Here is a 42286-nt window from a genome sequence, read left to right on the forward strand (position 1 = left end):
CGGTCGACCGTGGAGCGGGCCAGGCCCGTCGACCGTACGAGATCGCTGTGCCGCATCCGGTCGCCGGTGCCGGGCGCGGACAGGGCGCGCAGCACGGCGAGCCCGCGCTCCAGCGGACCGACCGGCTCGGCGACGGACCCGGCGGCCGGTTCGGCGGCCGGACCGACGGGCGACGCGGCGCTCGCGGCAGCGCTCCCGGCCGCACTCGGTGGGGCACTCGGCATGGGATTCCTCCTGGCGGACCGTTGACAGCGGACGACGCTCCGCAGAGACTCGGGCGGGATCAGATGTGAACGATAGTTCATTCTGCGAACACCGCACAGTGATCACCCTACGACTCCGGAGAGACCCGATGAGCATCCGCGACGTCTACATCGTCGACGCCGTCCGTACCCCGATCGGCAAGTTCGGGGGCGCTCTCTCCTCCGTACGCCCCGACGACCTCGCCGCACACGTCGTCAAGTCGCTCGTCGCCCGCGCGCCCGGTCTCGACCCGGCCAGGATCGACGACGTCTACTTCGGCGACGCCAACGGCGCGGGCGAGGACAACCGGGACGTCGCCCGGATGGCCGTGCTGCTCGCCGGACTCCCCGTCTCCGTCCCCGGTGTCACCGTCAACCGCCTCTGCGGCTCGGGCCTCGAAGCCGTCATCCAGGCGGCCCGCGCCGTCGCGCTCGGCGACGCCTCCGTCGCCATCGCCGGCGGCGTCGAGTCCATGTCCCGCGCCCCCTGGGTGCTCCAGAAGCCCGAGCGCGCCTTCCCCGCCGCTCACCAGGAGCTGTACTCGACCACGCTCGGCTGGCGCATGACCAACCCCCGCATGCCCGACGAGTGGACCGTCCCGCTCGGCGAGGGCGCCGAGCTCATCGCCGACCAGCACGGCATCACCCGCGAGCAGCAGGACGCCTTCGCCCTCGCCAGCCACCAGAAGGCGGCCAGCGCCTGGTCCGAGGGCCTGTACGACGGGGAGGTCGTCCCGTACGACGGCGTGGACCTCACCCGGGACGAGTGCATCCGCGAGGGCTCGACCATGGAGGCGCTGGCGAAGCTCAAGCCCGTCTTCCGCAAGACCGGCAGCGTCACGGCGGGCAACGCCTCGCCCCTCAACGACGGCGCCGCCGCGCTCCTGATCGTCGACGAGGAGGGTCTGCGCGCCACCGGCCGCGAGCCGCTCGCCCGTATCCGCACCTCCGCCGTCACCGGCATCGAGCCGCAGCTCTTCGGCCTCGGGCCGGTCGAGGCGGTCCGGCGGGCGCTCGCCAAGGCGGGCAGGTCCTTCGCCGACCTCACCACCTTCGAGCTGAACGAGGCCTTCGCCGCCCAGTCGCTCGGCTGCCTCGCCGAGTGGCCGGACCTCGACCCCGCCGTCGTCAACCCGCGCGGCGGCGCCATCGCCGTCGGCCACCCGCTCGGCGCCTCCGGCGCCCGCCTCGCCGGATCCGTCGCCCACCAGCTCGCCGCCGCGGGCTCGGGCACCGGCCTCGCCGCGCTGTGCATCGGCGTCGGCCAGGGCCTCGCACTCGTACTGGAGCGCTGAACCGATGTCCCCCACCCTCCGCACCGCCGTAGGAATCATCGGCGCCGGCCCGGCCGGGCTGCTCCTCGCCCGGCTGCTGCACAACGCCGGCATCGACTGCGTCGTCCTGGAGAACAGGACCCGCGCGTACGTCGAACAGCGCCAGCGCGCCGGGATCCTCGAACAGGGCACCGTCGACGCCCTGCGCGCCTGCGGCGCCGGCGCCCGCATGGACACCGAGGGGCTCGTGCACCACGGCATCGAGCTCCGCTTCGACCGCCGGAGCCACCGCGTCGACTTCCCCGAGCTGACCGGCGGCCGGTCGGTGACGGTGTACGCCCAGACCGAGGTCGTCAAGGACCTCATCGCCCTCCAGCTCACCGAAGGGCCGCCCCTCTTCTTCGAGGCCGAGGCCCTCGCCGTCGAGAAGCCGGAATCCGACCGCCCCGCCGTCCGCTTCACGCACGACGGCCGCGAGCAGACCCTGGAGTGCGACTACGTCGTCGGCTGCGACGGCTTCCACGGCATCGCGCGCGCGGCGGTCCCGGACGCGGTCCGGCGTACGTACGAGCGCACGTACCCGTACTCCTGGCTGGGCATCCTCGCCGATGTCCCGCCGTCCTGCGACGAGTTGATCTACGCACGCGGCGAGGACGGCTTCGCCCTCCACAGCATGCGCTCGCCCAGCGTCTCCCGTCTCTACCTCCAGGTCCCCAACGGCACCGACCCCGCCGACTGGTCCGACGAGCGGATCTGGGACGAGCTCGACCGGCGCTTCGCGGTCGACGGCGACTGGAGCCTGGCGCGCGGCCCGATCACCTCGAAGTCGGTGACGCCGATGCGCAGTCACGTCACCGAGCCGATGCGCTACGGACGGGTCTTCCTGGCCGGGGACGCGGCGCACATCGTGCCGCCCACCGGCGCCAAGGGGCTCAACCTGGCGGTCTCCGACGTACAGGTCCTGGCTCGTGCCTTCACCCACCACCACCGCACCGGATCGGACGAACTCCTCGACTCCTATTCGGACTTGTGCCTGCGGCGGGTGTGGCAGGCCACCCGTTTCTCGTACGACATGACTACGATGTTGCACAGTCAACCAAGCGGGAGCGCGTTCGACAGCCGAGTGCATCTCGCACGGCTGCACCGTCTCGCGGCCTCCCGGCCCGCCGCCGCGGAACTGGCCGCGAACTACACGGGACTTCCCCTCGACTGAGCGTCCGCACGACCGAGCGACTGGAGATCCGCATGCCCCTGCTCGACCCCAAGACCTGGCAGCCCGTCCGGCTCTCGGGCGGTGAGTCGGACGTCGTCGAGCCCGCCACGGGCGAAACGCTCGGCCGTGTCACGCTCGCCACCGCCGAGGACGTCGGTACGGCCGCCCGGACCGCCGGGGCCGTGCAGGCGGCCTGGGCCCGCACACCGCACCTCCGGCGGGCCGCCGTGCTCCGCCGCGCCGGCGACCTCTTCGCCGCGCACGCCGACGAGCTGCGGGAATGGCTCGTACGGGAATCCGGGTCCGTACCCGGCAAGGCCGACTTCGAACTCCACGTCGCCGCCCAGGAGTGCTACGAGGCCGCCGCCCTGGCCTCCCGCCCGTCCGGCCAGGTACTGCCCAGCGAGGCGCCCCGGCTGTCGTACACCCAGCGGGTTCCGGCCGGGGTGGTGGGCGTCATCGCCCCCTTCAACGCCCCGCTGATCCTCTCCATACGTTCCGTCGCCCCCGCTCTCGCGCTGGGCAACGCCGTTCTGCTCAAGCCCGACCCCCGTACCGCGGTCTGCGGCGGCCTCTGCCTGGCCGCCGTGTTCGCCGAGGCGGGACTGCCCGAGGGCCTGCTGCACGTCCTGCCCGGCGGCGCCGGGGCCGGTCAGGCGCTCGTCGCCGACCCGGGCGTACCGGTCGTCTCCTTCACCGGGTCCACGGAAGCGGGCCGCGCGGTCGGGGAGGCCGCGGGGCGCGCGCTCAAGCGCGCCCACCTGGAACTGGGCGGCAACTCCGCCCTCGTCGTACTGGAGGACGCCGACCTCGAAGGCGCCGTCGCCCAGGCGTCCTGGGGGTCCTTCTTCCACCAGGGCCAGATCTGCATGACCACCGGCCGCCACCTCGTGCACGCCTCGCTCTACGAGGAGTACGTCGAACGGCTCGCCGCCAAGGCCGAGTCCCTGGCCGTCGGCGACCCGCACCGCGAGCAGGTGCACCTGGGCCCGATCATCGACCGGTCCCAACTCGCCAAGATCCACGGCCTGGTGGAGGCCAGCACGGCGAGCGGCGCGAAGCTCGTGGCGGGCGGCACGCACCGCGACCTCTTCTACCGGCCCACCGTGCTGGCGGGCGTCGGCGACGACACCCCCGCGTACGCCGAGGAGGTGTTCGGCCCGGTCGCACCGGTCCGCTCCTTCACCACCCTCGACGAGGCCGCGGCCCTGGCGTCGTCGAGCCCGTACGGCCTCTCCCTGGGCATCGTCACCCGCGACACCGCGCTCGGGGTGCGGCTCGCGGACCGTATCCCCACCGGCATCGCCCACATCAACGACCAGACGGTCAACGACGAGGCGGTCGCGCCCTTCGGCGGCGTCGCCGCGTCCGGCACGGGGGCGCGCTTCGGCGGCGAGGCGAACCTGGAGGCGTTCACCGAGCTGCGCTGGACGACGGTACGCCGCGAACCGGCGGACCACCCCTTCTAGGGCTGCGGGAGCGCCCCGCCCCCGTACCCGCCGTACGGAGAAGGGCCCTGCCGCATGCGGCCGGGCCCTTCTCCGTTTCGGTACGTTCCGGCGCGCCTCAGCCCGCTTCCCGGGCGTCCTGCCCGCCCTGGGCCTGCTTCGCGTCCTCGACGGACTTGCGGACCTCGTCCATGTCGAGCTTGCGGGCCTGCCCGATCACGTCCTCGAGCGCCGCCTCGGGCAGTGCGCCGGGCTGGGCGAACACCGCCACGTTCTCGCGCACGATCATCAGGGTCGGGATCGAGCGGATCTCGAAGGCCGCGGCCAGTTCCTGCTGGGCCTCCGTGTCGACCTTGGCGAAGACGAGGTCCTGGTGGCGCTCGGACGCACTCTCGAAGACGGGTGCGAACTGCCGGCAGGGACCGCACCAGGAAGCCCAGAAGTCGATGAGGACGAAGTCGTTCTCGCTCACGACCTGGTCGAAGTTTTCCTTGGTGAGCTCGACGGTGGACATGGTGTGCTCCTCTTCCTGGCATGGCGGGCGAAGCCGTCCCCGCACAACGGCATGCGGGCTCGCCGTATTCCGCCTGCCCGGCTGGCCACGGCGCACACCTCGCACCAGACTGCGCCTATGACGAATGCTGTGGAGTACGACGTCGTGGTGGTCGGAGCCGGGCCCGTCGGCGAGAACGTCGCGGACCGCGCCCGGGCCGCCGGGCTGAGCACGGCGGTGGTGGAGAACGAACTGATCGGCGGCGAGTGCTCCTACTGGGCCTGCATGCCCAGCAAGGCGCTGCTGCGCCCGGTGACCGCACGCGCCGACGCGCGCCGCGTCCCGGGGCTGCGCGAGGCGGTGCGGGGCCCCCTCGACGTCGCCGAGGTGCTCGCACACCGTGACTACTACGCGTCGAACTGGAAGGACGACGGCCAGGCGGGCTGGCTGGAGTCGGTCGGAGCGGACGTCCACCGCGGCAGGGGCCGGCTCGCGGGCCCCCGGCAGGTGACCGTCGAGCCACCCTCGGGCGAGCGGTACACCCTCACGGCGCGGCACGCGGTGGCGGTGTGCACCGGCACTCGGGCCCTGGTCCCCGACCTGCCGGGACTGGCCGGCGCGAACCCCTGGACCAGCCGCGAGGCGACCAGCGCGGGCAAGGCACCCGACCGGCTGGTGATCGTCGGCGGGGGAGTGGTCGCCGTGGAGATGGCCACGGTCTGGCAGGCGCTCGGCTCCCGGGTCACCGTGCTCGTACGCGGAGCGGGCCTGCTGGCGAACATGGAGCCCTTCGCGGGCGAGCTGGTCGCCGGGGCACTGACGGAAGCGGGCGCGACCGTACGGACCGGGGCCTCGGTGGCCTCCGTCGAGCGCGACGGCGGCGACGGCCCGGTCACCGCCGTCCTCGACGACGGCGAACGGATCGAGGCCGACGAGATCCTCTTCGCCACCGGCCGCGCCCCGCGCACCGACGACATCGGCCTGGACACGGTCGGACTGAAGCCCGGTTCCTGGCTGGCGGTCGACGACAGCTGCCGGGTGGAGGGCAGCGACTGGCTGTACGGGGTGGGGGACGTCAACCACCGGGCGCTGATGACGCACGAGGGCAAGTACCAGGCACGCGTGGCGGGCGACGCCATCGCCGCCAGGGCCCACGGCAAGCCCGTGGACACCGCACGCTGGGGCGCCCACTCCGCCACCGCCGACCACGCCGCCGTACCCCAGGTCGTCTTCACCGACCCCGAGGCGGCCGCGGTCGGCCTCACCCTCGCGCAGGCGGAAGCGGCGGGCCACCGGGTGCGGGCCGTGGACTACGACATGGCGTCGGTCTCGGGCGCCGGGCTGTACGCCGACGGCTACCGGGGCCGCGCCCGCATGGTCGTCGGCCTGGACCGCGAGATCGTACTCGGCGCCACCTTCGTGGGCCCGGGGGTGGCCGAACTGCTGCACTCGGCCACGGTGGCGGTGGCGGGGGAGGTCCCGATCGCCCGCCTGTGGCACGCGGTTCCGGCGTACCCGACGATCAGCGAGGTGTGGCTGCGGCTTCTGGAGACGTACCGGGGCTGAGTACGGCTGAGTCCGCGGGTCCCGGTCCGAGCGGGCGGGCCGGCGGGGCCGGGCACCCGCCGTGAGAACGGGTTGCCCGGTGGCCGGGCCGGTGGGGAGGCTGCCGGTCATGTCCGACAACAGAACCAGCGGTTCGCAGAGGGTGGCCGGGACGGCCGGGACGACCGGCGCGGCCGGGGTGGCCGCTCTTTTCTCCCGGGGGGCGGCTGACGGCGATCCCGCGGAGGACGGCCCGCCGCGAGGAGTTGCTCGTACACCTGGCGGAGACCCTGTTCGAGCGGGACCGGGCGTACAGCGAGCGCGAGGTCAGCGAGGCGCTGCTCACGGTGCACGAAGACTGTTCGGCGCCGCGCCGCTACCTGGCCGGGGGGCCTGCCGGACCGCCCCAAGGACGGCACCGGCTACCGGCGGGCCCGGTAGCCGGTCGTACCGTCCCCGGGGCAGGGCCCGGACGTCAGGCCGGGGGTGCGGGCTTGAGGACGGCGAAGGTCGCGCCGAAGGGATCGGCGAGCCAGGCGATCCTGCCGACGTCCGGGACGTCCGCGGCGGGCATGACGACCGATCCGCCACTCGCCCGGGACCGGGTGACGGTCTCGTCCACGTCCTCCACGGCGAAGTACGGAATCCAGCGCGCCTCCCCGGACTCGCTCTGGAGCGGGGCGACGCCGCCGAACGACGCTTCCTGTTGGTCGCCTCCGGCGGTGGAGAGCACGGTGTACGTCATGCCCGGCGCCTCCATCTCCTGCGAACGCCAGCCGAACAGCGAGCCGTAGAAGCCGAGGGCGGCCGCCGGATCACCGGTGTGCAGCTCGGCCCAGCACAAGCTGTTGTCGCCGGAGACCTTCTCCAGCCCCTTGACGGCGGCCGGCTGCCATACGGCGAACTCCGCGCCGCCCGGGTCGGTCAGACAGGCCGTCCGTCCGGCGTCCATGACGTCGAAGGGCTCCACGCGGACGGTCCCGCCACCCTGCTCGGCCGCCCTGACCGTGGCATCGGTGTCGGGTGTCCGGAAGTACACCGTCCAGGTGGAACCCGCCCCCTCCTCCGTCAGCGGCCCGAGGGCGGCGACCGTCTTGCCGTCCTGCTGGAAAAAGCCGTACCCACCGGCGTCGGGGCCGCCCGACCGGAGCTCCCAGCCGAAGACCTGGCCGTAGAACGTGGCGGCTGCCGAGGTGTCGGGGCTGCCGAGGTCGAGCCAGGTGGGGGATCCGGTGACGAAGTCAGTGCTGGGCATGGTGGGGCGCCCTGCCTCTCTGGAGGTTTCCCGCGGGGTGTCGACGGAGCACCTGCCACCCTTGCCGATCGCCTCCACGGGGCTTCAGCCATCGCATGCGCGGAGATTCGGTTTCATCCGCATGGACCAGCAGGCCGGCGGACGGGCAGGCCGGTGGTCAGGCGGTTCGGTGGTCAGGCGGTCCGGTCGCGGCGGTCCGGTTCCCGGCCCTGCTCGTGGCCGGGCCGCGCGCGGGGCACCAGCGCCGGGGCGGCATGGCCGAGTACGGTGTCGCGGTCCACCACGACGCGGGCCACGTCGTCCCGGCTCGGCACCTCGTACATCACGTCGAGCAGGATCTCTTCGAGGACGGTGCGCGCAGCCCGGGCGCCGGTACGGCGCAGCAGCGCCCGGTCGGCGATCGCGCCGAGGGCGTCCTCGGTGAACTCCAGTTCCACGCCGTCGATTTCGAACAGCCGCCGGTACTGCTGGACCAGCGCGTGGCGCGGCTCGGTGAGGATCCGTACCAACGCCGCCCGGTCCAGCGGCTGCACGGCCGACACCATCGGGAGCCGGCCGACGATCTCCGGGATCAGTCCGAACTTCAGCAGGTCCTGGGGCATGACGCCGGCGAAGGGGTCCCGCTCCTCCCGGTCCGCTTCCCGGTCCTTCTCGGTGGTACGGACCGGAGCGCCGAACCCGATGCCCTGGTGGCCGGTCCGCTGCTCGATGATCCGCTCCAGACCGGCGAACGCGCCGCCGACGATGAACAGCACGTTGCTCGTGTCGAAGGGGATGAACTCCTGTTGCGGATGTTTGCGGCCGCCCTGCGGCGGCACGTTCGCGACCGTGCCCTCCAGGATCTTCAGGAGCGCCTGCTGCACGCCTTCACCGCTCACGTCGCGCGTGATCGACGGGTTCTCGCTCTTCCGGGCGATCTTGTCGATCTCGTCGATGTAGATGATTCCGGTCCCGGCCTTCCGGACGTCGAAGTCGGCGGCCCGGATCAGCTTCAGCAGGATGTCCTCGACGTCCTCGCCGACGTATCCGGCCTCCGTCAGCGCCGTCGCGTCCGCGATGGCGAACGGGACGTCGAGCATCCGGGCGAGGGTCTGGACGAGGTACGTCTTGCCGCATCCGCTCGGGCCGATCAGCAGGATGTTGGACGTGCCGAGTTCCACCCCCTCCTGTCCGCCGGCCGCCGCGCCGATGCGCTTGTAGTGGTGGTGGACCGCCACCGCGAGCGCCTTCTTGGCGCCGTCCTGCCCGACGACGTACTGGTCGAGGAAGGCGTGGATCTCCCGGAGTGTCGGCGGCTCTGCCGGCCCGCTGCCTCCGGCCGGTCCGTCCGGGTCCTCCGCGATGAGTTCGTTGCAGAGACCGACGCATTCGTCGCAGATGCAGATCCCGCCGGGGCCCGCGATGAGCTTCTCGACCTGCTTCTGACTCTTCCCGCAGAACGTGCACTTCAGCAGGTCGCCGCTGTCACCGATGCGTGCCACTCGGAAACCTCCCTCGCTCTCGTCGAATGCTGAAAACATATGACGTCATCATCTGGATGGCGACGGTATCTTGAACCGACACGGACGGCAACGCAGGCAAGTGAGGACCATGGGCCGGCTCAGCAGGGCGGAGCTGCAGGAGCACAACCGCGCCAGGGTGCTCGACGCGGCCAGGAGCGAGTTCGCCGAACGGGGCTTCCCCGGAGCCAAAGTGGACGCCATCGCCGAGCGCGCCGGGCTGACCCGTGGCGCGGTGTACTCCAACTTCCCCGGCAAGCGGGCGCTGTACTTCGCGGTCCTGGCCGACCTCGCCGAGCGCGTACCCGAGCCCCCGCACCCCGCGCCGGGCCGCACCCGCCCCGAAGCGCTCGGCTCGCTCGCCCGCGCCTGGGTCGCCGGGCTGCCGCTCGCCGGCACGGACACCGGCGCCGGCCCCGGCATGGGCGCGGGCATCAGCGCCGGCGACCGGCACGGATCGCCCCGGCTGGGCCGGCACCTGATGTCCGAGGTCCTCTCCGAGGAGCGGATCCGGCGGCCGTTCGCCCAGCTGATGAAGCTGGAGGCGCTGCTGCTCGGTCTGGCTCTGGAGGGACTGCGGCGGCCCGACGCCCCGCCCGGCCGCCTGGTGCGCGTAGCGGAGGCCGTCCTCACGACGCTGCACGGCGCGAGTCAGATGGCCGACGCGGCCCCCGGTTTCATCGAGCCCTTCAACGTCGTCAGCGCCTGTGAGCGGCTGGCGGGCCTCGCTCTCGACGACATGTGGCCCCCGCCGCACCTCCCCTACATCCCGCAGGCACGCCCGGCCGACGAGCCGTGGTCCCCGCCGCCCGCGGTGGACGCCGTACGCGGCGGGCCGGCGCGGCTGACCGGCGACGGCGTGGTGGCGATCCTCGGGACGCACCGGCTCGAAGCCGCCGAGGAAGCGGTACGGGCCGCACCGCCCGGGGCCACGGTCACCGCCGTCCTGGTCACCGGCGAACCGGCCGAACTGGTACCGCTGGCACGGCTGGCCGTCGCCGGCCTGTGCGGCTGCCTGCGCCAGGCGTTCCCGCCGTCGGCGTGGCCGCGGCTCCAGGTGGTGTACGACGCGTCGGGCGCCCTCGCCGAGGCGGCCGGGGTACCGGCCGTCAGCGACGGCACCGAGGCCGCCGTCCGTGTCGAAGGAGGCCGGATCGTGGCGCGCGCCGACGGCCGCGGCGCCTGCCACGCGGCTGCCGCGGCGGAAGGGGCCGGCGCGCGGGCCGGCCGTGCCCGCCCGGACGGGAGCCGCCGTTCATGACGGCGGAAGCCGCCCGACACCCGGCAGAAGCTGTTCGCGGAGAACCGTGCGAGCCCTCCGCGCGGCGTCAGCCCGGTTCGGGGCTCGTGATGCCGAACAGCTCCGGGCGGTCGCCGTCGGGCCCGGCATCGCTCCCGGCGGAGCCGGGCCCGACGCGGCGATCCCGGTCAGCCGGGGCGCGCCGACGGCCCCAGGTGCCGGGTGAACCAGTCCCGGGCGAGTTCGGCGACCTCGTCCAGCGCCCCCGGTTCCTCGAAGAGATGCGTCGCGCCCGGGACGACCTCCAGGCGGTTCTCGCAGCGCAGCTCCGCCTGGGCCTTCCGGTTGAGATCGAGTACCAGCGGGTCCCGGCCGCCCACGACGAGCAGGGTGGGCGCCCGTACGTCGCCCAGTCGCGGCCCCGCGAGGTCGGGCCGGCCACCGCGCGAGACCACGGCGCCGACCTCCGTGCCGGCGTCCGTACCGGCGGACGCGGCGGCCCGCAGCGCTGCCGCGGCCCCGGTGCTCGACCCGAAGTAGCCGATCGGGACGGATACGCGGCGGTGCAGCCGGCGGGTGGCGTCCCCGAGCCTGCCGGCCAGGGTCTCGATGTCGAAGACGTTCGCCCGGTCGGCTTCCTCGGCGGGCGTGAGCAGGTCGAACAGCAGGGTGCCCAGACCCGCCCGGTGCAGAGCCGCCGCCACCGACCGGTTGCGCGGGCTGTGGCGGCTGCTGCCGGAACCGTGGGCGAACATCACGACCGCCCCGGCACCTTCCGGCAGGGTGAGGTCCCCGGCCAGCCGGACCCCGCCGGCGACCAGCTCGACCTCCTCGACCCTCTTCGCGGCCCTTTCCCCGGCCTGGACCGCCCGTGCCAGCAGCGCGACGACTTCTTCGTCGGAGGTCTGGGTGAAGTTCTCGTACCACTCGCCGACAGCGCGGAACATCTGCGGCACGGACAGGCACACGATGTCGTCCGCCTCGGTACTCAGCCGGGCGACCGCGTCGGGCGCCGCCACCGGAGCGGCCAGCACCACGCGGGCCGCGCCCTGTGCCCGTACGACCTCGCAGGCGGCCGCCGCCGTGGCGCCGGTCGCGATCCCGTCGTCCACCACGACGACCGTCCGCCCGTCGAGTGCCACCCGGGGCCGGTCGCCGCGGAACCGCTGTGCCCGCCGTTCGAGTTCCGCCTCCTCGGCGCGTTCGACCGCCACGAGGTCCTCCTCCCGGAGGCCGCTGCGGCGGACGATGTCGTCGCTGATGAACCGGGCCCCGCCCTCGCCGATGGCGCCGAAACCCAGCTCCCGGTGGTACGGGACTCCGAGTTTGCGTACGACGACCACATCGAGGGGCGCGCCGAGTGCCCGCGCCACTTCGAAGGCCACCGGAACCCCGCCCCGGGGCAGACCCAGCACGACGGGCCCTTCCGGCTCCAGATGCCGCAGGGCCAGGGCGAGACGCCGTCCCGCGTCGGTGCGATCGGTGAACAGCACAGTGGTTCACCCCAAACCAGGGGAGACGGAAACCACGTCCATTTCCTTCGAAACAACCTCACTCGCGACTGTTCCGCAAGTCGGTGGCACCGGGCCGCACCGGTTGCGGTCCCCGCTTCCGGGGATCAGGATGGCCCTGACCCAATGGTGACTATCGCTCACTCTTCGTGTTCGGGGGTCGTTGCTGCAACGAGGTGAAGCATGTGGGCCTCGCGGTAAGGAGCCACGGCCATGACACTTCCCACCGGCCGGTATTACGCGGCCGAACTGCACGTATCGGCGGAGCGCGTCTCGCAGATCCGGCGCATCGTTGCCGCACACCTGCGGTACTGGAATCTCGAGCTGCACATCCAGCCTGTGTGCAGGGGTGTCGAGGAACTTCTGGCCAACGTCCACCGGCATGTCGGCGACGACAACCGGTGCGTGGTCGAACTGCGCTGCACCGGCAGACACCTGACGGTTTCGGTGGCCGACAACGGCCCCCCGATGCCGCGCCTGGTGTCCGCCGGCGAAGGAGGTCTGGCCGTTGTCGCGGCCCTGTGCGACAGCTGGGGTACCTGCGGTACCCCGGACGGCAAGGTCGTATGGTTCACGCGGCGCGTGGAGGACGCGCGCAACAGCCCGCTGTTGCGGCGCCCGCCGCTTTCGGGCGTGGGCGACGCGAAGGAGTACCCGGCCTCCGCGTCCGCCCCTGCCCCCGCGGCGGCTCCCGCCCGGGAGCCGGCCGCGGCGTCCGTCCTGGAGCCGGCCGCGGCGTCCGGGAGGGGGGCGGCCACGACAGCCGCCCCCGCCCCTGTCCCCGCCTAGCCGGAGAAGTCCCCGGACAGCGCGGCGGCCATCCGCAGATGCGGCGCCGCCTCGCTGCTCCGGCCCTGGCGCTCCAGCGTGCGGCCGAGCATCAGCCGCGCGTAGTGCTCGACCGGGCTGCGCTCCAGTACGGAACGCAGCTCGGTCTCTGCTTTGCCCAGCTGGGCGGAGTGGTAGTACGAACGGGCGAGCAGCAGACGCGGAGCGACCTGCTCGGGGACTTCGTCGACCAGGCCGGTGAGGACGCGGGCGGCCTTGTCGTACTCCTTGGCCTCGAAGAAGAGCTGCGCCCGCGCCCAGCGGTCGGCGGCGGTGCCGTGGCTGTAGTAGGCGTCGTTCGGATTCGTCTGCCCGGTCATCGGGACCCTCCTGCTCGGCGGCCGGCCTCCGGAGCGGGGCCGTGCGGAAGCCTCAACAAGCCCAGATGATTGAACATTCCACTACCTTGTGCGCGCCGTCGGTGCGAGGTGCCGGCGTCCTTGGCGGAGCTCCGTTCGGGGGTGGCGGGTGACCGTTGCCGCGACCCTCCGGGTAGAGCGCTTCAGGCTACTTTTGCAGGGAGGTGCTGGCTCGTAAAGGGGATACAGCTAAACCATTAACTAAACTGAACTCGTTTACTAGACAACGTTGTCAATGCGGTGCAGAGTGTCTGCGGAACGGATACCCCTGCGCTGGCGGAAGGGCTGAACACGATGGTGTACGGAGCACTCGACATCGGCGGGACGAAGATCGCCGGGGCGCTCGTGGATGCGGACGGCCGGCTCGTGGCCCGGGCGCAGCGAGCCACCCCGGCCCGCGACTCGGCGAACGTGCTGATGGGAGCCGTCAGTGCGGTGCTCGACGACCTGTCGCGGCACGCGCAATGGCCGGCCCTCTCCTGCATGGGGATCGCCAGCGCGGGCCCGGTCGACACCGCCGCCGGGACGGTGAGCCCCGTCAACATCCCCGGCTGGCGCGGCTATCCGCTGGTGGAGAAGGTGCGCTCCCATCCCCGCATGCCCGTCGGCATGAGGCCGGTACTGGTCGGGGACGCGGTGGCGATGACCGCCGCCGAGCACTGGACGGGAGCCGCCAGGGGCGTCGACAACGCGCTCTGCATGGTGGTCTCCACCGGTGTGGGCGGTGGGCTGATCCTCAACGGCAGCCTGCACGCGGGAATCTCCGGGAACGCGGGCCACATCGGTCACATCTCCGTGGACATGAACGGTCCGCTCTGCCCGTGCGGTGCGCGGGGCTGTGTGGAGGGATTCGCCAGTGGCACCGCGATCGCGGCCCACGCGCTGGCTTCGGGCTGGACGCCCCCTCCCGGGGAGACGCCGACCGCGGCGGCGGTCGAGGTGGCGGCGCGTGGCGGAGACGAGCGTGCTCTGGCGGCCTACGACCGGGCCGGACAGGCGCTCGCCGCCGGCATCGCCGCGACCATCGCGCTCGTCGAACTCGACGTGGTGGTGATCGGCGGAGGCGTGGCCCAGGCGGGGGAGACGCTCTTCGGGCCTCTGCGCCGCCGTATGGGCGAGTACGCGGTGCTCGACTTCACCCGGAACGTGCCGATCGTTCCGGCGGGTCTCGCCCTGGACGCCGGGCTGATCGGCGCGGCCGCCGCGGGGGCCGCGGAGGCAGGACTCTCCGGGGCCGGCCGCGCCCGTGTTCCCGCGTCCCGCCCGTAGACCCGTCTCAGCCGCTTCGAAGTCACTTGGAAATCACCAGCCGTGGACCTTCTGACCAACACGATCCAGTCCTATGCGTGGGGCTCCGTCACCGCCCTGCCGCAGCTCATGGGAGTCCGCCCCACCGGCACACCGCAGGCGGAGCTGTGGATGGGCGCCCACCCCGCGGCCCCCTCACGCGTGGACCGCGGCAGCGGCCCCGTGCCGCTGGACCGCGTTCTCGCCGCCGACCCGGTGGACGAACTGGGGCACTCCGTACTGCGCCGCTTCGGGCCCCGGCTGCCGTTCCTGCTCAAGCTGCTCGCGGCGGACGCGCCCCTCTCCCTCCAGGTGCATCCCGACACGGCGCAGGCGGCGGCCGGATACGAGGCCGAGAACGCCTTCGGAATCCCGCTGGACTCTCCGTACCGCACTTACCGGGACAGCCACCACAAGCCCGAGATGATCGTCGCGCTCACCCCGTTCGACGGTCTCTGCGGCTTCCGGCCGCCGGGCCGGTGCGCGGATCTCCTGGACGCTCTGCGCGTGGACGCCCTCGCCCCCTTCGCCCGGACGCTGCGGACCCGTCCCGAGGAAGCGGCGCTGCGCGAGGTGTTCACCGCCTTCCTCGCTCCCGACCCGCACCTTCTCGGCGCCGTCGCCGACGCGCTCGTACGGGAGGCGGACCGCGACGGCCCCTGCCGTGGCGACTTCGGGGCGTACGCCGCGATCACGCGCTCCCACCCCGGCGACCAGGGCCTGCTGCCGGCCCTGATGCTCGCGTACGTCCGGCTCGCGCCCGGTGAGGCGCTGTTCCTCGGCGCGGGAATCCCGCACGCCTATCTCTCCGGCCTGGGCGTGGAGATCATGGCGAACTCCGACAACGTGCTGCGCTGCGGGCTGACGGCCAAACACATCGACTCCACCGAGCTGCTGAAGGTCGTCCGCTTCACCGCGCCGCCGACGCGCGTGCTGAGCCCCACGGCCGACGACCGGAGCGGTGAACACGTCTACCCCGCGCCGGTCGACGACTTCCGTCTCTCCCGGCTGGCCCCGCACGCCCGGGGCGGGGCACGGACGCTGGGCGACGGTGCTCCGCAGATCCTCCTGTGCACCCGGGGCGAGGTCCGTGTCGGGGGAGAGGGAGGGGCGGCATTGACTTTGCTGCCGGGCCACGCCGCCTACGTCCCCGCCCGGGAACGCGTCACCGTGACCGGCGACGGCGAGGTCTTCCGCGCCACCGTGGCGGCGGGCGCGGGCGCCCGCGCGGACCTGCAGATTCCTCTGGGAAATAAAAACCGCAACTAAACTTAACCGGTTCGGTCCCAAGCATTGTGTGAGGAAGAGGGAGCCCATAATCTCTCTCTCGGTCGCCGAACAGATGAGCCAACTGGATTGATCTGTTTCTCCGTTGAGTGGAGATCGGCGCGATTGAAGTTTCGGTGAGAGTGATTCCACCTGTCTGGCGTGAGCCGCATTCCGCGATCAGACAGGGGCAGCCGGTCCGGCTTTCACGTCACTTTGAGAACGAAGTCCCGTGGATCCGGAATCACCACACCCGCCATGAAACGGAAATTCCGCACGCCCGTGACGTCACGTCCGTCCGGGCGCGCGCACCGAGTTGGGAGCAAGGGATGAGAAGGAAACTGGCCACCGCGGCGGGAGCGCTGCTGGCCATGGCCGCCTCCATGTTCGCCGCACCGGCCGCCGCACAGGCGGCGGACCCGGTCCCCGGGTTCCACGTCAAGGACGGCCGGCTGCTGGACGCGAACGGCAACGACTTCGTCCTCAGGGGCGTGAACCACGCGCACACCTGGTACCCGGACAGGACCAACCGGGCACTGGCCGACATCAAGGCGCTGGGGGCCAACTCCGTGCGCGTCGTGCTCAGCACCGGCGACCGCTGGACGAAGAACGGCACGGCGGACGTCGCGGCCGTCGTCGAACGGTGCAAGGCGAACCGGCTGGTCTGCGTTCTCGAACCCCATGACACCACCGGCTACGGAGAGCAGGACGGCGCCGTCTCGCTCTCCCGCGCGGTCGACTACTGGATCGAGGTCCAGGAAGCGGTGAAGGGGCAGGAGAAGTACGTCATCCTGAACCTCGGGAACGAGCCGCACGGCAACTCCGGATACACCGCCTGGACAGCCGACACGTCGAACGCGATCAGCCGTATGCGTACCGCCGGATTCGAGCACACGCTCATGGCGGACGCACCGAACTGGGGCCAGGACTGGGCGTTCACCATGCGTGACAACGCTCCCAGTGTCCTCGCTGCGGACCCGAGGAAGAACACCGTCTTCTCGATTCACATGTACGGCGTCTACGACACCGCGGCCGAGGTCCGGGACTACCTGAACCGGTTCGTTTCCCGCGGACTTCCCCTCGTCGTCGGCGAGTTCGGTGACGCGCATTCGGACGGCAACCCCGACGAGGACGCCATCATGGCCACCGCCGAGGAGCTCGGCCTCGGTTACCTGGGGTGGTCCTGGAGCGGCAACGGGGGCGGTGTCGAATACCTCGACATGGCCACCGGCTTCGACGCGAGCCGGCTGACCACCTGGGGGAAGCGCCTCTTCGACGGTCCCCACGGAATCAAGCGGACCGCCCGTGAGGCAAGCGTCTTCGGCACCGGCGGCGGCGACACCCGGCCGCCCACCGCGCCCGGCACCCCGGCCGCGTCCGCGGTGACCTCCGGCGGCGTCCACCTCACGTGGGCTGCGTCCACGGACAACACCGCGGTCACCGCCTACGACGTCGTCCGTGTCAACGGCGCCCAGGAAACGCAGGTTGCCACCACGACCACCACCAGCGCCGCCGTCAGCGGCCTGACGGCCTCCACCGCCTACACCTTCGCCGTCTACGCGCGCGACGCGGCCGGCAACCGCTCCCCGCGCTCCGCCACGGTGAGCGTCACCACGGCGAGCGGCCCGTCCACCGGGAAGTGCGCGGTCACCTACCGCCTCAGCGACTGGGGGAGCGTGTTCAACGCCGACGTGACCGTCCGCAACACCGGCACCCAGGAGATCAAGGGCTGGCAGCTCGACTTCGCCTTCCCCGGCAGCCAGACCCTCAACTCCGCATGGAACGCGAAGGTGGTCCAGCAGGGGACACAGCTGCGCGCGACGAACGAGTCGTGGACCGAGACCATACCGGCCGGCGGCGCAGTGAGCTTCGGCCTGAACGGCTCCTCCACCGGTGCGAACGGAATCCCCGCCGCTTTCAGCCTCAACGGCGTAACCTGCGCGAAGAGTTGACCATCACCGCGCCCCGCCGTGGGGCGTGGAGCGGTCTTCCACCGGCGCCGTCCCGGCCGGTGGGAGACCGTCGCGCCATGTCAGAACCCACCCGGCACGGCAGGGCGGCGTGAACCGTACCGGCCGCAGAACCCCTGAGGAGTCGGCTCCATGCCGTTCACCGACCTGTCCCCCGACCAGCTGGACGCCCTGCGCGAACAGATACCGGAGCCCGAGGGCTTCGACGCCTTCTGGGACGAGAGCCTGCGGCTGTCCCGCGAGGCCGGAGGCGACCCACGTCTCACGCCCGTCAAGGACACCCTGCTGTCCACCGTCGACGTCTACGACCTGCGGTTCCCCGGCTGGCGCGGCCAGCCCGTCGCCGCCTGGTTCATCCTCCCGTCCGGAGCCGACGGCCCCCTGCCCACCGTGATCACCTACATCGGCTACAGCGGCGGACGGGGCCTGCCGACCGACCACCTCCTCTACGCGTCGGCCGGTTACGCCCACCTCGTCGTCGACAGCCGAGGCCAGGGCCACGACACACCGGACCACGACGAGGGCGGCGGCCCCCAGTGGGTCCACGGCTTCATGACCCGCGGCATCCACGACCCGCGCGACCACTACTACCGCCGCCTCGTCACCGACTGCGTCCGCGCGGTGGACGCGGCGCGCCGCCTCCCGCACGTCGACACGGACCGGATCGTCGTCCAGGGAGCCAGCCAGGGCGGCGGCCTCGCGCTCGCGGTCGCCGGCCTGACCGGCCGGGACATCGCGGCGGCCCTGCCCGACGTGCCGTTCCTCTGCCACTTCAGGCGCGGGGCCGAGGCCGCCACCGAAGGGCCGTACACCGAACTCGTCGACTACCTGCGCCACCACACCCGGGACGACCCCGAGCGGGCCTTCGGGACCCTCGGCCACTTCGACGGCGTCCACTTCGCACGACGGGCCCTGGCTCCGGCGCTCTTCAGCGTGGGGCTGATGGACCCGGTCTGCCCGCCGTCCACCGTGTACGCGGCGTACCACGCCTACGCGGCCGCCAAGGCCATCAAGGTCTGGCCCTTCGCCGACCACGCCGGAGGCCGGGGATCCACCGCTCCGGAACACCTGCGCTGGCTGCGCGAGCGCGGCCTGGCGCCGGCGGCCCGGTAGCGACCGCTGGAGCCTGCCGTCGAATGATCTTCTTCGGGATCATGGTCTGGTGATACGTCGCCATGAACTGTCCGATGCCCAGGGGGCCTTGGTGCGGCCGCCCCACGCTCGGCAGGCAGGACCGGCTCAGTACTGGCCGAGCAACGCGCGGGTGATGACGGTGGCCAGGACGGCAGAGATGACGGTGATCATGAGGCTGGCCCTCAGGGCCAGCGTCACGACCGCGGCGGCCAGTCCGGCGAGCCGTGCGTCGAAACGGTACTCCTGGCCCGTGGTGAAGAGCTGCAGGACCACGAGGGCGGTGAGGATCGCCGGGGCCACCATGCGCAGGGTGCGCTGAGCGCGGTGCGACGGCTTCCAGTCCCCGAGCAGCAAGGGGCCCGCAGCCCTGATGGCGATGGCGATGACGCCGAGAGCGGCGACCAGGATCCACTCACCGGTCATTTGACGAATCCGATCAGGCAGGCGCAGCTGGCAACGGCGACGGGAACCCCCGGCGGGGCCACGGGTACGAGAGCGAGTGCGAGTGTGGCGGCCACGGCGGCCACCACACGTGTGCGAGGCTCACCCAACTGCTTCCAGAGCAGAGCGAGGAAGATGGCGGGGCTCACCATGTCGAGGCCCCAACGGCTGACGTCGCCCGCGAAGCCGACGCTGAGAGCGCCGAGGGCGGTCCCCGCGAACCACAGCACGTAAGCGGCGCTGCCCGACAGCAACAGCAGACGCCGGTCATAGCTGCCGTCCGGCCTGCGTGACAGGGCCCATGTCTCGTCGCCGAGGAGTTGCGCGTACGCGCCGCGCCGCCACCGAGATCCCCCGTAGGCCCCCATCGCCGCGATGGCCATCGGCAGATACCGCAGGTTGAGCAGGGAACCGGTCAGGATCGCGCTTCCCACGCCGCCGCCCGCGGCGATCACGCTGGCAGCTCCCATCTGGGCGGCGCCGCCGAATGTGGTGAGCGACATGACCAGGGCCGCCGGGGTGGAGATGCCGGCCGCGCCGGCCACCGCGCCGAACGTCACCCCGAAGAGGAACGTCGCGGTCACGACCGATGCGATGGCGGGTAGTTCCGCGCGAACCGACGCCGGAGGGGACAGGGGTGAGGGGTCGGACGTGTGATCGACGTCTTTCATGAGAATCCAATATACGGAACAGGTCCGAGGATGGGAGTGAACTCGATATTCAGGCCGAAAGTCACCGTCGGCCGCCCTCCAGGTGTGCGGTGCGCCCAGTCGGTCCCGCTGATTCTGTGCAACTGCCCATGGTTCCTTGCGTGTATCGCCCCTAGGGTGGCTTAGGCGAAAGATTCCGTCCTCTGCCAACCCATTCTGTGGAGGAATCACCAGTGCTGATCGACTGGGACAAAACGCTGCCTGCCGAAAGCCTGCGTGCCGGGGCCGTTCGGAGATTCGCCACCGGTCAGCAGATTTCCGTGGTGTACGTCGAGACGGATCCACAAGCACGGTTCGACGGGCGTCCGCACCGCCATCCCCACGAGCAGTGGGCCGTCGTCACCGCGGGCCTGCTCAGCATGACCTGTGACGACAGCCGGTTCGAGCTGTCCGAGGGCGAAGTCGCCTTCCTTCCCGCGAACTCCTGGCACGCGGCGGTGGGTGTAGGGCCTTCCGGCGCCCGGTACCTGGATTTTTCGGCGCCGCCCCGGCTCGACCCGCTGCCGGACAGTCTTGTTCCGAACGCCTTGGAGTTTCCCCGCGAAGGGCACAGTGACAGCTGATCCGACGAGCCCGGACATACCACTGCATCATTGACGATCAGCGATTGGAGGGGAATTCCTTGCCTGTCGAGATACATCAAGTGCGCACTGACGTTACGGACGCATGGGTGGCATGGGACGGGGATCCGTCGAAGGACTACGCCTACGGTGGTTGCCGGCTGGTCGGCCGGCGGACCGGATATGAGGACGCCATCGGCATGCTGTGCGCGCTGATGCGCAATGAAAGCGGCTACAAGAACGCGCTGATAAATCTGGCTGTCGAGGACGGCGCGCTGGACGACCTCTCCCACGCCCTGCCGCCCGGCTTCGCCCGTGCGCGTGTCGGTGGCGGCCGCTGCGTCATCCGGCCGGCGAGGGCTCCGACGAATTCTTCGCCGGATACTCGGGCTACCGCTTCGACGCGCTGCGGCCCACGCCCCCGCGCGACGTACCCGCCGAAGAGCGAGCCCACCGAGAGCGCCTGTGGGGCGATCCCGACTACGGCTACGACCTCGACTTCCGGGCGCTGGACCAGATCCGCAACCAGCTCTACTCCGCCGAACTCCGCTCCTCGCTGGAGGAGTTCTTCTGTACGGGCCCCTCGGCGCCCCCGCTCGTGGACGGCAGCCGGCTGCGCGGGCGCCACCGCATGCACCAGCGTTCCTCTTTGGACGTGAAGCTGCGGCTCACCGACCACCTGCTCGGGGACCACGGCGACCGGATGACGATGGCCGACTCGGTAGAGGGCCGCTACCCCTTCCTCGACCTGGACTTCGTACGCATGGCCATGGAGGTGCCGCCGGATCTGAAGTTGCACGACTTCGAGGAGAAATACATCCTCAAGCGGGCAGCCCGGGGCACGGTGCCCGCCAGTGTCGCCGAGCGGGAGAAGTTCCCCTTCACCGCTCAGAGCAGCGCCCACCTGGTCCGGGCGGCACCCGAATTCACCGGCGACTGGCTTTCGCCGGAACTTGTCAGACGGCATGGCGTCTTCGACCCCGGCGAGGTCGGGCGTCTCTACGACGCCTGCCGCGTCCCGGGCCACCGCCCGTCGACTCCGCTCCGTACGGACTGGCTCATGATCGTGCTCACCTTCACGATCCTGCGCGAACAGCCGGCGCGCGCGGACCGGAACACCACCCCTTGCAGGACACCAGCGCGACTGGAGACATGAGATGAGTTCCACTCCGACTCTTCCTGCACTATTCGCCGAGACCCTGGCCCGGCACGCGGACCGCCCGGCTGTGAGCGACGACGAGGGCACCTGGACCTACCGGCAGCTCGACGCGCGGTCCCGGCGACTGGCCGCATCGCTGATCGAGCGCGGGGTCCGCCCCGAAGACCATGTGGGCATCCGGCTGCCACGCGGCAGGGACGCCATAGCCGCCCTGCTGGGTGTCGTCAGGGCCGGGGCGTCAGCGGTACCCATCGACGCCGACTATCCGCCCGCGCGCCGGGATCTGATGGTGCGTGACAGCGGCCTCCGGGTCCTTGTCGGGCAGGCGGAGGAGGTGGACACGCTGCCGCCGGGCGTCGAGCTCCTCGCCTGGGGCGATGCCACGTCGGATGACGTGCGGGTGAACGCGCCGCGGGACGATCCCGCCACGGACGAAGGGACCGGGGACGACCGCCTCCCGGCGCACGACGAGGATTCCCTCACCGTCCTCGACGGTCCCCGCGGCGACCCGGAGGCCGCCGCCTGTGTGCTGTACACCTCCGGCTCGACCGGCGAACCCAAAGGCATCGTCTTCACCCACGACAACATCGTTGCGCTGGCCCGCAGTGCGAGCCTGCCGAAGCTCGGCCCGGACGACAAGATCGGCCAGATCTCCAGCATCTCGTTCGACGGAATCACCCTCGAGATGTGGGCGGCCCTCGCGGCCGGCGCCGAGGTGGTGGTGCTGCCCAAGATCGACGCGCTCCTGCCGATCGACCTGCGCCGCGAACTGAAGCGCCGCCGGGTGACGATGATGCTGGTACCCGCCGCCGTGCTCAACGAGGTCGTCCGGGTGGACCGGGATGCCTTCTCGCCGCTCAGGTATCTGTGCAGCGGCGGCGACGTGCTCCTGCCGAAGACCTGCCGAGATCTGCTCGCCGGCGCCTTCAAGGGGACGCTGTACAACCTGTACGGGCCCAGTGAGATCACCACCGCCGCGACCGCCTGCCACGTCGACTCCGTCGCCGACGGCGCCCCTGCCATCCCGATCGGCACCGCCCTCGACGGTTACGAGACCTATGTCGTCGACGAGAGGCTGAGGCCGCTGCCGGCCGGCGAGAGCGGCGAACTCCTCGTCGGCGGCGTCGGTGTGGCCCGCGGTTACCTCGGACGCCCCGCGCTGACCGCGGAGCGGTTCCTGCCCAATCCCTTCGGCGCTCCGGGCAGCCGCTTCTACGCCACCGGTGACCGGGTACGGACGAATGCCGAGGGCCAGCTGGAATTCCTCGGCCGCTTCGACACACAGGTCAAGATCCGTGGCCATCGCGTCGAACCCACCGAGGTGGAGCAGGCCATCTGCAGCCATCCGGGTGTGCTGCAGGCCGCCGTCCTCGTCGACGACACATCCGGCGAACGGTCCTTGGCCGCGTTCATCGTCTGTGCGTCCGAGGACCTGACGGGCCCGGAGCTGCGCCGGTACCTGGCGGATACGGTGCCCCGGCACATGGTGCCGGGTTCGGTCTCGGTCATCGACGCCCTGCCGACGACGAGCAACGGCAAGCGGGACCGGGACGCGCTGCACGCCCTGCGCGCCGCCGAGGTGCGTCGCAGGTCCGGTGCGGCGCCCCCCGAGACCAGTACCGAGCGCTGGCTGGCCGCCCTGTGGGAGCGGGTCCTCAAGGTCGAGGACGTCAGCGTCACGGACGACTTCTTCGACCTCGGCGGCCACTCCCTGCTGGCCTTCCGGGTACGGAGCGCCATCGTCAAGGAGCTCGGCACACAGGTGGAATCACACGTTCTGTTCGAGAACAGCACGCTGCGGGAGCTGGCCGAAGTGATCGACCAGGCCCCCTCGGCGAAGGAGGCTCCCGGCCATGACTGAAGCTCCCCGCATCGACTTGTCGGCGACCGAACTGTTCGCCGACGGCTCCCCGTACGAGGCCTTCCACTGGCTGCGGCACAACGACCCCGTCTACTGGAACCCCACCGAGAGCGGTGGTTTCTGGGCACTGACCAAGTACGACGACATCGCGACCGCGTACCTGCACCCGGACACGTACAGCTCGTCCCGGGGCACGATGCTCGGCGGGTCGTTCCGCAGTTCGAGCGACACCTCTTCGGGCCAGATGCTGATCTCCACCGACCCGCCCCGCCACACCCAGCTCCGGCAACAGGTCCACCAGGCCGGATTCAATCCCGCGACCATGGCCAGGACCAAGGAGTGCGTACGCGCCTGCCTGGAAGCGGCGCTGGACCGCCTCGTCGAGAACGGTGGCGGCGACATCGCCACCGAGGTGTCACCCGCCATGCCCACCGGGGTTCTCGCCGCCACCATGGGACTGCCACCGGAACGCGCCGCCCAGCTGCAAAGGCTGACCCGTACCATGATCGGCTTCAGGGACGATGAGTACCGCGGCGAGAACTCCAGCGACGTCACACTGATCAAGTCCCAGCTGGACATCTTCGAGTTCTTCGCCGAGCTCCTCGACGAACGCCGGGAGAACCCCGGCGACGACGTGGTCAGCCGTCTCCTGCGGGCCGAGATCAATGGCCGGCCGATGAACGAGTCCGAGATCCTCTACAACTGCTTGAACCTCGCCGTCGGCGGCAACGAAACGACGGTGCACACGGCCAGCTTCAGCGTGCTGACCTTCATCGAGCACCCGGACCAGTACGAACAGCTGCTCAAGCAGCCCGAGCTGCTCGGCAGCGCGATGGAGGAGCTGTTCCGCTGGACGGCGACCAACACCTACGTCCAGCGGACGCTCACGCGCCCCGTGACCATCCGCGGTCGGCACATCAAGGCCGGTGACGCGGTGACGCTGTGGAACTCGTCGGCCAACCGCGACGAGGACGTCTTCGACGACCCGGACCGCTTCGACATCACCCGCACGCCCAACAAGCACCTCACCTTCGGGGTGGGCCGACACCACTGCATCGGCGCCTCCATCGCCCGCTTCGAGATGGAGGCATTCCTCGGCGCCCTCCTCGCACGCGGCCTGCGCTTCGAACTGAACGGGCCGGTGGAGAAGCTGCACTCCAACTTCGCGTACGGCATCCGCCACCTTCCCGTCGCTCTCGTCTCCTGACCGGAACGGAGGACACGACGATGCGCAAGACCTCCGAACCCAGGTGGTTCGTCAGCAAGAGCTCCGGGGGGCCGACCCGGCTGCGGCTGCTGTGCCTGCCGTACGCGGGCGGCTCCGCGTCGGTCTTCAAGGGCTGGGAACACCACCTCCCGGCCGGCACCGAGGTGATGGCCGTCCAGCTCCCCGGCCGCGCCGACCGCTGGCGGGAGGAACCGCTGACCGACCTGGAGGTCATCGCCGACACGCTGTGCGAGCTGTTCCAGGTGCACGCCGATGAACCGTTCGCGGTGTTCGGGCACAGCATGGGCGCGCTGATCGCCCTCGTGCTCGCCCGGAAGCTGAGCAGGAAGCACGGCCAAGAACCCGTGCGGCTCTTCTTCGCCAGTTGTAACGCGCCGCTGCCCGAGAGGCCGCTGCCCGCGCTCGGGCGCCTGGACGACGCGGCCCTGCGGGCTCAGTTGTCCGCTCTCGGACTCCCCGACGAGGTGCTGGACGACGAGGAGCTGATGGAGATCACGCTGCCCCTCGTGCGAGCGGACCTGCACGTCGCCGACGCCTACCTCGACCGGGCACCCGAGCTGCTCGACTGCCCGGTCACGGCTTTCCACGGGGCGGACGACCCTCTCGTGTCCGGCCAGGACATGGCGCAATGGGCCCGAACCACCCGGGGCCCGTTCGCGCTGCGATCCGTGCCGGGAGCCCACGTGTTCGACCAGCACGGCTGGTCCCATGTGCTGAAGACGATCAACACGGACCTGGAGACCCATATGCGCCGGGCGGCTCAGGAACAGCCACGCCCCTAGGCATGCGAGCAGGAGAGGCATGGAGATGGACGACACGCACGACGACCCGACGCACTACGACGTCGTGGTCAACCACGAGGAGCAGTACTCGATCTGGGCCGCGGACCTGGAGACCCCGGCGGGCTGGCGGTCCGTGGGAGTCAGCGGTGACCGCGCACAGTGCCTGGAATGGATCGGACAGAACTGGACCGACATGCGGCCGCTCAGCCTGCGCACCCGGATGGACGCCGGACCGGGCGGGGCGACATCGTGCTGAAACGGGTGCACGAGAGCGCGGACGACAGCCCGCAGACGCCGCCCGGAACGGGCGACCTCACGGACGGCGTGATCGACGGCATGATCCACGCCCGTCTCACATCCCTCGGCATCGACCTCGGTCAGCTCCCCGAGGGCTCCCGGCCCGATCAGGACACCGGGGCACCCGGCCAGGACACCGTCCTCGCCGAACTCCGCGCCTTCGTGAGACAGACGGTCGGCGTGCTCGCCGCCTACCGCATCCCGGTTCCTGACGGCACCGACCCGGCCGACGACCACGCCCTGCGCCAGCAGACAGCCGCGCCCCAGTTGTACCCCTCACGGGCGGTCGGAAGGACCGGCCGGTGAAAGGCCCGCTGGACCGCCGAGTGGACCGGCGCGCCTTTCTCTCCCGGGCCGCCGCACTGTCGGTCGCGGGGGCCGGGCCGCTGCCCGCGGTGGCGGCCGCGCGGGCGCCCCGCCACAGCGCCACACTGCCGTTCGTCGAACCGCGCCCGGAAGCGGTCGCCGACCTCACCGAGCTGACCGTCGCCGAGGCCATGACCATGATCCGGCGGGGAGACCTGATGCCGGAAGAGCTGACACGGGCCTACCTGACCCGTATCGCCGCTCATGAGGACGTCTACAAGGCGTTCAACCTGGTACGGACGCAAGCGGCCACGGCCGAGGCACGGGAGGCGGGCCGTCGGCCCGCACGCGGCCTCCTGCACGGCATTCCCCTGGCCGTCAAGGACAACTTCTTCACGGCCGGGACGCGCACCACCGCCAACTCCTTCCTCTTCCAGGACTTCGTGCCGTCGTTCGACGCGACGGCCGTCGCACGCCTGCGGCGGGCGGGCGCCATCGTCCTCGGCAAGGCTCAGATGGGACCGCTCGCCAGCACCCGGGCCACTGAGCCCGACGGGCTGATCACCACGGTCAACGCCTGGGCGCCGGATGATCCGGCGGTGGACCCGGGAGCCTCGTCGAGCGGTACGGCGACCGCGGTGGCCGGGCGCCTGGCCACGTCGGGCACGGGTACCCAGACAGGCGGGTCCATCACCTGGCCCTCCAACGCGCAGAACCTCACCGGGCTCAAGCCCACGATGGGCCGCGTGTCGCTGTACGGAATCGTGCCGTTGAGTTACAGCCGTGACCACCCCGGCCCCCTGGCCAGGGACGCCCTCGACGCCGCGATCATGCTGTCGGTGATGGCGGGGCCCGACAGAAACGACCTGAGGACGCAGGGCCTGCCGCCGGTACCCGACCTGATCGAGGCCGCGACCCCCGTGCGCAGGAGAGGCCGGGTGGCACTGCGCTGGCCGACCAGGATCGGTGTCGTCCCGGGATACCTCTCCGGGGCCGACGACACGGCGGCGGCCCGCAAACGTTTCCTCGACACCCTTGACGCCATCCCCGGGGTGTCTCTGGTGGACGTTCCACTGCCCGCCCAGTGGGAACTGCTGACCGGCAGCGCGTTCAACAACGTACGGCTTCCGGAGCGCAGCGAGGCGTTCCTGCCGCAACTGAGGCGCGATCTGCGGGCGTTCGGCGTCTCCGTGATCCCCTGGCTCGAGGGGGCGCTCCTCGGGGGGAACGAATTCCTCGTCGGGCAGCGGACCAGGCTCCTGCTGCTGGAGCGGGTGCTGGACGGCCTGTTCGGCCAGTGCGACGTCGTCGTCCAGACCGACCCGGTGCCCTTCGACATGATCGGACTGCCCGAGCTGGGGCTGCCGATCGGATTCGACCGTGCGGGCCTTCCCGTGGGCACGATCCTCGGCGGTCTGCCCTACGCCGAGGACCGTCTCCTGTCCGTGGCCGCCGCATACCAGGCGCGTACCGACTGGCACCGCCGCCGGCCGGCGGACCCGGGGACGGCGGACGGCTCCGTGGCGCGCGGGCGCGAACGGCTCGACGCGGTCCAGGTCGCCCGCACCACGTGCTGACGGGACGCTACGCGAGCAGCTGGGACGCCAGCCACAGATGGACCCGGTTCTCGGTGCTCGCCAGCGACAAGCCGGTGAGCCGCTCGACCTGCTCCAGGCGGTAGCGCACCGTGTTGCGGTGTACGAACAGTTCGCGGGCGGTCTGCTGCGGGGAACAGCCCGAGTCGAGGAACGTGGTCAGGGTGCGCACCAGCTCGCCCGTATGCAACGCGTCGAAATCGACAAGTGGCTGCATCGCCTTGTGCGCGACCTCGCGCAGGGGCAGGTCTGGCATGGACATCAGCAGCCGAACCATGTTGGGCAGCCGTCCCTGGTGCACACCGCTGCCGTGGGCGGCGGCCTCCTGGGCCTCCAGGAACGCCCAGCGAAGACCCTGGACCCCCGGATAGGGGCCACCGATCCCCACCGCGAGATCCTGGCCTTCGAGTCCGTACTGAGCGAGGCTGCCCGCCCACTCGGCGGCGGACTGCGGGCCGCGCATCACGCCGACGCCGTACGCTCCGACGCCGGCCACCACCTCCGCCGTCCGGCTGAGGGTGAGTTGGGCGGCGTGGGAGGCCGCCTCGTCGTCGCTGCGCACCAGCAGGACGCTGTGCGACTCCCCGGGGTCGATGCCGATGGTGACGAGCTTCCTGCCGGCCTCGGCCCCGGAGAGCGCGTCACGTACCACATCCTCGATGATCTGTCCCGCCAGTTCCCGGCGCCCCGCCTGGAAGGCGGCGGTGCGGCCGAGCTCGACATGGATCAGCTGTGCCGCGTGTTCCTGGAGCTCGGCCGCCACGTCGCTGTGTGCCATGGAGAGAAGCAGGGTCTTGGCATGCGGGGGATCGATGGTCGTCATACGTAACCGCTGGTCGTGCAACCGGTGCGTGGACCAGTCGTAGCTGTCGGCCAAGGGGTCGAGCCCGGCGCCGGACAGATCCAGGACCGCCGTGGGCGCGCCGGTCGCCTCGCTCAGCCTGTTGAGAACTCCCGCGATGCCGCGCCCCGCCACGACCTCGTCGAGCATCCTGCGCTGATGCTCGGACAGCGTGGGCAGGCTCGCTCGGTGTGGTTTTCCGGGCGGGCTCTGAAGACGGCTGGATTTGGATAACAGTGATCGACTGGGTATTTCCAGTACAGGAAGACCGGACTGCTCGGCGATTTCCAGCATCGCCGCAGGTGCGGCCCTGTGTCGTAAGCCGATCACGAACCCGATGGCCGCCGCATTTCCACGAACGACGTTCTCCGTGAACAATCGCTGCCACATTTCTTCATGCTGGCGTTCTCCCGTGGTCAGCACCAGTTCACCGCCTTCGAGCAGGGGGCGGGGGTCCCGGAGTTCAGTGATCACCACGTCGTTGATCTTCTGGTCGGAGTGAGCCGTACCGTCGTGCAAGCGGAGGCCCGAGGGGGTAATCTGAGGCAGTTTGGATGTATTTTCCATATCTCCTCCACGAAACTCGTGCGCGACGCAGCCCTGGCGTACGGGTGAGGAACGGTCATATCCCCCTGCTCCACTCATCCAGGAGTGGATATCGAAATGTCCCATGCCGGACGGCTGGCAATTCGCGCTCCTTGAGGGCCGCCGACGCGCCGCGCTACGGCCCTTTCGTTTTCACATACCCACAGTAGGCCTGGCGAGGCGGCCCTTTAATGGACGGCCGCCTTCCAGCGAATCGATTGAGTCATGTCAGCGGTACGACAGTCTCCGACGGCCTGGTGGAGGAACGGCCCAGGGCCGCACCCCGGTGAGGGAGGTGCGGCCCTGAGCCGTTCCGTCGGGGCTATCCGCGCGGCGGCGGCCCGGTGGAGCCCCGCGGGGTGAGCGAAGGCGTCGGCACCTGGAGCGAGTCCCCCCGGGAGCCGGCGATCACACCGAACAGGGTACGGGCGACCTCCGCGCCGAAGTGGTGCACGTCGTGGCTCATCGCCGACAGCGTGGGGTGCGTCAGACGGCACAACTGCGAGTCGTCCCACGCGAGCAGGGACAGGTCGTCCGGTACGACGAGCCCCATCTCGGCCGCCACAGCGGCGCCCGCGACGGCCATGATGTCGTTGTCGTACACGATCGCCGTCGGCCGGTCGGGCGACAGCAGCAGGCTGCGGGTCGCCCGGGCGCCCTCCTCGCCGGCGAATCCGGTGGACACCTGACGGTGCCCCTCCAGGCCGAGCTCGCGTGTCGTGGACTCGAACGCGGCGGCCCGGATGCCGCTGTGCCCGAGCCCCGCCGGGCCGCCGACGCGCGCGATGCGCCGGTGGCCCAGGGCGGCCAGGTAACGGACGGCCTCGGCCGCGGCCGTGGCGTCGTCGGTCCAGACCGACGGGAACGACCCCGTCAGGGACGGGTGCCCGACGGCCACCGCCCGGAGCCCGATGGCCTGCAGCGCCGGAACCCGCGGATCGTCCTGGTGGAAGTCCACGAGGATGGCACCGCCGATCATCTTGCTGCGCCACCACCTCTCGTACAGGGCGATTTCCTCGTCGAGGTCACGCACCAGGCGCAGCAGGAGCGAGCACGACCTTTCCGCCAGGACGCTTTCGATGCCGGAGATGAACTCCATGTAGAAGGGTTCGAGGCCGAGCAGCCGGGCCGGCCGGCAGATCGCCAGACCGACGATGTCGATGCGCTGGCTGGAGAGGCTGCGAGCGGTCTGGTGGGGAGCCCAGCCGAGGTCGCGGGCGGCCTCGAAAATGCGCTCCCTGGTGGTCGGTGAGACTCCCGGCCTGTTGTTGAAGGCCATGGAGACCGCGCCCTTGGACACTCCTGCCCGCGCTGCGACGTCGTTGATCGTGACGCGTCCGGAAGGCGGCTTCACACCACATCCACACTGAACAGAGCGGTCCGGACGGCATCGACGTCCACACGGCCGCAGCCGCTGACCCGGATACGGGTCTCCTCGCCGGGCAGCAGCGTCCGCAGGCCGCAGTCCGCACTCGCCCCGGGGCCGAGCCGGTCGGCCTGCAGGAGGAGGTCCCTCACCAGGGTCTGTGCCGTCACCACGACGTCGACTCTATCCCCCTGTCCGGGCACGGGCTCCAGCCGGACATCGAAACGCGGCTCCGGATACGCGAACTCCTTGTCCGGTACGGGGAAATGGACCGCGCGCAGCCCGTCCGCGTCGGCGACCAGGAACTCCTTGGACGACCGCTCCGCCGGCACCAGGCCCGCCGGGACCGCCAGCCGCACCACCGACCGGGGCTCGGCCACGACGTCGAGGACGGTCTCGTCCGCCAGGGCGCCGTCCGCCTCCAGGCGCCGGAGCGCGACAGCCGTCCGCCACCGCTCGGCCGACTGGTTGACGACGGCGAGCACGAGCCCGCCGGTTTCCGGCTGGAGGGTCAGCAGCCGGTCCGCGTACACCCGGCGCAGCTCGTGGTACAGCGGCTTCAGCCGCCCGTCGCCGTCGATCGCGGCCCAGGAGCTGACCGGCCAGCAGTCGTTCAGCTGCCAGACCACCGTGCCGGCGCAGACCGGCCAGTTCGCCCGCCAGTGCTCGATGCCGGCCGCGACGGCGCGCGCCTGGACGACCTGGGTGAGGTAGTGCCACCGGTCGAAGTCGTTCCCGGGCAGGGCGAAGTGACGCGCCACGCCCCGGTCGAGCTTGCCGTTGCCGTCCTCGGCCTTCTGGTGGTGGAGCATGCCGGGGGAGTCGGGGGCGAGGTCCTCACCGGGCAGGGCCCTGCGCAGGGTCGCCATCGCCGGAGGGGCCTGCCAGCCGAACTCGGCGACGAACCGGGGCACGCTCGCCCGGTACTCCGCGTAGTCCTGCCGGTTCCACACCTCCCAGGAGTGGTGGGTGCCGTGGCGCGTGTCGTTGGGGTGGTGGTCCCAGGAGCCGGACCAGGGGCTGCCCGCCGTGTAGGGGCGGGTGGGGTCGAGTTCGGCGACGATCCGCGGCAGCAGGCCGAGGTAGTACCCCTCTCCCCACGAGTCGCCCGCCAGGGCCGGCTCCCACTCCCAGTCCCTGAAGCCCCACAGGTTCTCGTTGTTGCCGTTCCACAGGACCAGGCTCGGGTGCGGCATCAGACGGACAACGTTGTCACGCGCTTCGGCCTCGACCTCTCCGCGCAGCGGCTGCTCCTCGGGGTAGGCGGCGCAGGCGAAGAGGAAGTCCTGCCAGACCATCAGGCCCAGCTCGTCGCAGACGTCGTAGAAGGCGTCGTCCTCGTAGATGCCGCCGCCCCAGATCCGGACGAGGTCGACGTTGGCCCCGGCGGCCTGGGTCAGCCGGGTCCGGTAGCGCTCGGGGGTGACGCGGCTCGGCAGGACGTCGTCCGGGATCCAGTTGACCCCGCGCGCGAAGATCCGTACGCCGTTGACGACGAAGGTGCAACCGGTCCCGTGCTCGTCGGCGGAGCGGTCCAGCTCGACCGTGCGGAACCCGATCCGGCGGTGCCAGGTGTCGAGGGCGCCGGCCTCGTCCAGCAGCGTCAGGTCGAGGTCGTAGAGGGGCTGTTCACCGTATCCGCGGGGCCACCAGAGCCGGGCCCCGGGAACCTCCAGGCGCAGCACGGCTTCCTCGCCGTCGAAGGAGACCTCGGCCTCGGCCCGCGTCCCCGCCACGCGGGCGCGCGCGACGAGCCGGCGTCCGGCCCCCCGCTCCGTACGCTCCACCCGCAGGCGCACCTCCACGCGGCCCGTGCCGTCCTGCGCGACCGTGACGAGGGGGCGCACCCGCGCGATCCTGGCGGTCGACCAGTGCTCCAGCCGTACGGGGCGCCACATGCCCGCGGTCACCACGGTGGGGCCCCAGTCCCAGCCGAAGCCGGAGGCCATCTTGCGGATGTACTGGAAGGGCTCGGGGTAGACGTTGGGCCGCTCCCCGGTCAGGTCCCGGACCACCGCCGCCTCGTCGTAGGCGGAGGCGAAGCCGACCTCCAGCGTTCCGGTGCGCCCCGTGACGTCGAACCGGTAACCGCGGTGCATGTTGCGCGTCGTACCGAGAACCTCGCCGGCGAGGGTGATCTCCGCGGCGGTGTCCAGCCCGTCGAAAACCAGGTCGGTGCGCTCGTGGGCGCTGTCGTGCGACAGGTCCGTGACGTAGGACCACGCCCGCCTGCCGACCCAGGCGATCTCGGTCTCGTTGCGGCCGATGAACGGGTCGGGGATGAGCTGGGCGGCCAGCAGATCGGTGTGGACGCAGCCGGGAACCCGCGCCGGGAGCAGCGCCCCCTCGTGGCGCAGGCTCCAGCCCTCGGTCAGCTGGGTGACGTCCTTCATGGTGCGGCTCCAATCGCCTGACTCAGGCCAGGTGGATGTACGACGCCGCACAACCTAACCCGGCTCCGAGCCTCTGTCCATGAACCGGTAAAGCTCAGTTCAGACACGCTGGCGTAACGCAGCGTCCCCGTTTCGCTTCTCCTGCCAGTGGATTACCCGTCTCCGGTAACGATTGGGCATCGTGCCGGAAATCAGAGCTTTACCGGTTCACATCTGCCTGACATAGTGCCGACATCCCACCGCGGACCCGATCCGCAACCCTGAAGGAGCTGGCACATGGGGAAGACGAAGACGCTCACAGGCGCGCTGCTGACCGTCGCGCTGCTGACCGTGACGGGGTGCGGCGGCGGAGGCGCCGCCTCCGGCGAGACGGCGGCCGCCCCCGCCGACCCGGGCGATGCCTCGGGCGAGATCAAGGTCCTGACGCCGCGTACGGACCTTGTCCAGAGCGGGGCGATGAAGGCATACGCCGCCGAGTTCAACAGGATCTACCCCAAGGTGAAGGTCAAGTTCGAGCCTCTGACCGACTACGAGGGGGAGGTCAGGATCCGGATGAACACCAAGGCGTACGGCGACGTGCTGATGATCCCCGGCGCGGTCGCCAAGGGCGACTACCCGAAGTTCTTCGCCCCCCTGGGCGCCACCTCCGAACTCGCCGACAAGTACCGCTTCAGCGACAAGACGGATGTCGGGGGCAAGGTCTACGGCGTCGCCCAGTTCGGCACGGCCAACGGCTTCGTCTACAACAAGGCCGTCTGGAAGAAGGCCGGTGTCACGCGGTGGCCGACCACCCCCGAGCAGTTCACGGCAGCCCTGAAGGCGGTCAAGGACAAGACCGGCGCGGTCCCGTACTACACCAACTTCAAGGACGGCTGGCCGCTCACCGCCTGGAGCAACAACATCGGCTCGGTCACCTGTGACGCGAAGGCCAGCGACCGGCTCGCCGGCCCCGTCTCCCCGTGGAAGCGGGGCAGTGAGCTGAACGTCATCGACTCGCTCCTGTACGACATCGTCCACGACGGGCTGGCCGAGAAGGACCCCACCACCACCAACTGGGAGAGCTCCAAGACCCTGATCGCCAAGGGGGAGATCGCGACCATGCAGCTCGGTTCGTGGGCGATCACACAGATGCGGGACGCCGCGAAGAAGGCGGGCGCCGATCCGGACGACATCGGCTTCATGCCCTTCCCCGTACAGAAGGACGGCGCGTTCTGCGCCACCGTCGTCTCCGACTACCAGCAGGCCGTCAGCATCCACTCCGAGCACAAGACGGCCGCCCGGGCCTGGATCGACTGGTTCACCGAGAAGTCCGGTTACTCGCAGAAGGAGGGCGCGGTCCCCGCGGTGAAGTCCGCTCCCCTGCCGAGCACGCTCAAGGACTACGTTGACAACGATGTCAAGCTGGTGGAGCGCTCCGAGGCGGAGACCGAGCAGGTCAACGCGATCGACAACGCCGCCGAGATCGGCCTGGCCAAGCACGACTACCGCCAGAAACTGATCGACACGGCGCGCGGCGCCCAGAAGGGCAGCCTCCAGGACTTCTTCGCCGACCTGGACAAGAAGTGGGACGAGGCGGCGAAGACCGCCGGCTCCTGACGGACGGCGGACGCGGGTCCCGGCCGTACGACACCGGCCGGGGCCCCTGTCGTACGGCATCAGCGGACAGAAAGGCCGACATGACCGAAACAACCGACACCGCCCCCGCGCAGTCCCCCGCGGGAGCGGCTCCCGCGGCGCGCGGAACGGGCCGCGGACCCGGGCGCCGCGCCGCGCCCGGCGCCCCTGCGGGCCGTTCCTGGCGGAGCAGTCCTCTCCGGCAGATCACACCGTGGCTGTTCCTGGCGATCCCGCTGGCCCTGCTGATCACGTTCACCTACGTCCCCGTGGCGAACATGGTCTTCTACAGCTTCACCGACTGGGACGGCATCAGCCCGGACCGCAACTTCACGGGCGTCGACAACTACACGCAGATCTTCACCCGGCCGGAACTCTTCCGGGTCTTCTTCGTGAGCGGCTACTACCTCGCCGCGTCCGCCGTCCAGATCACCGTCGCGCTGTACTTCGCGGCCGTACTGAGCTTCGACCTCAGGTTCCGCAACTTCTTCAAGGGGATCCTCTTCTTCCCCTACCTCGTCAACGGTGTCGCCATCGGCTTCGTCTTCCTCTACTTCTTCCAGGACGGCGGCACGCTCGACTCCGTGCTGTCCTGGTTCGGCGCGGACACCGACCACGCCTGGCTCGGCGACCCCGTCTCCGCGAACACGTCGCTGGCCGGAGTCTCCGTCTGGCGGTACACCGGGCTGAACTTCGTGCTGTTCCTGGGCGCGATCCAGTCCATCCCCGGAGAGCTGTACGAAGCCGCCGAACTGGACGGCGCCGGCAAGTGGCAGCAGTTCCGGTACATCATCGCCCCGAGCATCAAGCCCGTGCTCAGCCTCAGCGTCATTCTGGCGATCTCCGGCTCCCTCGCCGTGTTCGAGATCCCGTACATCATGACGGGCGGCGCGACCGGTACCTCGACCTTCGTCATCCAGACGGTCAAGCTCGCCTTCCAGTTCAACAAGACCGGCCTGGCCTCGGCAGCCGCGGTCGTGCTGCTCCTGATCATTCTCCTGATCACCTGGATCCAGCGCCGTCTCGTGCCCGATGAGAAGGTGGACCTCGTATGACCACGGCCCTGCCCGCCCGACGCGGCGGACGCCGCCGGCTCGGACCGGCCCTGACCTATCTGTCGCTGATCGCCGCGTGCCTGGCGGTTCTCCTGCCGCTCGTCATCGTCTTCCTGACGTCGCTCAAGACGTCGGAGGAAGCCACCGACGGGGGCGCGCTCTCCCTGCCGGGCAACTGGCTCAACTTCAGCAACTACGCCACCGCGTTCACCGACGGCAAGATGCTCACCGCCTTCGGCAACACGGCCTTCATCCTGCTCTTCTCCATCAGCGGCACCGTCGTCATCGGCTCGATGACCGCCTACGCGATCGACCGGTTCGACTTCCGCGCCAAGAAGCTCGTCATGGCGCTGTTCCTCGTCGCCACGCTCGTACCGGGTGTCACCACGCAGGTCGCGACCTTCCAGGTCGTCAACGGCTTCGGCCTGTTCGACACCCGCTGGGCCCCGATCCTGCTGTACATGGGTACGGACATCGTCTCGATCTACATTTTCCTGCAGTTCATCCGGTCCATCCCGACGTCCCTGGACGAAGCCGCCCGCCTGGACGGGGCAAACGCCTTCACGATCTACCGGAAGATCATTTTCCCGCTCCTGAAGCCGGCGGTGGCGACGGTCGTGATCATCAAGGGAATCACCGTCTACAACGACTTCTACATTCCCTTCCTCTACATGCCGTCCGAGGAGCTCGGCACCATCTCCACCGCCCTGTTCCGCTTCAAGGGGCCTTTCGGGGCGCACTGGGAGAACATCTCGGCGGGCGCCATCCTCGTGATCGTCCCCACCCTGGTCGTCTTCCTCTGCCTCCAGCGCTGGATCTACAACGGCTTCGCGCAGGGCGCCACGAAGTGACCCCGGCCCCGCGCGTCCGCACACGGAACAGCCGGCGGGGGCGCCGTTGCGCAGGGACTCGCGAGCGGGCCGGTGGACGGGGTGCGGTCGTGGTCCGGCCGTCCGGGCGTCGAGGATGACGAACCCGACGCCCGGACGGCGCAGGTGGCAGCCGGCGGCGACCCGCTCCGGCCGCCGCCGGCCACCACCGCATCGGTGCGATGCGTCATGAGCTGAGCCGCGGTGCTTCGAACTTCCTTCGCCAGGCCAGTGACACGTGGACGAGGGCCACCAGGACGGGGACCTCGATCAGGGGGCCGACGACACCCGACAGGGCCTGGCCGGAGGTGACGCCGAAGGTGGCGATGGCGACCGCGATGGCGAGCTCGAAGTTGTTGCCCGCCGCCGTGAAGGCGAGGGTCGCGGTGCGGTCGTACGCCAGGCCGACGGCCTTGCCGAGCGCGAACGTGCCGAACCACATCAGCGCGAAGTAGACGAGCAGCGGCAGCGCGATGCGGGCCACGTCCAGCGGCTGTGAGGTGATCGTCTTCCCCTGGAGGGCGAAGAGGATGACGATCGTGAAGAGCAACCCGTAGAGCGCCCAGGGGCCGATCTTCGGCAGGAACTTCGCCTCGTAGCTCTCGCGGCCCATCTTCCGTTCTCCGACGCGGCGGGTCAGGAACCCGGCCAGCAGCGGGACGCCGAGGAAGACGACGACGTTCAGAGCGATCTTCCACATCGAGATGTCGAGGTGCTCGCCCTCTCCGAGACCGAGCCAGCCGGGCAGAAGGTCGAGGTAGAGCCAGCCCAGCAGACCGAACGCGATGACCTGGAAGACCGAGTTCAGGGCGACCAGGACGGCGGCGGCTTCGCGGTCGCCGCAGGCCAGGTCGTTCCAGATGATGACCATCGCGATGCAGCGGGCCAGGCCGACGATGATCAGGCCGGTGCGGTACTCGGGCAGGTCGGGAAGGAAGACCCAGGCCAGCGCGAACATGAGCGCCGGGCCGACGATCCAGTTGATGACCAGCGACGAGGCCATGAGCTTCTTGTCGCCGGTGACCGCGTCGAACTTGTCGTAACGGACCTTGGCGAGGACCGGGTACATCATGATCAGCAGGCCCGCGGCGATCGGCAGCGAGATGCCGCCGATCTCGACCTCGGCGAGGGCGCCGTCCAGGCCGGGGACCAGCCGCCCGAGGCCCAGACCCAGGGCCATGGCGAGCAGGATCCATACGGCGAGGAAGCGGTCGAGGGCCGACAGCTTCCGGACGACCGAGGAGTCCTCGGCGGTCGCGGGTGCTTGCGTGGGGGTCACGGACAGGCCCTCTTGTTCTCGGCAGCGGTACGAGCGGATGCGGCCAGCCCGGTGAACTGGCCGGCGAGCTGGGCGATGACGTCGGGGCGCAGCTTGTAGTAGGTGAAGCGGCCGCAGGGCTCGGTCTCCACCACCCCGGCCTCGCGCAGCACTCTCAGGTGGTTGGAGAGGTTGGTCTGCTTGGCGCCGGTCTCCTCCACGAGGTGCGTGGTGCACAGCGTCTCGCGGGCGAGCAGGTTCACGATCCGGAGCCTGAGGGGGTCTGCCAGGGCCCGGATCAGTTCAGTGTCGACTGACGTCATCATGCGCTGATACTGTCACATCAGTGGTGGCTGACACCACCGGGTGCTGATGTGTTCCCGTCCTGCGCGAGAAGAGACCCCGCCGTGTCCGACAAGCCCTCCGTGCTGTTCGTCTGCGTCCACAACGCCGGCCGCTCCCAGATGGCCGCGGCCTGGCTCGCCCATCTGGCCGGGGACCGCGTCGAGGTCCGCTCCGCCGGTTCCGCCCCGGCCGACTCGGTGAATCCGGCGGCCGTGGAGGCCATGCGTGAGGTGGGCATCGACATGTCCGCCGAGACCCCCAGGATCCTCACCGTCGACGCGGTCAAGGCGTCGGACGTGTGCATCACCATGGGCTGCGGCGACACCTGCCCCGTCTTCCCCGGCAAGCGCTACCTCGACTGGGAGCTCGAAGACCCGGCCGGCCGGGGTGTCGAATCCGTACGCCCCATCCGCGACGAGATCAAGACACTCGTCGAAGACCTGATCCAGGAGATCGCCCCGCGGAAGAGCGCGTGAGCCCCGTACGCGCCGTCGCCGTCGCCGTCGGCCCGGCCCGGCTTGCCGCTGATTCGCTCCGGCCGCGAGCTGCGGGGCCTGCGCCCGAAAAGTAACTTAATGCTAAAAATGGTGCATGAGTGGACGTCTCGGAGGCGCGTCGCGGCGAGGTGTGCGTTCCCTGCTGGAGGTGCGCAGCGCCGCGGGCCAGGTGCTCCTCCTCCAGATCGTGGTCGCCGTGCTGCTGATCACGGCCGCGGTGGTCGCACTCGCGTTCCAGACACGCCAGGACAGCGAGCGGGACGCCCAGAACCGGTCCCTCGCCGCCGCGGCGTCCTTCGCGCGGGCCCCGGGCACCGTCGAGGCGCTGCGGTCCCGTGATCCGGCCGCCGCGCTGCGGACCCACATGGACGCGGCCCAGCGGGGATCGGGCGTGGACTTCATGGTGGTGATGGCGCCGGACGGCACCCGGTACGCCGACACCGATCCGACGCTGGTCGGCAAGCGCACCGAGGGCGTGGAACGCGCCGCTGCCGGAGAGGCCTTCACGGAGATCTTCAAGGGCGCCCCGAACGACGCGGCCCGGGCCGTCGTCCCCGCCACCGACGCCGACGGTTCCGTCGTCGGCCTGGTCACCGCGGGCGTCACGGTCGAGAACGTCGGGGACGCGGTGGACCGCCACCTGCCGGTGCTCCTCGCCTCCGCCGTCGGCGCGCTCGCCCTGGCCACAGGCAGCGCCGTACTCGTCAGCAGAAGGCTGCGGCGGCAGACGCACGGCCTCGGCCCCGCCGAGATGACCCGGATGTACGAGCACCACGACGCGGTTCTGCACGCCGTCCGGGAGGGAGTGCTCATCATCGGGGACGACGGCCGGCTGACACTGGTGAACGACGAGGCGCGCAGGCTCCTGGAGCTGCCCGCCGGCGCGGAGGGGCGGCACGTCACCGACCTGGGCCTCGACGCCCCCATCGCCGGGCTGCTGGCCTCGGGTCGCGCGGTGACCGACGAGATCCACCTGGCCGGTGACCGGCTGCTGGCCGTCAACACACGCCCCACCGCCCCGTACGGCGGTCCCCCCGGCACTGCCGCGACGTTCCGGGACACCACCGAGCTGCGGGTGCTGTCCGGCGCGGCCGAGGTCGCCCGGGAGCGCCTGAAGCTGCTGTACGAGGCCGGAGTGCGGATCGGGACCACGCTGGACGTGGTGCGTACCGCCGAGGAGCTCTCGGAGGTGGCGGTTCCCCGGTTCGCGGACTTCGTCACGGTGGAGCTGCTGGATCCCGTACTGCGCGGCGAGGAGCCGACCGGTGCGCACACCGAAATGCGCCGCGCGGCCGTGAGCGGTGTCGGTGAGGACCGCCCCTTCCAGCCGGTGGGCGACCTGATCAGGTTCGTCGTCCCCACCACGCCGATGGCAGCGGCTCTGGCGAGCGGCCGTGCGGTGCTCGAAGCCGATCTGAGGGTGGCCCACGGCTGGCGGGCCCAGGACCCCGTAGGGGCCGGCCATGCCCTCGCCTACGGCATCCACTCCCTCGTCTCGGTGCCGCTGCAGGCACGTGGTGTCGTCCTGGGCATGGTCAATTTCTGGCGCTCGCGGTCCACCGGGTGTTTCGAGGAGGAGGACCTGGCGTTCGCCGAGGAGCTCGCCGCCCGCGCCGCGGTCGCCATCGACAACGCTCGTCGCTTCACCCGCGAACACGCCATGGCCGTGACCCTCCAGCGCAGCCTGCTGCCCCGCGTCCTGCCCGAACAGGACGCCCTGGATCTCGCGTACCGCTACCTGCCCGCGCAGGCCGGGGTGGGCGGCGACTGGTTCGACGCCATCCCGTTGCCGGGGGCGCGGGTCGCCCTGGTCGTCGGCGACGTCGTCGGCCACGGCCTGCACGCCGCCGCCACCATGGGCCGGCTGCGCACCGCGGTCCACAACTTCTCCGCCCTCGACCTGTCGCCGGACGAACTGCTGGGCCACCTGGACGAGCTGGTCTCCCGCATCGACGAGGAAGAGGGGGACGACGGCGGCGACAGCATCACGGGAGCCACCTGTCTGTACGCCATCTACGACCCGGCCTCCGGCCTGTGCACCATGGCCACGGCGGGGCATTTCGCCCCCGGGCTGGTCCGTCCCGACGGCACGGTGGACTTTCTCGACATGCCGGTCTTTCCGCCCCTGGGCCTCCATGGCCTGCCCTTCGAGACCGCCGAAGTGCGGCTGCCCGAGGGCAGCCGGCTCGTCCTCTACACCGACGGCCTCATCGAACACCGCGACCGCGACATCGACACCGGCCTGCGCCTCCTGCGGCAGACCCTGGCCGACCACGCGGACGCGACACCGGAGGAGACCTGCCAGGCCGTGTTCAGCGCGATGCTGCCCCCGCACCGCCGGGACGACATCGCGCTGCTGGTGGCCCGTACCCATCTGCTGGACCCGGCACGGGTCGCGGACTGGGACGTTCCTCCCGACCCCGCGGCCGTCGCCCCCGTCCGCGCCGCGTGCGGCCGCCAGCTGGAGACGTGGGGACTCGGGGAGATCGGGTTCACGACCGAGCTCATGCTGAGCGAGCTGATCACCAACGCGATCCGTTACGGCTCCGAGCCGATCCACGTACGGCTGATGTACGAGCGCGGTCTCATCTGCGAAGTGTCCGACGGCAGCAGCACCGCCCCGCACCTGCGGCGTGCGGCCACGACGGACGAGGGCGGGCGCGGTCTGTTCCTCGTCTCCCAGTTCGCGGGCCGGTGGGGAACGAGATACACGCCGACCGGCAAGGTCATGTGGACCGAACAGTCCCTGGCCGACAGCCGGCAGCCGGAGCCGGAGCCGGACCTGGACGACCTGTCCTGGCTGCCCGACGACCCGTTGTGACGGGCAGGGCGGGTGTGGCAGGTGTGGCGGACGTGACGGGCGCCGGGACGGACCGTGCCCCGTGCGGGAGGCGGAAGGGCGAACGGCATACTTGCCGACCGGGCGCGATCACTTCCGACACGCTAGGAGCAGCAATGGCCGATCAGATCGCCACCGAGAAGACGACCTTCAAGACGGTCTTCGAGGTGGGGTCGTCCTTCACGGGCCGGGCGCGGAGCGTCGAGGCCGGGTTCCAGCACGCGATCGCCCCGGCGACCGTGGACTTCGACTTCGGTGAGATCAGCCGGGCGGCGAGCGGCATCCCCGACTGCTCGACCGTGAAGATCATCCGCGGCTGGGGCCTGCAGGAGACCGCTCCCGTCAGCGTCATGGTCCTCTCCCTCAAGGAGGCCGTACGGCAGGCCCTTCCGTTCCCGTCCGCCGACCCGGCGTTCTGGGACAAGGTCGAGCGGGCCCTCACCGGAGCCTTCGTGGACCTGGGCCGGCAGGAGGGCACGCACCTCTCCTTCTACCGGGAGGAGGCGGACAGCACGAGCTACTACTACAACCTGCTGTTCGCCCTCCAGGACGAGGAGACGCGGGACGCGCTCTACGCCATCGCCTTCTGCGTCAATGTGACGGTCGCGCTGGGCCCGGAGCAGGCCCGGTCCCTGACCGTCGAGAACACCGCGCGGTACACGATCCGCCTCAATGCGATCACCGTACGGCAGGAGCTGTCGTCCGCGGCCTGATCACCGACCTGCTGGGCCTTGTCCCCCCGCCTGGGGGCAAGGCCCGGCAGAGGCGACGGAGCACTCGTCCGAGGGCGCGGCGGGACAGCGGCCGGGTGATCCGGGAGAGATCGGTCTAATGCCGAGAGCGCGGGGTAACCGGCGCGGTGAGGACCTGATCGGGCGGCCCGCAAGGCCGCCCCTGCGAGAAGGAAGAGAGCGCTCATGACCACTCAGCCTCGTACGTCGACCGCCCGGACCCCTGTGCAGCAGGCCGCGCTGCTGGTGGGCGCGGTCTTCCTGCTGGTGGGCGTCCTCGGTTTCATCCCCGGGGTCACCACCGACTACGACACGATGAAGTTCGCCGAGCACCACTCCGAGGCCAAGCTGCTCGGTGTGTTCCAGGTGTCGGTCCTGCACAACATCGTG

At 70.7% G+C, this 42286-nt stretch carries 38 protein-coding genes and 2 pseudogenes (1 of these 40 only partly in view); 26 read left to right on the plus strand and 14 right to left on the minus strand.

Features of this window, described 5'->3' with window-relative positions:
* Positions 1–224, minus strand: the beginning of a protein-coding gene (locus ACWDZ4_RS16970) for an IclR family transcriptional regulator domain-containing protein (protein WP_451509179.1). Its footprint begins 1498 nt before the window's first position; the window shows 224 of its 1722 coding nt (coding positions 1–224); its start codon is at positions 222–224; the stop codon falls past the left edge of the window.
* A gap of 128 nt (positions 225–352) precedes the next feature.
* Here ACWDZ4_RS16970 and ACWDZ4_RS16975 point away from each other — a divergent pair, with 128 nt between their 5' ends.
* Genes ACWDZ4_RS16975 through ACWDZ4_RS16985 form a run of 3 tightly spaced genes read left to right on the plus strand, consistent with a single transcriptional unit; the run spans position 353 to position 4198 of the window.
* Positions 353–1537, plus strand: a complete 1185-nt coding sequence (locus ACWDZ4_RS16975; RefSeq protein ID WP_451509180.1) for a thiolase family protein — start codon at positions 353–355, stop codon at positions 1535–1537.
* A 4-nt stretch (positions 1538–1541) separates the two neighbouring features.
* A complete protein-coding gene (locus ACWDZ4_RS16980) occupies positions 1542–2729 on the plus strand; it encodes a 4-hydroxybenzoate 3-monooxygenase (protein WP_451509181.1) in 1188 nt (395 codons plus the stop codon).
* Between the two features lie 32 nt (positions 2730–2761).
* Positions 2762–4198, plus strand: coding sequence for a benzaldehyde dehydrogenase (locus ACWDZ4_RS16985; RefSeq protein WP_451509182.1), 1437 nt, complete (start codon positions 2762–2764; stop codon positions 4196–4198).
* A 97-nt stretch (positions 4199–4295) separates the two neighbouring features.
* On the opposite strand, the gene trxA is transcribed toward ACWDZ4_RS16985, so the two are convergent.
* Complete coding sequence (gene trxA / locus ACWDZ4_RS16990; protein ID WP_451509183.1) at positions 4296–4691, minus strand: thioredoxin; 396 nt, start codon at positions 4689–4691, stop codon at positions 4296–4298.
* A 117-nt stretch (positions 4692–4808) separates the two neighbouring features.
* Here trxA and ACWDZ4_RS16995 point away from each other — a divergent pair, with 117 nt between their 5' ends.
* Positions 4809–6236 carry a dihydrolipoyl dehydrogenase family protein gene (locus ACWDZ4_RS16995; protein WP_451509184.1) on the plus strand — a complete coding sequence of 476 codons (1428 nt, stop codon included), beginning with the start codon at positions 4809–4811 and terminating at the stop codon, positions 6234–6236.
* 245 nt (positions 6237–6481) lie between these two features.
* A pseudogene (locus tag ACWDZ4_RS17000) lies at positions 6482–6538 on the plus strand (DUF2087 domain-containing protein); the annotation flags it as partial.
* Positions 6539–6690: 152 nt separating this feature from the next.
* Here the strand turns inward: ACWDZ4_RS17000 and ACWDZ4_RS17005 are convergent.
* Positions 6691–7470, minus strand: coding sequence for a VOC family protein (locus ACWDZ4_RS17005; protein WP_451509185.1), 780 nt, complete (start codon positions 7468–7470; stop codon positions 6691–6693).
* 173 nt (positions 7471–7643) lie between these two features.
* On the minus strand, positions 7644–8951 hold the full coding sequence (clpX, locus tag ACWDZ4_RS17010) for an ATP-dependent Clp protease ATP-binding subunit ClpX (RefSeq protein WP_451509186.1): 1308 nt from the start codon (positions 8949–8951) through the stop codon (positions 7644–7646).
* Positions 8952–9060: 109 nt separating this feature from the next.
* Here clpX and ACWDZ4_RS17015 point away from each other — a divergent pair, with 109 nt between their 5' ends.
* On the plus strand, positions 9061–10230 hold the full coding sequence (locus ACWDZ4_RS17015; protein ID WP_451509187.1) for a TetR/AcrR family transcriptional regulator: 1170 nt from the start codon (positions 9061–9063) through the stop codon (positions 10228–10230).
* A 167-nt stretch (positions 10231–10397) separates the two neighbouring features.
* Here the strand turns inward: ACWDZ4_RS17015 and ACWDZ4_RS17020 are convergent, their stop codons facing one another.
* Entirely contained in the window at positions 10398–11702 is a 1305-nt protein-coding gene (locus ACWDZ4_RS17020; protein ID WP_451509188.1) for an alpha/beta family hydrolase, read from the minus strand.
* A gap of 231 nt (positions 11703–11933) precedes the next feature.
* Between ACWDZ4_RS17020 and ACWDZ4_RS17025 the strand changes: the two genes are divergently transcribed.
* The gene (locus ACWDZ4_RS17025) at positions 11934–12509 is read left to right on the plus strand and encodes an ATP-binding protein (protein WP_451509189.1); all 576 of its coding nucleotides are present in this window, start codon (positions 11934–11936) and stop codon (positions 12507–12509) included.
* Here ACWDZ4_RS17025 and ACWDZ4_RS17030 read toward each other — a convergent pair.
* Positions 12506–12868 carry a tetratricopeptide repeat protein gene (locus tag ACWDZ4_RS17030; RefSeq protein WP_451509190.1) on the minus strand — a complete coding sequence of 121 codons (363 nt, stop codon included), beginning with the start codon at positions 12866–12868 and terminating at the stop codon, positions 12506–12508. The two genes, ACWDZ4_RS17025 and ACWDZ4_RS17030, sit on opposite strands and share 4 nt — an antisense overlap.
* Positions 12869–13192: 324 nt before the next feature.
* Between ACWDZ4_RS17030 and ACWDZ4_RS17035 the strand changes: the two genes are divergently transcribed.
* The 4 genes from ACWDZ4_RS17035 (at position 13193) to ACWDZ4_RS17050 (ending at position 18543) form a co-directional block, all read left to right on the plus strand.
* Positions 13193–14176, plus strand: a complete 984-nt coding sequence (locus tag ACWDZ4_RS17035) for an ROK family protein (RefSeq protein WP_451509219.1) — start codon at positions 13193–13195, stop codon at positions 14174–14176.
* A gap of 42 nt (positions 14177–14218) precedes the next feature.
* Positions 14219–15463, plus strand: a complete 1245-nt coding sequence (gene manA, locus ACWDZ4_RS17040) for a mannose-6-phosphate isomerase, class I (protein WP_451509191.1) — start codon at positions 14219–14221, stop codon at positions 15461–15463.
* Positions 15464–15789: 326 nt separating this feature from the next.
* Positions 15790–17412 (plus strand): cellulase family glycosylhydrolase, encoded by a 1623-nt coding sequence (locus ACWDZ4_RS17045; protein ID WP_451509192.1) that lies wholly within the window; start codon positions 15790–15792, stop codon positions 17410–17412.
* 150 nt (positions 17413–17562) lie between these two features.
* Positions 17563–18543 (plus strand): acetylxylan esterase, encoded by a 981-nt coding sequence (locus ACWDZ4_RS17050; RefSeq protein ID WP_451509193.1) that lies wholly within the window; start codon positions 17563–17565, stop codon positions 18541–18543.
* A 126-nt stretch (positions 18544–18669) separates the two neighbouring features.
* On the opposite strand, the gene ACWDZ4_RS17055 is transcribed toward ACWDZ4_RS17050, so the two are convergent.
* Together ACWDZ4_RS17055 and ACWDZ4_RS17060 are read right to left on the minus strand one after the other, a co-directional pair.
* Positions 18670–18987 (minus strand): AzlD domain-containing protein, encoded by a 318-nt coding sequence (locus tag ACWDZ4_RS17055; protein ID WP_451509194.1) that lies wholly within the window; start codon positions 18985–18987, stop codon positions 18670–18672.
* The gene (locus ACWDZ4_RS17060) at positions 18984–19676 is read right to left on the minus strand and encodes an AzlC family ABC transporter permease (RefSeq protein ID WP_451509195.1); all 693 of its coding nucleotides are present in this window, start codon (positions 19674–19676) and stop codon (positions 18984–18986) included. The genes ACWDZ4_RS17055 and ACWDZ4_RS17060 overlap by 4 nt, the downstream gene beginning before the upstream one ends.
* Before the next feature lie 212 nt (positions 19677–19888).
* Between ACWDZ4_RS17060 and ACWDZ4_RS17065 the strand changes: the two genes are divergently transcribed.
* From ACWDZ4_RS17065 to ACWDZ4_RS17100, 8 genes are all read left to right on the plus strand, one after another.
* On the plus strand, positions 19889–20278 hold the full coding sequence (locus ACWDZ4_RS17065; RefSeq protein WP_451509196.1) for a cupin domain-containing protein: 390 nt from the start codon (positions 19889–19891) through the stop codon (positions 20276–20278).
* A 403-nt stretch (positions 20279–20681) separates the two neighbouring features.
* Positions 20682–21431, plus strand: coding sequence for an asparagine synthase-related protein (locus ACWDZ4_RS17070; protein ID WP_451509220.1), 750 nt, complete (start codon positions 20682–20684; stop codon positions 21429–21431).
* Position 21432: 1 nt separating this feature from the next.
* Positions 21433–23295 carry a non-ribosomal peptide synthetase gene (locus tag ACWDZ4_RS17075; RefSeq protein WP_451509197.1) on the plus strand — a complete coding sequence of 621 codons (1863 nt, stop codon included), beginning with the start codon at positions 21433–21435 and terminating at the stop codon, positions 23293–23295.
* Positions 23288–24502, plus strand: a complete 1215-nt coding sequence (locus ACWDZ4_RS17080) for a cytochrome P450 (protein ID WP_451509198.1) — start codon at positions 23288–23290, stop codon at positions 24500–24502. Before ACWDZ4_RS17075 ends, ACWDZ4_RS17080 begins: the two co-directional genes overlap by 8 nt.
* Positions 24503–24522: 20 nt before the next feature.
* Complete coding sequence (locus ACWDZ4_RS17085; RefSeq protein ID WP_451509199.1) at positions 24523–25305, plus strand: thioesterase II family protein; 783 nt, start codon at positions 24523–24525, stop codon at positions 25303–25305.
* Positions 25306–25330: 25 nt separating this feature from the next.
* Positions 25331–25561, plus strand: coding sequence for an MbtH family protein (locus ACWDZ4_RS17090; RefSeq protein WP_451509200.1), 231 nt, complete (start codon positions 25331–25333; stop codon positions 25559–25561).
* Complete coding sequence (locus ACWDZ4_RS17095; protein ID WP_451509201.1) at positions 25555–25908, plus strand: hypothetical protein; 354 nt, start codon at positions 25555–25557, stop codon at positions 25906–25908. The genes ACWDZ4_RS17090 and ACWDZ4_RS17095 overlap by 7 nt, the downstream gene beginning before the upstream one ends.
* Positions 25905–27485: an amidase gene (locus ACWDZ4_RS17100; protein WP_451509202.1), complete on the plus strand. Its 1581-nt coding sequence runs from the start codon at positions 25905–25907 to the stop codon at positions 27483–27485. Before ACWDZ4_RS17095 ends, ACWDZ4_RS17100 begins: the two co-directional genes overlap by 4 nt.
* Before the next feature lie 7 nt (positions 27486–27492).
* Here the strand turns inward: ACWDZ4_RS17100 and ACWDZ4_RS17105 are convergent, their stop codons facing one another.
* The 4 genes and pseudogenes from ACWDZ4_RS17105 to ACWDZ4_RS17120 all read right to left on the minus strand — a co-directional run bounded on the left by ACWDZ4_RS17105 (position 27493) and on the right by ACWDZ4_RS17120 (position 32688).
* Complete coding sequence (locus ACWDZ4_RS17105) at positions 27493–28494, minus strand: PucR family transcriptional regulator (protein WP_451509221.1); 1002 nt, start codon at positions 28492–28494, stop codon at positions 27493–27495.
* 102 nt (positions 28495–28596) lie between these two features.
* Positions 28597–29016 (minus strand): annotated as a pseudogene (locus ACWDZ4_RS17110) (PucR family transcriptional regulator ligand-binding domain-containing protein); the annotation flags it as partial.
* 235 nt (positions 29017–29251) lie between these two features.
* Entirely contained in the window at positions 29252–30283 is a 1032-nt protein-coding gene (locus ACWDZ4_RS17115; RefSeq protein ID WP_451509203.1) for a LacI family DNA-binding transcriptional regulator, read from the minus strand.
* Positions 30280–32688, minus strand: coding sequence for a glycoside hydrolase family 2 protein (locus tag ACWDZ4_RS17120; protein WP_451509204.1), 2409 nt, complete (start codon positions 32686–32688; stop codon positions 30280–30282). Before ACWDZ4_RS17120 ends, ACWDZ4_RS17115 begins: the two co-directional genes overlap by 4 nt.
* A gap of 276 nt (positions 32689–32964) precedes the next feature.
* On the opposite strand from ACWDZ4_RS17120, the gene ACWDZ4_RS17125 reads away from it, so the two are divergent.
* The 3 genes from ACWDZ4_RS17125 to ACWDZ4_RS17135 all read left to right on the plus strand — a co-directional run bounded on the left by ACWDZ4_RS17125 (position 32965) and on the right by ACWDZ4_RS17135 (position 36208).
* The gene (locus ACWDZ4_RS17125) at positions 32965–34284 is read left to right on the plus strand and encodes an ABC transporter substrate-binding protein (RefSeq protein WP_451509205.1); all 1320 of its coding nucleotides are present in this window, start codon (positions 32965–32967) and stop codon (positions 34282–34284) included.
* Positions 34285–34364: 80 nt separating this feature from the next.
* Positions 34365–35357: a carbohydrate ABC transporter permease gene (locus tag ACWDZ4_RS17130; protein ID WP_451509206.1), complete on the plus strand. Its 993-nt coding sequence runs from the start codon at positions 34365–34367 to the stop codon at positions 35355–35357.
* Positions 35354–36208 carry a carbohydrate ABC transporter permease gene (locus tag ACWDZ4_RS17135; RefSeq protein ID WP_451509207.1) on the plus strand — a complete coding sequence of 285 codons (855 nt, stop codon included), beginning with the start codon at positions 35354–35356 and terminating at the stop codon, positions 36206–36208. Before ACWDZ4_RS17130 ends, ACWDZ4_RS17135 begins: the two co-directional genes overlap by 4 nt.
* Before the next feature lie 205 nt (positions 36209–36413).
* Here the strand turns inward: ACWDZ4_RS17135 and arsB are convergent, their stop codons facing one another.
* Positions 36414–37505 (minus strand): ACR3 family arsenite efflux transporter, encoded by a 1092-nt coding sequence (arsB, locus tag ACWDZ4_RS17140; RefSeq protein ID WP_451509208.1) that lies wholly within the window; start codon positions 37503–37505, stop codon positions 36414–36416.
* Positions 37502–37810, minus strand: coding sequence for an ArsR/SmtB family transcription factor (locus ACWDZ4_RS17145; protein WP_451509209.1), 309 nt, complete (start codon positions 37808–37810; stop codon positions 37502–37504). The genes arsB and ACWDZ4_RS17145 overlap by 4 nt, the downstream gene beginning before the upstream one ends.
* An 81-nt stretch (positions 37811–37891) precedes the next feature.
* On the opposite strand from ACWDZ4_RS17145, the gene ACWDZ4_RS17150 reads away from it, so the two are divergent.
* The 4 genes from ACWDZ4_RS17150 to ACWDZ4_RS17165 all read left to right on the plus strand — a co-directional run.
* Positions 37892–38305, plus strand: a complete 414-nt coding sequence (locus ACWDZ4_RS17150; protein WP_451509210.1) for an arsenate reductase ArsC — start codon at positions 37892–37894, stop codon at positions 38303–38305.
* A gap of 115 nt (positions 38306–38420) precedes the next feature.
* Entirely contained in the window at positions 38421–41147 is a 2727-nt protein-coding gene (locus ACWDZ4_RS17155) for a SpoIIE family protein phosphatase (protein WP_451509211.1), read from the plus strand.
* Positions 41148–41281: 134 nt separating this feature from the next.
* Positions 41282–41878, plus strand: coding sequence for a Type-2Aa cytolytic delta-endotoxin (locus tag ACWDZ4_RS17160; protein ID WP_451509212.1), 597 nt, complete (start codon positions 41282–41284; stop codon positions 41876–41878).
* Between the two features lie 204 nt (positions 41879–42082).
* Positions 42083–42286: DUF4383 domain-containing protein (locus ACWDZ4_RS17165; protein ID WP_451509213.1), on the plus strand; the 204-nt coding region annotated here is incomplete at its 3' end.

Source organism: Streptomyces sp. NPDC003016 (assembly GCF_053591455.1).

Excerpts from the sequence above, each read along its gene's own strand:
- ACWDZ4_RS16975 (WP_451509180.1), top strand. The coding sequence starts at position 353 with ATGAGCATCCGCGACGTCTACATCGTCGACGCCGTCCGTACCCCGATC.
- ACWDZ4_RS16980 (WP_451509181.1), top strand. The coding sequence starts at position 1,542 with ATGTCCCCCACCCTCCGCACCGCCGTAGGAATCATCGGCGCCGGCCCG.
- ACWDZ4_RS16985 (WP_451509182.1), top strand. The coding sequence starts at position 2,762 with ATGCCCCTGCTCGACCCCAAGACCTGGCAGCCCGTCCGGCTCTCGGGC.
- trxA (WP_451509183.1), bottom strand. The coding sequence starts at position 4,691 with ATGTCCACCGTCGAGCTCACCAAGGAAAACTTCGACCAGGTCGTGAGC.
- ACWDZ4_RS16995 (WP_451509184.1), top strand. The coding sequence starts at position 4,809 with ATGACGAATGCTGTGGAGTACGACGTCGTGGTGGTCGGAGCCGGGCCC.
- ACWDZ4_RS17005 (WP_451509185.1), bottom strand. The coding sequence starts at position 7,470 with ATGCCCAGCACTGACTTCGTCACCGGATCCCCCACCTGGCTCGACCTC.
- ACWDZ4_RS17015 (WP_451509187.1), top strand. The coding sequence starts at position 9,061 with ATGGGCCGGCTCAGCAGGGCGGAGCTGCAGGAGCACAACCGCGCCAGG.
- ACWDZ4_RS17025 (WP_451509189.1), top strand. The coding sequence starts at position 11,934 with ATGACACTTCCCACCGGCCGGTATTACGCGGCCGAACTGCACGTATCG.
- ACWDZ4_RS17030 (WP_451509190.1), bottom strand. The coding sequence starts at position 12,868 with ATGACCGGGCAGACGAATCCGAACGACGCCTACTACAGCCACGGCACC.
- ACWDZ4_RS17045 (WP_451509192.1), top strand. The coding sequence starts at position 15,790 with ATGAGAAGGAAACTGGCCACCGCGGCGGGAGCGCTGCTGGCCATGGCC.
- ACWDZ4_RS17050 (WP_451509193.1), top strand. The coding sequence starts at position 17,563 with ATGCCGTTCACCGACCTGTCCCCCGACCAGCTGGACGCCCTGCGCGAA.
- ACWDZ4_RS17055 (WP_451509194.1), bottom strand. The coding sequence starts at position 18,987 with ATGACCGGTGAGTGGATCCTGGTCGCCGCTCTCGGCGTCATCGCCATC.
- ACWDZ4_RS17060 (WP_451509195.1), bottom strand. The coding sequence starts at position 19,676 with ATGAAAGACGTCGATCACACGTCCGACCCCTCACCCCTGTCCCCTCCG.
- ACWDZ4_RS17075 (WP_451509197.1), top strand. The coding sequence starts at position 21,433 with ATGAGTTCCACTCCGACTCTTCCTGCACTATTCGCCGAGACCCTGGCC.
- ACWDZ4_RS17080 (WP_451509198.1), top strand. The coding sequence starts at position 23,288 with ATGACTGAAGCTCCCCGCATCGACTTGTCGGCGACCGAACTGTTCGCC.
- ACWDZ4_RS17085 (WP_451509199.1), top strand. The coding sequence starts at position 24,523 with ATGCGCAAGACCTCCGAACCCAGGTGGTTCGTCAGCAAGAGCTCCGGG.
- ACWDZ4_RS17090 (WP_451509200.1), top strand. The coding sequence starts at position 25,331 with ATGGACGACACGCACGACGACCCGACGCACTACGACGTCGTGGTCAAC.
- ACWDZ4_RS17105 (WP_451509221.1), bottom strand. The coding sequence starts at position 28,494 with ATGCTCGACGAGGTCGTGGCGGGGCGCGGCATCGCGGGAGTTCTCAAC.
- ACWDZ4_RS17120 (WP_451509204.1), bottom strand. The coding sequence starts at position 32,688 with ATGAAGGACGTCACCCAGCTGACCGAGGGCTGGAGCCTGCGCCACGAG.
- ACWDZ4_RS17125 (WP_451509205.1), top strand. The coding sequence starts at position 32,965 with ATGGGGAAGACGAAGACGCTCACAGGCGCGCTGCTGACCGTCGCGCTG.
- ACWDZ4_RS17130 (WP_451509206.1), top strand. The coding sequence starts at position 34,365 with ATGACCGAAACAACCGACACCGCCCCCGCGCAGTCCCCCGCGGGAGCG.
- ACWDZ4_RS17135 (WP_451509207.1), top strand. The coding sequence starts at position 35,354 with ATGACCACGGCCCTGCCCGCCCGACGCGGCGGACGCCGCCGGCTCGGA.
- ACWDZ4_RS17145 (WP_451509209.1), bottom strand. The coding sequence starts at position 37,810 with ATGATGACGTCAGTCGACACTGAACTGATCCGGGCCCTGGCAGACCCC.
- ACWDZ4_RS17155 (WP_451509211.1), top strand. The coding sequence starts at position 38,421 with ATGAGTGGACGTCTCGGAGGCGCGTCGCGGCGAGGTGTGCGTTCCCTG.
- ACWDZ4_RS17160 (WP_451509212.1), top strand. The coding sequence starts at position 41,282 with ATGGCCGATCAGATCGCCACCGAGAAGACGACCTTCAAGACGGTCTTC.